The organism is Streptomyces sp. a15 (assembly GCF_059026085.1).
Genome location: NZ_JBWLKM010000055.1, coordinates 1 through 54172, shown reverse-complemented (window position 1 = coordinate 54172; position 54172 = coordinate 1). Strand labels below are relative to the sequence as shown.

Sequence of the window (54172 nt, the reverse complement as noted above, 5' to 3'; positions counted from 1 at the left end):
TCCGGGTCGGCGGGGAGGGTGCGGGCGAGCATCTGGAGGCGGGTGACGAAGCCGTCGCCGTTGGCCACGTGCTTGAGGAGGGTGCCGAAGCGGTCGACGAGGGCTTCCTGGTCCTCGGAGTCGCGCAGACCGACGCCCGGCCCCTCGATCTCGATGGCCGCGGTGACCATACGGCGGTCCGCGTGCAGCAGTACGGCGATCTCGTCGGGGCCGAACGGGGCGGCCAGCCAGTTGATGCGGCCGATGCCGGGCGGCGGGCCGATCTCCACCTCACGGCCGTCGAGGTGGATGCCGGCCTCCATGACGCCGGAGCGGTAGGTGGTGCCCTGCTTGAGGGTGCGCTTGAAGCTTCGGTTGATCTCGAACCACTTGTAGAAGGTGCGGCGCTTGTACGGCACGTAGACCGCCGCCAGCGCGACCATCGGGAAGCCCATCAGCAGCACGATGCGCAGGGACAGCACCGGGACGAGGAGCCCGCACATCATGCCGAGGAACGCGCCGCCGATGATGAGCGCGATCTCGCCGGTCTCTCGATTCCTGCCGACGATCGCGTTCGGCCGGGCGCGGCCGATCAGATATGTACGGCGGGGCGTGACCGGATGGGACACGTGGGACTCGGTCGTCAACGCCCTTCACCTCCCGTGCGGTTGGTACTGCTGTTGCGGGTGTTGCTGGCGTGCGGGCTGTTCACCGGGCTGTTGCCCGCGCGGGGAGCGGGGGCGGCGGAGGGGACAGATCCGCCGCCCCCGGTCGGCGTACGTGTGCTGTGCGCGGCGACCCCGCCGGATACGGGGTTGCTCGGGCGGGCACCGCTCGATCCGCCCTGGCCTCCGCCGCCGTTGTTGTCGGCGCGGGTGCTGTGGGTTTTGATGCCTTGGGCGACGAGGGTGGCGGGGGAGGTCATGACGGCCGCGGCCTTGCCCTCGGCGCCCTGCATGATGCGGTTGCTGCGGGAGTTCGCGATCTCGTCGCCGAAGCCGGGGACGAAACGGTAGATCATCGCACTGGCGAAGATCGCGAGCAGGATGATGGCGAGGCCGGACACGACGGCGGAGAACGCGTCGGGGCCGTCCTCGGCGGACAGCGCGCCGGCCAGGCCCAGCACGATGACGATGACCGGCTTGACCAGGATCACCGCGATCATGATGCCCGCCCAGCGGCGGACGTGGCCCCACAGGTTCTTGTCGACGAGGCCGGCGTACACGACGGTGCCGAGGAGGGCGCCGACGTAGAGGAGCGCGGCTCTGATGACCAGCTCCAGCCACAGCACTCCGGCGGCGAGGATGCTCACCAGCGACACGACGATCAGCATGATGGGGCCGCCGCCGATGTCCTCGCCCTTGCTGAGGGCGCCGGAGAAGTTGCCGAAGAAGGTGTCGGTCTGGTTGCCGGTCGTCTGCGCGAGGACCTCTGAGACGCCGTCCGTCGCCGATACGACCGTGTACAGGATCAGCGGCGTGAAGGCGGACGCCAGGACGGTCAGCCAGAGGAACCCGATCGCCTCGGAGATGGCGGTGGTGAGGGGGACACCGCGGACAGCACGCTTCGCGACCGCGAGAAGCCACAGGAGGAGGGTCAGGATCGTCGACGCGGCGAAGACCACGGCGTACTGCTGGAGGAACTTCTGGTTCGTGAAGTCGACGTTCGCGGTCTCTTTGACGGCTTCACTGAGCTTGTCGATGGTCCAGGCGGCGGCGTCCGCGCAGCCCTTGGCGAGGGAGGAGAGGGGGTCGAGGGTGCTGGTGGGGTCCAGGGTGCCGGAGCGGCCGGTTCCGGTGGAGCCGGTGCCGTTTTCGCAGTACTTCTTGGCGGGGCCGGCGATCAGGGAGCAGGGGTCGTCGCTCGTCGTCGGCGTAGGTGTGGGGGCTGCGAAGGCGCGGGTGGCCAGCAGAACAGCGGTTGTCTGTACGACGGCGACCAGGCCGGTGAGCTTGAGCGCGCGGTGACGGCTACCGGGCATACGTGAACCCTCCGAACTCCTGGACCGCCTTGCCGATCTCCGTGGACCCGGAAATGGGGTTGTCTCCGGTGACGGGGGTCGGGCCGGTCTTCTGGCTGCTCTCAAGGACCTTCCAGTCGTCGCCGCTCCAGGCCAGCTTCATGGTGACGGTGAACCAGCTATTGGTCACGGGATTGGTCGAGTCGTCACCGGTGAGCCCGAAGAGGCCGTTGCACCAGACCTCGACCGTGGCCGCGCCGCTGCTGAAGGACGTCACCTTGGTGCCGGCGGGCAGCGTGCGATTGACGAACGTGGTGCCCGCGGGGGCGCTGCCGTCATCGCTCAGACCGATCTTCTTCAGGAAGTCCGCCGAGTAGTCGCTGTCAAAGCCGGACTGGAGCTGGTCGATAGAGCTGGGGGCGGCGATGGTCTGCACGATCTCGTGCCGCCGGGAGGTGTTGAACATGCCGTCGGAGCCCAGCGCGGCCGCATAGTTCGCCGCCGCACTCTGCGCACCCTCTTCATTCTGCGCGAACCCACTCGGAATCCCGCCCGTCTTCGCCTCCACCGGACGGTCCCCGCTCGCCGCCGTAGACGCAGCCTCCGGCTGGGAAGCCGCCCCGTCCGTGGATGAGGAATCGTCTCCTCCACGGTTCGCGAAGGCGATCGCGGCGATCAGGAGGACGACGACGCCGACCACCGTGACCAGGCTGCGGGAAGAGGACCGGCCTCTGCGTGCGCCGCCGTACACGTCGCCGGGCCGGTCGGGGAGGCGCGTGCGCGTGTGCCCCGTACCGCCGTAGCCACCGGAGGTCTCGTCGTCGTCTCCGAGAGTCATGCCGCGTACGCCCCCTCGACGTCGTGCGGAAACGCGTAGGAGTACGACGGTAGCCGTGCTGGTTCCCGCGCGGGCGCGGTGTGGTGACTCGACATCAGGGAAACGCAACCTCTGCCGGTGGGCACGACGGACGGGTGGGGTGGAGGGGAAACCGGGCGCGCCCGGCCGGATCGGAGGTGCGTCGACCGGACGCGGTAGCTACACGGCCATGCCGTACACGATGGTGAAGAGAGTGCCGAGGGAGCCGATGATGAAGACTCCGGTGAGGCCGGCGATGATGAGGCCCTTGCCCTGCTCGGCGCTGAAGGTGTCCCTCAGGGCCGTGGCGCCGATTCGCTGCTTTGCCGCGCCCCAGATGGCGATGCCGAGGCACAGCAGGATGGCCACCGCCATCACGACCTCGATCATCACCTTCGCCTCGTTGCCCAGGCTGCCGAAGGGGCCCCAGTCCGGAGCGATCCCCCCGATGATGGTGTTGATGTCTCCCTCGTCGGCCGCAAAGAGCATGTAAGTCACCGCCCCTGGTGGGTAGTTCCGTGTCCCCTGCACGGACGCAGAGGTCAGGCCTCATTCTCGCCGAAAATTCCGCTGTCGTATGTCGACTTGGCGTCATCGGTTGGCGGGTTTCGTACGAATACCTTGTCACCGGCCCGCGCCGGGTCCCTCGGACGGGTGCGGGACGGTATACGAGGAGTCGTATCGTCACTCTGTGTATCACGACAGGTCACGCCGGGCAATGAGGCCTGAGCGGAACCTGTCGTGTGGTTCCGTCGTTGACCCCTTTTCACGACCGGCCGCCGTGGGTGACGGCCAGTCGGGTGAGTGGTCGGAAAGAATGTTCTCACGCGAACGGGCCGCGGCTGGATGCCGCGGCCCGTTGGTCTGACTGTCGATCAGCCGGTGAAGGCGCCCGTCCCCTCCGGGGTGCCCCAGCCGGTCGGGCCGTCGTAGCCGGACGTGGCGGTGCAGAAGTAGCTCGTGGAGCAGGTGCCGTTGTTGCCGGAGGTCACGTCGTTGAGCGCCGAGGTGCCGGCGGCCTTGTACGGGAACTGGGCCGGGTAGGAGCTGCTGGACGGGGTGCCGGCGAGGGCGTAGACGCCCGCGATGATGGGCGAGGAGGCGCTCGTACCGCCGAAGGTGTACCAGCCGGCGGTGACGCCGTAGGAGTCGTAGACCGAGACGCCGGTCGCCGGGTCGGCGACGGCCGAGACGTCCGCGATCATGCGCTTGGCGCAGCCGGTGTCGGTCTGCCAGCTCGGCTTCGCGTCGTACGCCGAGCAGCCCGAGCCCGTGCCCTCCGTGCTGCTGGTCTTCCACACGCTCTCGGTCCAGCCGCGGGTGGTGGAGGAGGTGGCGAGCTTGGTGCCGCCGACGGAGGTGACGTACTTGGAGGCGGCCGGGTATTCGGCGCCGTAGGCGGAGTCGCCGGCGCTGACGGTGATGGCGACGCCGGGGTGGTTGAAGTACGAGGTGTCGTACGACGTGTCGGACGAGGACTCGGAGCCGCCGTAGCTGTTGGAGACGAACTTGGCGCCGAGGCTGACGGCCTCGTTCACGGCCTTGCCGAGGTTGGCCATGGTGGCGGAGGTGGCCTCGACGAGCGTGATGTGGCAGTTCGGGCAGGTCGCGCTGGCCATGTCCAGGTCGAGGGAGATCTCCTCGGCCCAGCCGCTGTCGGCGGAGGGGAGGGAGGTCGTGGAGCCGGTCTGGCTGACCTTCTTGAAGCAGCCGTTGGCCGTGGTGCAGGAGGAGAGGCCGTAGTACGAGCGGTACTTCGCCAGGTCGGCCTCGGCGTTCGGGTCGTCGTACGCGTCGACGATCGCGATGGTCTCGCCGGAACCCTTGGAGGAGGCGGCGGAGGTCAGGCCGTAGGCGGACTGGAGGTCGGACGGGCCGTAACCGGAGGGGGTGGCGGCGTCGGCGGCCTTGGGGGTGACGCCGTCTTCCTTCGCCTCCTGCTTCTGGAAGGCGGTGAGACCGCCGGTGACGCGGAGGGAGTCGCAGGCCAGTTCGCCCTTTTTCTTGGGCGTGGCACAGGGGGTGGCCGACCAGGTCACCTTCGAGGCGGTGGCGGTGGCGGCGGTTGTGGCGGTGGTTGTGGCGGGGGTCGTCGCTTCGGGGGTGGCGCTCGCTTGGGCCGCGGTGCCGAGTCCGGCGAACACGAGCGCGGCGGTGGCCACGGCAGCGGAGCCGATGCGGGTCCATCTGGCGCGGCTGGCGGGGGTGTTGGGGGATTGCGTACGCAACGTACAGCCTCCTGAGAGTGGTTGACAGGGGCAGTGCGGGTGGTGATGCCACCGGTACGTGGTCCCCGGCAGCGGGCGGCGGCCCGCCGACGACTGTCGCTTGTTGGGTACGTGACAACAAGGTGGGCTGCGGAATCCTGACTTCCGCCTTACTGAAGGGGGTTGGAGGATTGCTGATCAATGGCCGGGCGATGGCGGGGGGATGGCCGCGACTTGACCCGGGGTACAGCGGACGCACAGGTTCCGATTGGGTAGGGCGCAGGGAGCGGAGGGCTCAGCGGGGCTTGAGGCCGTGGAGCAGGTGGTGGATCAGGTCGTCGAGGGTGGCGTGGGCCGCGTCCGGGTCGAGCATGCCGCCCGTGGTGAACGCGGCGATGCCCTGGAGGGCGGCGCCCACGACGAGGGTGAGGTGTTCCGGATCGCCCTCGACGATCTCGCCGCGCTTCTGTGCGTCCGCGATCACCCGCTCCAGGGAGCCCACGGTCTTGTCGATGCCGACAGCCATCTGCTCGGCGGCGTCCGGGTCGTGCTTGCGGGCGTACATCAGCTCCAGCAGCTCGGCGTACTCGGTGGCGAAGCCGAGGTAGGCGCCGGCGAGGGCGGTGAGGCGGGGCTGGAGGGGGAGGGCGGGGTCGTCGGCGGCGTTCAGGGTCTGGGCGAGCCGCTCGTAGCCGGCCAGTGCCAGGGCGTTGAGCAGGGCCTGCTTGTCCTTGAAGTGCCGGCCGGGGGCGGCGTGGCTGACGCCGGTCTCGCGGGCGAGTTCGCGCAAGGACAGGGAGCCGACGCCCTTCTCCCGCAGTGTGCGCTCGGCGACGGTGAGCAGGGCGGCGCGGAGGTCTCCGTGGTGGTAGGGGCGGCTCTCGGGCATGGGGCTCATCCTAACCGGATGTTGCCGGTGTCATCTTTGTAGGCATTGCCATCATTGTTGTCGGCGTCTACATTGGGGGCATGGCAGCTGACAAGAACCAGAAGAACCGCGAGCACAACCGCGAGCACTGGAACGCGACGCTCGTTCCCGACCTCACCGGACGCACGGCGGTCGTCACCGGTGCCAACAGCGGCATCGGCCTGAGGGCCGCGGACGCGCTGGCCCGCGCGGGCGCCCACGTCGTGTTCGCCGTACGGGACGTTGAGCGGGGACGTACGGCGGCCGCGACCGTGCACGGCAGCACGGAGGTACGCCGCCTCGACCTGGCGGACCTGTCCTCTGTACGCGACTTCGCGGACGCGTGGGAGGGCCGCTCCCTGGCCCTGCTGATCAACAACGCCGGCGTGATGATGCTCCCGAAGCAGCGCACGCGGGACGGCTTCGAGATGCAGTTCGGCACCAACCACCTCGGCCACTTCGCCCTGACGAACCTGCTCCTGCCCCACGTCACCGACCGCGTCGTCACCGTCTCCTCGGGCGCCCACCGCTGGGGCGACGCCACGATCGACTTCGACGACCTGAACCAGGACGCGAACTACGACCCGCGGGGCGCGTACGCCCAGTCGAAGCTCGCGAACCTCCTGTTCACACTCGAACTCCAGCGCCGCCTGACGGAGTCCGGCTCCCTGGTCCGCGCGTTCGCAGCCCACCCCGGGTACGCGGCCACCAACCTCCAGAGCCACGCCGAGAACCCCGCAATGCGCGCGTTCATGCGCCTCGGCAACAGGTTCATGGCCCAGGACGACCGCGCCGGAGCCCTGCCGACCCTGTACGCGGCGACCCAGGATCTCCCCGGCGCGAGCTACGTCGGCCCGGACGGTTTCGGCGAGATGCGAGGCGCCCCGACGCTGGTGGGCCGCACGGCGGCAGCGAGCGACATGGTGACGGCCCGCCGCCTGTGGACGGTGTCGGAGGAACTGACGGGGGTGTCCTATCCCCTGACCCCGGCGGAGTCGACGGGGCGGGCGTGAGGGACAGGGCCGGGGCGGGGCAGGCAGATCGACAATTGGCGGATTTGGGCCACGCCCGACCACACCCACCTGGGCTTTTCCATCCCGGTCCTGGCCCGAATCCTCCACTTCCAGCGGTGAGGTCTCCGTAGGCTGCTCACAATGGACGACGACCAGCGCATACTCGACCTGCTCCATGCCTTGGACCGCCTCCCCGGGCCGGATCACCTCGAGTTCCCCGACGGGTTCGACTACGCGCAGGCCGAGTCGCGGGCCAACCGCCTCAAGGACCGGCTGAACCAGGACATCGGGCAGCCCTGTCGCCTGGGCGTGACGCAGGACGCCGGCTACTACTTCAGCGTGAGCATCCCGCCGCAGGCGACGGAGGCCGGCGTATCGATCGGGGTGCGGCTGAGCAACTACGGCAACCTCGCCGTGGTGACCACGCCGCGGCCGGACAGCCACACCGACCTGGACCAGGCGGTGGCGGACGGTGCGCTGTCCGAAGGAGACCGCCGGCGGATCGAGGCCGCGCTGTCCGACCTGGACCACGAACTGGTCCCGCTGCGGCTGCTCCATCGCCTGTACGACGGCGTGACCTGGCTCGCCAACGATGTTCCCGGCGCGGTTGTCGCGAGCTACCCTCCGCACCAGGGCCGGGCCACGTGGTGGACCAGGTTCTTCGAATTCCTGTGATGCCTGTGACGGCCTGCCTCAGGTGACAAGTCGCTGGACAAAGACCGGGCGAGCCGCAGACTGGCCCCATGACCGCATCGGATCCCAAGGCTGACGTTCACTTCTACCTGCAGTCCGCGCGCGATGCTCTGTTGTGGAAGCTCGAAGGGCTCTCGGAGTACGACATCCGCCGCCCGCTGACGCCGACCGGCACCAACCTCCTGGGCCTGGTGAAACACGTGGCCAGTATCGAACTGGGCTACCTCGGCGACACCTTCGGCCGACCGTCCGGCGAGCCGCAGCCCTGGCTCGAAGACGGGGCTGACCTCAACGCGGACATGTGGGCCACCGCCGACGAGTCACGCGAGTACATCGTGGACCTCTACCGCCGGGCGTGGGCGCACGCGGACGCGACGATCGACGCGCTGGCGCTGGACACGATCGGCAGGGTGCCGTGGTGGCCGAGCGAACGGAATGAGGTGACGCTGCATCATGCCGTCGTGCGCGTGATCGCCGATACGCACCGGCACGCAGGGCACGCCGACATCGTCCGGGAACTCATCGACGGTGCCGTGGGGATGAACAAGGGCAACGACAGCTTGCCGCCGGGCGACAAGGCGTGGTGGGAGAACCATCGAAGCCGGCTGGAGCGCGCGGCCCGGGAAGCCGACCGAGACGCGTAGCTTGCCTTCAGAAGTCCGTCAGAGGTCGAGGACCGCGTGCAGGGCTTGGTCGACGCGGGCGAGGGCGTCCGGGCCGATGTTTCCCATGAAGGTGCCGTCGTGGAAGCGTGCTGTCTTGAGCTGAGTGAGGTTGAGAGCGACGGCGACGGCTTCGACGGGAGCTTTCAGGTGTACGGACATGATGGTGTCCGGGTAAGCGCCGGGCGGATGCAGGACGATGGCGAGGCAGGCACCGAAGGTCTCGTCGAGCCCGTCGAGGCTGACGACACACACGGTGCGCTCCCCCTGCGCACCCTTGACCTGCCAGATGTCGCCCCTGTTCACCACGCGTCTCCCTCGCCGTCCAGGTCCGGACTGTAACCGGCGGCAGCCAGTTGCTTCGCCGCGTCCAGGGTGATCTGTCGCCGGATGAGGCGGTCTATGAACGCGGACACATTGCCTTCAGGGGCGTGAGCACGAACGTAACCGGCGGTTTCGTCGGACAGGGACACGGTGATCTTCGTGGTCATACCTGCATCATACCTGAGTCATACCGCCGCGCGGCGATGTTCAGGAGCCGTCCGAAACGATTGGCCGGAACCGTTGCGGATGCAACGCGCCGATTGATACAGATGATCGAGTCGGAGACGCGTGGGAGGTATGGGGGCTGTGCTCAAGCCGGGGGAGATACCGCAGTACACGGGCAACCTGGACCAACTGGAGATCGACCACGCGGACCTGAGGAAGGACGCGGGCAACGTCCGCACGACCGGCGGGGACGTCCACTCCCAGTTCCAGGGCCTGTCGGCGTACTACACGGCTCCGGAGGCGGAGCAGCTGTTCGCCACGACGAAGCCGGTCAAGGACCGGGCGGACGCGTTCGGTGACGACCTCGAGACCGTGTCCGGCGCGCTGTCGTCGTACGCGACCGAGATCCGCCCCCTCGTCGACAAGCTGGAGCAACTGAAGACCCAGGCCACGACCTTCGTCGACTCCGTCAAGGACGACGACGAGTGGGAGTACGACGGCAACAAGGTCGAGGAGCACAACCAGCTCCGGGACGACATCACCGCGACGGTGGCGGCGTTCTGGGCTGCGGAGCGAACCGCCCACAACAAGATCACCGCGTTGTGGGGCGGCACGCAGGTGGTCGCTGGGGACGGTTCGGAGCGTAAGGACCAGTACGGGTTCGCGGCCGACGACATGAAGAACGCCAAGGTGCCCTGGGGCGACCCGGTGGAGGAGAAGCACCACTGGTACGAGGTCGGACACTGGGTGAAGTCGTTCGTCTGGGACGGCCTCCTGGTCGACGGCGTCTGGGGCACCATCAAGGGCCTGGGCACGCTGGTGGGCTTCGGCGGCTGGGACGCGATGGGCCAGGCCTGGAAGGGGTTGGCCCAGCTCGGCGCCGGCCTGGCCCTCACCATGAACCCGATCCTCGGCACCGCGTTCTGGCTGCTCCCCGAGGACAAACTCCCCCCTGCCATCCGCGATTCACGCACCGCGATGAAGGAGACCGGCAAGGCCCTGCTGGCGTGGGACGAGTGGGGCAAGAACCCCGCCCGCGCGGCCGGAGCGGTCACCTTCAACGTCGTGACCACGGTCTTCACGGGTGGCGCGGGCGCCGGTGTGTCGGGTGCGGGCAAGGCGGGCGCGGCGGCGAAGGTGCTGTCCGCGGCGGGCAAGGCGGGCCACTTCATCGACCCGATGACCTACATCGCCAAGGGCGCGGGCGCGGGCCTGTCGAAGATCGGCGACATCGCCAAGGGCCTCAAGGGCGTTGGCGCCATCGACGTTCCTGCTCTCCCGGACAATGCCATCACCCTGCCGGAGGGCTCGCTGAAGCTGCCGGACGGGACTGTGCAGCTGCCCGAGGGTGCCGCCATCCCGGAGGGTGCAACCACGCTGCCCGACGGCAACATCAAGCTGCCCGACGACGCCCCGGTCCTGCCCTCGGGCGCAACGAAGCTGCCGAGCGTGGACGGCTCCCCGGCCCAGTACATGGACGGCGACGGCAACCTCCTCGACCAGCACGGCAACGTCATCGACAACGCTGACAACGCCCCCGCCGACGTGGTGGACAAGCCGTCGTCGGGCAACCCGGCCGATGGGGCGGACGCACCCCGGGTGGATTCCCCGGTGAAGGAACCGGCACTGGTGGGCGCGGGCGCTCACGCCGCCGAACAGGCCGGCCAGCACATCCGCCTGGGCGAGAGCGTGGGCAACAACATCGGCGACGCCGGCCGCGTGCCCGACAACATGGCGGTGCACGCCGGAGCCGACGTACCTACCGTTCACGCCGGCGGCGACTTGCCGGGCGCCGGGGTGGGCGACAACACCCCCGCCGGTCGAGCGGGCGGTCATCTACCGGGCGGTCACACAGGCGACAGCCTGCCCGCAGGCAGGGCCGACGATGTTGTGCAGGGGAGGTCCGCCAACCACGAGCCTCCACCCGGTCGCACTGATGGCTCGGGCGGTACAGGCCATGACGGCCAGGCCGCACTCGACAACGGCAGCCCGGGCGCAGCCGGCCACCATGATGCTGGTGGTAGTCACCACGAGGGCCTGACTGGTGCGGATCACCATGGGGCGGGTAGCGGGGGCGGTTCAGGTGACGGCCCGAGTGGCGGCCAGGAACCCTTCCGGGATCCGGACAGGCTCAGCGAGGGCGACCATGTTGCCAGTCCCCCCACAGGGCCGATGAGCCCCGACCAGGAGGCCGGAGTCAAGGCTGCGCTTGACCGAGCGAAGATGCCGGCACAGGATCAGCAGCGCCTGCTCACTCGGTTGAGCAAGGAAAGTTACGGTGCAGGCGTAGCCGAGTACATCGCCCGAGGAGACTTTCACGGATTCCCTGAGTACAGGGAGTTGCTCAACGCGAGCAAGCAGAAGGGCATGATCCCTGCCGTCCACCAGGCCATGGAGTACGCCATGGAACTCAAGTTGCGTGGGGTGGAGGATCTGGCTTTCGAGTACAAGAGACCAGACCTGGGTCTGGACCTCGACGTGTTGGTCATATCTGGCGATGAGATCAAGTACGGGTGTCAGCTCAAGGACGTAGGCCAGGAGCACAGCATCAGTTCCGCGGCGCGCAAGATCGCAGACAAGCAACTCATGGGCGATATCGACGGTCCCAAGGTCGCCATACTTGATGTTCACGACACGCGGGCGGCTCTCACCGAGTCGACCGTCAAGGACGTGGAGCACTACGCCAAAAAGACTGGTTCGACCTACCAGCTTCGCTTCCAAGACGGCTCGGTCACCATCCCTCCCAACGGCCAGATCTATCCATAAGGAATCCACATGTCCATCTTGATGCGCGCACCTCAGGAGTGTGCGTCCTGGGAATGGGAGCTGGACGGCTTCGCGCCGCCGGGCATTGACTCGGCGCTGATGGTCGCGACGCGAATGTCGGACGTGTTGAGGGATCACGAGCTACTCGAGCCGAGCGGACTTGAATGGAAGTGGTTCGTCTTCGGTCGCGGCAGTATCGGTGTGACCACGAAACTCGCTCTGAGGGGCGGCCTTGACGCAGTCGAACTTGCGCAGAAAATCCAGGGATGTCGTCCGGCGGGATTCCCGAATGCCGAGGTCGGTGCATTGACCGTGGTCGGTCGCGGAAAGTGGTTCGACGCTGAGAGCAAGGAGCGCATTGAGCCTGATATTGTCTCGCTGACCGTATATCCCGATGAGCGTCATCTCGCTGCAGAAGTTTCCGTATTCCATGATATTTGGGGATACTGCGACTTCAGCGGAACTCCTCACCCGGAGGTTCAGAGGCGGAATGCTCCTCGGCTGGCTGCGGCACTGCAGGCACTCGAGTCACTTCTCGGTACCCCCGCCCAGCCAGGCGATCCGACCTACTTCGGACGGGCCGAAGGGTACGGCGTCGAGACGCCCGATCTGATCGACGGTCGGGGCCCAGACCTCACCGACATGCTCTGAGGAGATGCCGAGGTCGGCCGTTCAAGGGCGAAGTCGAGGAATAGCCCCCCTCACGGGCACCTGGTCGGCGAGTTCCCTACGTAAGGCCCACCCGGGTCAGCCCCCGACGAGCCGCTCAGGCATGCCGAGGTGAAGGCGGTTAACAGCCTGCTCTGGGAGCGAAGGAAGCTAGGGCTTCCGGACGGTGTGGAGGCGCTTGCCGAGCTCCGTGCCGCAATGGAATTCCCCTATTTCGATCACATGAGGACTGAGTTGCCGGGGCGCCCGGCAGCCTTCTGCGCCAACTGCAACCATATGCTGGATGGGGTGGACAGCCTTCACGGCAGGTTCACCGGTAATCCGACCGACGAAAACTGGATTCCCTAATGGCAGAGGTAGAGCGAATCAATATCGACGACCCTGAGGTCGACATGGACCTGGAACAGCGTTTGCTGTATCGAGGTCGGCCGTTTACGGGCGAAGTCGAGGAATATCTGGGCGGTGCTCGCGTCAGTCTGGAATCCTATGTCGATGGGCTGCCGGACGGTCCGAGCTGGGAGTGGTACAAAGACGGAACGCTCGAGTCGGAGGCAAGGGTGCGCCAGGGGCGTGCTGTCGGGGTCGCGAAGAGGTGGCATCAGAACGGCGTGCTTGCCTCCGAGCGAGTGTTTTCCGAGGACAACGGGGCGATGCTCTCCATCCGGGAGTGGGACGAGAACGGCCAGCCGACGAAGACCTGGCGCAAGGAGGACAACTGACTTCTCTGTGTCATCACGGCGCCGTGATCGGCTCTCGGGGTTTCCGACCTTCAAGTCTGACCATCCCGCCTGGCGGCAAGTTCATGCCGGAGGGAACACTGTGATGCTCAGCATGCGGGCGGTCTTTGCGGCCACGTCGTCCGTCTCGATGTCGACGTGGAAGCGCGGGGCGTCGTCGACCGCCTGAATCGCGGTGACCAGGCCGGGAATTGCCTCGTGCAGCACCGTGAACTGCTCCTCCGAGGCGACCGGTCGGGCGGCCGACCAGAAGGCCGCCGCCTGAGCGGCCTCCTGCTCGGGCGTGTCGATCAGGAGCGCGTACACGCGGCTTCTATGCATGCGGCGGACTGTCCTCCAGGTCCTCCACGCCCTCCACAAAGTGGTCGAACTCGCCTGCCTGTACGCCGAGTACGAAGGCGTCCCACTTGCGGCGGTTGGTGGTGACCACGTTGTCCGGGTCGCTGGTCTCGCGGATGTAGACGGGGGCGTCCCCGTCGTCACCCTCGCCGAAGGCGACCTCGATCCAGGGGCCGGGGCCGGTTGCCTCCGGCGGGGCGGCGCGGGTCCAGGTGAGGTCGGTGGGGATGTCGCTCAACGGTGGGTTTCCTTCTTCAGTACGGCGAGGAGGGCGTCGAAGGCGGCCGGGTGGGCGTCGAGTATGACGCCGTCGGGGTCGGCGCTTTCGGTGAGATGGATCGTTTCGGTGGTGGCGGTGACGTGCACGCACGAGTCGCCCTGAGCGCAGTAGGACGACTTCTGCCAGGTGAGTCGGGTCATCGCGGGTTGCCTCACAGGTCCTGGGCGATCTTGTGGATGAAGTTGCGTGATTCCACGGCCGGCAGCGCGCAGGCTTCCATGCGGTCGAGGAGTACGCGGTACTTGTCGAGCTGAGCCTCAGAGTCGAGGAAGGCCGGGCCATGGGACTGGTCCAGGTGCACGGTGTCGAGTTGAGGCACCGGCCCCTTGGAGTAGTAGAAGGACTGGCCCGAGCCGGGGAGCGTGGCGGCGTCGAACGGGATCACGCGGAGGGTGATGTGGTCGCGCTCGCTCATGTCCAGCAGGTACTGAAGCTGCGCCCCGGTCACAGAGGGGCCGCCGAACCTCATGCGCAGAGCAGCCTCGTGGACGATTGCCTGGTGAGGTGTCGGGGAGTCCCGGTAGAGCACGGCTTGCCGCTTGATGCGGAAGGAGATCCGGTGCTCGATGTCGGGGGGTGACATCTCTGGCACGTCCTGGCGGAAGATCTCGCGGGCGTAGTCCGTGGTCTGGAACAGGCCGGGGATGTGCACGGTAACGGCGGCGCGCAGCCGCGTTGCGTGATACTCGACTTCGGCGAGGTCCAGCAGGGCGGCGGGCAGGATCTCGCGGTACTCCTCCCACCAGCCGCGCGTCCGCTCGGTTGCCATCTCGCTGAGCGCCTCGACGAGGGCCTTGTCCCCGCAGTCGTAGTGACAGGCAAGGGTGCGTACTCGCTCGGGGCTCACTCCCGCACGTCCGGCTTCCACATTGCTGATCTGGTTCTGCTGAACGCCGAGCAGTCGACTCGCCTGGGTGGAGGTCAGGCCCGCGCGCTCCCGGAGTTTGCGCAGCTCAGCGCCCAGGCGAAGTTGGCGCCCCGTTGGGTTGCTTCGCACGGGTGTCTGTCCTCCTTGTCACTCACACGAGTGGTAAAGCAGTGCTTTCTCGGAATTCGTATAAGACCTTAGATGAACCCCGCTACCTTACAACTGGGCCCCTCGCTCAGGAGCACACCGTGCGACGGGGCGGCATCGTCACTGGGCAACCACCATCCGCACGCCCCCAACTCCCCTCAGTGATCGGAGACTTCCATGGCAACCGTATCCCCGCCCTGGGCCTACACCCTCCACCTCCCGCACGATCCACACGCGCCGGGGATCGCCCGCGCAACCCTCCGTACCGTCCTCGCGGCCCACGGTCTCACCGAACTCGCCCCTACCGCCGAACTGTTGGCCTCCGAACTCCTCAGCAACGCCCACCGCCACACCGCCGGCCCCTATGCCCTGCGGCTCCGCGCGATGGAACCCGGCCGCCTCCGGGTCGCCGTATGGGACACGGACCCGAGGGTCCCTCCCGGATTCGGCACCGACGGAGCCGCCGTACCCCCGCTCGACGCCGAGGACGGCCGCGGCCTGCACCTCGTGCGGGCGTGTGCGGACGCGGTCGGCGTCTCCGTGCTGCGGGAGCTGGGGGCGTCGAAGGGCGGGAAGCTGCTGTGGGCGGAGTGTCAGTGGGGTGGCCTAACGTAATGGAGAGGATTCGGAGCGTGAAGGGGTGGTCCCGTGGCGAAGCTTGAGCAGCGACTCAGGAAGGCCGCAGGCGCGTGTTTGGAGCGTGACGCGGAGGCAGGAGAGGAACCCGCACAGTACGGTGGATTCGACGCCGAGCGGGACGTCGGACCTCCCAACGACCCCGCTCGCGCAGCCGGCGAGGTGGAGGGACGGAGGCAGCAGACCATGTCCGTGTCGCCCGGCGCCTGGATGCATCCGCGGCCCCGTCCGGGAAATCTGCGTGAGATCGCCGAGAAGATCGAGGCTGCGACGGGTCTGCGGGTGCAGATCGTGGGAGGAAAGCTCGTGATGTCCCCGACTCCGCGTGGCAAGCACGCGGGCGTGGTCTGGCGGATCCGTGAACAACTCGGCCCGGTACTGCCCGAGGGGCTGCAAGCGTTCGAGGTGTCTTCGATCGCTCTGCCGGAGGACCCGGATGACTATGTGACCCCGGATCTGATCGTCCTTCCCACGGAGTGGATGGAGGACGACGACTGGCTGGCGGCGCCGGAAGACGCGGCGCTCGCCGTCGAAGTCATCTCCCAGTCCGAGAAGTCCCGCGAGATCAGGGACAAGGCCGACTGGTACGCCGTCGCGCGTGTCCCCGTCCTCTTCGTCATCGACCCGCGCAAGGGCACCTGGGCCCTGCACACCTACCCGGACAACGGCGCCTACAGGGACGTTCTGCTGGGGAAGTTCGGCGAGTCCGTGCGGCTGCCCGAACCCCTGGGCATCGAGATCGTCACGGACGCCTTCCCGGTGTACGGGGTCTCCTCCCCCGGAGGCCACCCACGGGAGCAGTGAGCTGGTCGGGGCGGGAACGAATTCTCACCTTCATGCGGCACGCTCGGCTCTGATGAAGCGCCACGCTCTTCCCTTCCTCTACGCCGTGCTCCTCCTGCTCGCCTTCACCTCGTCCTCCGAGGCGGCCGCCGACGACGGTTCAGGTCCTCTCGGTGTGACCGCCCTCGCGGTGGCGGGTGTGCGGACCGCACGGGTCGGGGCCCTGTTCGCCGCAGGCCGACACTTCTGTACCGCGTCCGTCGTGCACAGCCCGCACCTGGATCTCCTCGTCACCGCTGCACACTGTCTCGACGGGGGTGCCGGAGATGTCGAGTTCGTGCCCGGGTACCGGGACGGCCGCGCGCCGTACGGGGTGTGGCGGGTGGAGCGGCGGTTTCTGCCCGACGGGTGGGCCAAGGGGCAGGACGAGGACAGCGATGTCGCCTTCGCGGTCGTCGCCGATCGGGGCCGCGAGGGTGTCGAGGACGTCGTCGGCGGCGGGGGTCGGTTCGTCGCGGGGATGGCCACCGGGGCGACCGCAGTGACCGTCACCGGGTATCCCGACTCCCGCGATTCCCCGATCAGTTGCACCAACAAGCCCACCGCACACAGCCGTAGGCAGCAGCGCATCGAGTGTCCCGGCTTCAGCGGTGGGACCAGCGGCAGTCCGTGGGTGAACGGGGACGGGGAGGTCGTCGGGGTGCTGGGCGGGCACGAGCAGGGCGGGGCCACTGCTGACATTTCGTACAGCGTTGTTCTCGGAACCGAGGCCGCCTCGTTGTACCGGACCGCGGAAAGAGGGACTGCGTTCAACCGATAGAGCACCGGTTGCACCGGTTCCCGGGTGGGAAGCTCCTAGACTGACCCGGGCGGACTACCAGCGGTCGAGGGGCGGTTGACGGTGCGTAAGGCATGGATCGTGGCGGGTGCCGCTGTCGCGGCGGGGCTCAGCTTCGTGATGCTGCTCGTCGTCGGGGTGTACGTCGTCGCCGGGAACCTCGTCAACGGGGCGAGCGGAGGCGCCAAGTCGCTGGCCAAGGGGGCCGTGCCCGCCGCCTACCAGCCCCTCGTGCAGAAGTGGGGCAACCTCTGCTCCGCCATCAACCCGGCGCTGCTCGCCGCCCAGCTCTACCAGGAGAGCGGATTCAACCCGAAGGCCCAGAGCCCGGCGGCGGCCCAGGGGATAGCGCAGTTCATCCCCGGGACCTGGGCCACGCACGGAATCGACGGCGACGGGGACGGCGACAAGGACGTATGGGATCCGAATGACGCGATTCCGTCGGCCGCGCAGTACGACTGCACGCTCGCGTCCTATGTGAAGGACGTCCCCGGGAACCCGACCGAAAACATGCTGGCCTCGTACAACGCGGGGGCCTATGCGGTCATCAAGTACGGGGGCGTGCCGCCGTACAAGGAGACCCAGAACTACGTGAAGACGATCACGACCCTGGAGGACAGCTTCGCGGCGCCCGTCAGTCGGGTCGATCCCTCGAAGCAGGCGGCCGGCGCCATCTACTACGCGCAGAAGAAGCTGGGCACGCCCTATCTGTGGGGCGGTGACGGTACCGCCGCCGACAACGGGCGGTTCGACTGTTCCGGGTTGACGAAGGCCGCGTACGAGAGTGTCGGGATCACGCTGCCGCGCGTAGCCAATGACCAGTACAACGCGGGACCGCATCCGGCCAGGGACGAGCTGCTGCCCGGGGATCTGGTGTTCTTCTCGGACGATCTCACCAACTCGCGGGCCATCCGGCATGTCGGGATTTATGTGGGCGGGGGGTACATGATCGACGCGCCGAGAACGGGTGCTGTGATCCGGTTCGACCCGATCGACACCCCCGACTACTTCGGGGCCACCCGGGTCACCGAAGATGGCGCGAAAGCGCTCCCCACGACGGTGTGAACCGAGCATGAACCCACCCCCTGAGCTGCGGGAACGGGTCTCTCTTCGATAACGTCTGCGTGATCATTCGGTGGAGTGTGGAACGTATCAACAGGAGCCGTGCGTTCCTGATGACGTAGCCGAGCGGACGAGCGGACGTCACAGTCAACGTAAGCGGATCTACACACCACGGGGGTGGGTAACAGCGGCGCGCGCAAAGGTGTGCCGGGAGAGACGACGAAGGGGCCGTGCGCCATGGCTGGACTCGCAGAATCCGGGTCGAACCCTGACGTCGATCTGCTGTACGACATCAATGGCCTGGCCAAGGACGCGCCGGCCTGGTTCGACCGGGGCATGGAATACGTCGGTGAGTACGGGCTGCTGCTCGCCATGGTGCTGCTGGTGGTGGGCTGCTGGTGGTCCGTGCGGCGGCGCGGTGGTGAGGACGCGGCGTCGTCGGTGGCCGCTCTGGTCTGGGCGCCGCTGGCCGCCGGTGTTGCGGTGCTCGTGAATGTGCCGATACGGGGCTTTGTCGAGCGGCCCCGGCCCTTCCTCACCCACGAAGGGCTCGAGGTCCTCGTCTCCGGCAAGACCGACTACTCCTTCGTGAGCGACCACGCCACCATCACCATGGCCATGGGCGTCGGGCTCTTCGTCGCCAACCGGAAGTTCGGGCTCTTCGGGCTCGGGCTCGCGCTGCTCGAAGGGTTCTGCCGGATCTACATGGGGGTGCACTACCCGACCGACGTGGTGGGCGGGTTCGCACTCGGTACGGCGGTCGCGCTGCTGCTCTCGCCCGTGGCCATGGCGTTGCTGACGCCCGTGGTCAAGGCCGTCGAGCGGTCTCCCCGGGCCGGGTGGCTGGTCCGGGCGCGGGGGCGGTCGTACGACGGGCAGGACGCGTTGATTCCGGGGGCGCGGCACGAGGCTGCGGGGACCGAGGAGCGGGATCTCGCCGCGTAGGTGTTCTCCTCTGGTGCGGGGTGTCCGGTGTCCGGTGTCCGGTGTCCTCTGTCCTCTGTCCTCTGTCCTACAGGGCCTGGGGGTAGGTGAAGAAGCGGTTCGGGTCGTACCGCTTCTTCAGCTTTGCCAGGCGGGTCGCCGCGTCGCCGTAGTACGCCTTGCGCCAGTCCTTCAGGGTCGGGTCCGTGTAGTTCTGGTAGGCCGCGCCCGACGCGTACGGCTTCATCGCCGCGTGGGCTCCGGTCAGCCAGGACTCGGCTGTCGAGCCGCTGGTGCCGGCGCGCCAGGAGGCGATGTACTGGGCCAGCATGCGGGAACGGCGGTGGACGAAGGCCGTTGCCGTGGGGGAGACGCGGTTGACGGCTCCGCCGAGGGCCGTGAACGCGATGCTGCCGGAGCCGCCGCGGACCGACGTCAGCTGCTTGAGGAGGGCCTGGATCGCGGCGGGGGAGAGGGAGCGGTCGAAGAAGTCCGACCGTGCCGCGTACGTCTCCCTGCCGAGTGCGCCCTGCGGGGAGCGGCCGGGGGTCACGCCGGGCAGGTGGCACTGGGCGTCGGAGGAGAACGACGAGCAGCCAGCGTAGATCTCCATCGCCTCCTCGTAGCCCCGGCGGCGGAGGGACACGCTGCTCGCGGGGGCGCCCACCTTGTCCGCGAGGCGGTCCACCGCGTTCTGGAGTTCGCCGTAGGTGCCGAGGGAGAAGGCGGCCACGGAGACGGTGGCCCTGCCGCCGGAGGTGCCCGCCAGGTGCAGGGACGACCAGATCTCGTCCGGCTGGGCCGGGCCCCACTCCTGCCATGCCTTGACGACCGCCGCGGCCCTCGGCCACGGCCAGGACAGGTACGCCGTCACTGCCTGCGGGGCCGGGTGGGTCTTGAAGTGCAGTTCCGTCACCACGCCGAAGTTGCCGTTGCCCGCGCCGCGTAGGGCCCAGAAGAGGTCCTGGTTCTCACGGGCGTTCGCCGTCAGTTGCTTGCCGTCCGCCGTGATCAGGGTGGCCTGGGTGAGGCTGTCGCAGGTCAGGCCGTAGGCGCGGGAGACGACTCCGTGGCCGCCGCCGAGGGTGAGGCCGGAGACGCCGACGGTCGGGCAGGAGCCGGCGGGGATCGTGACGCCCTTCGCGGCGAGGGCGCGGTAGACGTCGATCAGTTTGGCGCCGGCGCCGACGACCGCCGTGTTGCCGCTCGCTCGGACCCGGTTGAGTTTCGAGACGTCGATGACGAGACGGCCGTTGCCGGAGGACCAGCCCGCGTAGGAGTGGCCGCCGTTGCGGATCGCCACGCGGAGGGCGTGGGCTCGGGCGTAGGCGAGGGCCGTACGGATGTCTTCGGGGTGTGCGACGTAGGCGACCGCTGCCGGTTTGAGGGAGTCGAAGCGGGTGTTGTAGAGCTGGCGGGCTGTCGGCCAGTCTGTGTCGCCGGGGCGGACGAGGGGGCCGTCGAGGGTGCGGGCGAGGGCGGACCAGGTGGCGGGGGTGGTGGCGGCGGTTGATGTGAACGCGGGGTGCGAGGGGGAGGGCGAGATGGAGGGCGAGGGGGACCGGGGCGTCGCCGGGGAGCCGTTGGCCGACCCGGAATCGCCGGCCTTGCAGGCTGTGGCTGCGGCCGTGAGGGTGGCTGCGCCGGCGGCGATGAGTGTGCGCCGTTCCATGTCCTTGCCTCTGCCTTTCGTCGGCCTCGCGCGTCGCCTGTCGTGGAACGAGACGGGGCTGTGGGGGGAGAGGTTCCATAGTGCGCGGGGTTGGGGCCGGGGGTGCCTTTTTGCGGGGCGGCGTTGGGCAGGTGTCCGGGGCCGGGTGGGTTGGGTGTCCGGCGTTGGGGCTGGGGTGGGGGTGGGTTCGCGGTCCGGCGCTGCGGGGTGCTGTCCGCGCCCGCCCGTGCCGCTGCAGCGGCACGATTGCCTGCGGGTTGACGGCGTCGGCTGTCCGGGGAGTGGCGGGAGTGGGTGACCGTGGGCCGGGTGGGTTGGGTGTCCGGCGTTGGGGCTGGGGTGGGGGTGGGTTGTGCGGTCCGGCGCTGCGGGGTGCTGTCCGCGCCCGCCCGTGCCGCCGCAGCGGCACGATTGCCCGCGGGTTGACGGCGCGGTCCGGCGCTGCGGGGTGCTGTCCGTGCCCGCCCGTGCCGCCGCAGCGGCACGATTGCCTGCGGGTTGACGGCGTCGGCTGCCCGCGGAATGGCGGGGGTGACTGCCAGCGGGTTGCGGGGGCGATGCCCGCGGATTGGCGGCGGGCGGCTGTCCCCGGGGTGGCGGGGCGGAGGTGCGTGATCGCCAGCTGGGGGGGTGGGGTGACCGCGGGGTGGCTGGGGCCGGTGGTTGTTGGATGGGGGGAGTGGGGGGTGTGGTGGGGCGGTCAGTTGGCTGTGTGGGTTTCTGCGTCTGTTCTTGCCAGGCTTCTTGCTCTGCGGGCCGGGCCGCGCCAGCCGCAGGTGCAGTGGGCCGTGCAGAAGCGGCCCTGTTCGACGGTCGTTGTGCGGTGGGCCTGTTGGTCGGGGGGTGGGGGAATCCTGTCCTGCTGCGCCACAGCGACAACGTTACCCAGGCCATGTAAAGGAGGCGTACGGGGGCGTACACGCGTGACGGCGCCACCTACTTGTCGTTAACCGGAACGACAGGGGGCCCGTGACGGACGTACCGGCTGGGGGTAGGCAGGCGATGGCGGAGCGGCAGCGCAGGCGGGCGGGTGGCGGGGTCGTCGCCGTGGGGGTCCTGGTGTGTTCGTGCTTCGGGGCGGTGGGGTGTTCCGGGAGTGGGACGGCCGTCGGCGAGGACGCGCGGGGCGGGGATCCGGTCGAGATCCTGCACCGGGCCGCCGACACCCTGGTGGAAGCCGGAAGTTCGAAGGCCCGTACGTCCATGGAGATGGCGACCGGGGGGACCCGGGTGACCATTCGAGGCCGAGGTGTGTACGACTACCGGCGGCAGCTGGGGCAGTTGAAGGTGATGCTGCCGCAGGACCCGGCGGGGACGAGCGTCCGACGGCCGATCACCGAACTCCTCGCTCCCGGGGCCCTGTTCATGAAGAACCGGGGAGCCGGCGTGCCCGTCGACAAGTGGGTGCGGGTCGACACCGCCACGCTGACCGACGGGAACCTCGTGACCGGCGGGGCCACCGATCCGTTCGCCGCGGCCGAGGTGCTGCGGGGGACGCGGACGGCGACGTACGTGGGAAGGACCGAGGTCGCGGGGACCGCCGTACGGCATTACCGGGGGACCGCGGACCTCGGGCAGGCGGCTCGTGACGCGTCCGCGGGGAACAAGGGGCCGCTCGCGGCGGCGGCGAAAGGGTTCGCCACGGCCCGCGTGCCGTTCGACGTCTACCTCGACGACGAGGGCCGCATCCGCAAGGTCCGGCACCGGTTCAGCTTTGTGAACGGGCAGCAGGAAGGGACCGTCGCGGTCGCTTCGACCACGCTGTTGTACGACTTCGGGGTCCTCGCCGACGTGCGGTTGCCGGCCGCCGGTGACATCTACGCGGGCCGGATCGCTGAGGAGTGAGAGACGACAGGCGCCGGGCGCGGACTCGTGACGGGCGTCAAGAACTAGCCCTTCCGTGCCATGCGCGGTCTGTAGCCGCTCCCTACTCTAGGAAGCCGGTGACGGCAGAGAAGAGGTGATGCGCGTGGCTCCGGTCGGCGGTACCGCAGTTCAGGACCACGTGGCCCTCGCCGAGATCGAGCTGTGCGGAGAGCTGATCATCGCGGCCTCGGCCGCCGACGAGGACCGGCTCAGCCTGGAGAGCATCGACGAGGTGCTGAAAGTGGCCGAAGAACGCGCGGACGCCTCCGGCTACTAGCCGGGGGCTGCCCCACGGCCCCCACCTTTACTCGGGGCGAGCTCGGCTCACGTCCGCAGCAGGCGGCCGATCGCCTTCGTCGCCTCCTCCACCTTCGCGTCGATCTCGGCGCCGCCCTTGACGGCCGCGTCGGCGACGCAGTGGCGCAGGTGTTCCTCCAGGAGCTGCAGGGCGAAGGACTGCAGGGCCTTGGTGGAGGCGGAGACCTGCGTGAGTATGTCGATGCAGTAGACGTCCTCGTCGACCATGCGCTGCAGGCCGCGGATCTGGCCCTCGATGCGGCGCAGGCGCTTGAGGTGTTCGTCCTTCTGCTTGTGGTACCCGTGCACGCCACGGTCGTGATCCGTCACGACCTCGTCCGTCACGACCTCGTCCGTCACAACCTCGCCCGTCACGGCTTCCGGCCCCGCGGCGGCGGAGGGCGCTTGCGCGCCGGCCTCGGTGGTCGTCATCGCGTCCTCCACATCATGGGCAGTCTTATACCCCTACTGGGTATATGGTACCGAACTTTGCGGGGTATGTGGCCTGCGAGCGGCCCCCGTGCCGAACACTCTGCCCGATGGGCGACACTGGGGGACGGCCCATTAGCCGTGGCCGGATGATGCGCCTAGCATCAGCCTGACCGAAACCGATGCACCCCGAGGACCCCTTGTGCGCTTTCGTCTGACCCCCAGGGAGACGAGCTTCTACGACATGTTCGCCGCGTCCGCGGACAACATCGTCACGGGCTCGAAACTCCTCATGGAACTGCTCGGGGCGGACACCGCCGGCCGGGCCGAGATCGCAGAGCGTATGCGGGCCGCGGAACACGCAGGTGACGATGCCACGCACGCGATCTTCCATCAGCTGAACTCCTCGTTCATCACGCCGTTCGACCGTGAGGACATCTACAACCTCGCATCGTCCCTCGACGACATCATGGACTTCATGGAGGAGGCCGTCGACCTGGTCGTCCTCTACAACGTGGAGGAACTGCCCAAGGGCGTCGAGCAGCAGATCGAGGTGCTGGCCCGGGCCGCCGAGCTGACCGCCGAGGCGATGCCGAACCTGCGGACGATGGACAACCTCACCGAGTACTGGATCGAGGTCAACCGGCTGGAGAACCAGGCCGACCAGATCCACCGCAAGCTGCTCGCCATGCTCTTCAACGGCAAGTACGAGGCCATCGAGGTGCTGAAGCTCAAGCAGATCGTGGATGTGCTGGAGGAAGCGGCCGACGCGTTCGAGCACGTGGCGAACACGGTGGAGACCATCGCCGTCAAGGAGTCCTGAGCTCTTCATGGACACCTTTGCGTTGATCGTGACCATCGGGGTCGCGCTCGGATTCACGTACACCAACGGCTTTCACGACTCGGCGAACGCCATCGCCACGTCCGTCTCGACGCGCGCGCTGACGCCTCGCGCCGCGCTGGCGATGGCCGCGGTGATGAACCTCGCCGGTGCGTTTCTCGGCTCCGGGGTCGCCAAGACCGTCAGCGAGGGGCTGATCGAGACGCCCGAGGGGTCGAAGGGGATGGGCATCCTCTTCGCGGCGCTGATCGGTGCGATCACGTGGAACCTCATCACGTGGTACTTCGGGCTGCCGTCCTCCTCCTCGCACGCGTTGTTCGGCGGGATGGTCGGGGCCGCGCTGGCCGGCGGTACGACCGTGTACTGGCACGGGGTGCTGGAGAAGGTCGTCATCCCGATGTTCATCTCGCCGGTGGTGGGTCTGCTGGCCGGTTATCTGGTGATGACGGCGATCATGTGGATCTTCCGGCGGGCGAACCCGCACAAGGCCAAGCGAGGGTTCCGTATAGCGCAGACCGTCTCGGCTGCCGGTATGGCGCTCGGTCATGGTCTTCAGGACGCGCAGAAGACCATGGGCATCGTGGTGATGGCGCTGGTCATCGCCGACGTCGAGGACTACGGCGATCCGATTCCGGTGTGGGTGAAGATCGCGTGTGCCGTGATGCTGTCGCTGGGTACGTACGCCGGTGGGTGGCGGATCATGCGGACGCTGGGGCGGAAGATCATCGAGTTGGATCCGCCGCAGGGGTTCGCCGCGGAGACGACCGGTGCGTCGATCATGTTCACGACGGCGTTCCTGTTCAAGGCGCCGATCTCCACGACCCATGTCATCACGTCCGCGATCATGGGTGTGGGGGCGACGAAGCGGGTGAACGCCGTGCGGTGGGGCGTCGCCAAGAACATCATCCTGGGCTGGTTCATTACGATGCCGGCGGCGGGGGCCGTGGCCGCGGTGAGCTTCTGGATCGTGAACCTGGCGTTCCTGTAGGCGCCGGCGTTCCTGGGGGCTCCGCCCCCAGACCCCCGGGCCTGTGCCCACCCACCACCCGACTCGGTCGGTCGAAAGGTGGACGCAGACAGACGACGGGCCCGCTCCCCGGAACCGGGGAGCGGGCCCTTTTTGTCCTCGCGGTGGCACCGCCATGCAGCACCGCGAGGGGTTCGGGGGTGTCGGATCAGCCGAAGCGGCCGGAGATGTAGTCCTCCGTGGCCTGGACCGACGGGTTGGAGAAGATGCGCTCCGTGTCGTCTATCTCGATCAGCTTGCCGGGCTGGCCGACCGCCGACAGGTTGAAGAAGGCCGTACGGTCGGAGACGCGCGCCGCCTGCTGCATGTTGTGCGTCACGATGACGATCGTGAAGCGCTCCTTCAGCTCGCCGATCAGGTCCTCGATGGCGAGGGTGGAGATCGGGTCCAGGGCCGAGCAGGGCTCGTCCATCAGGAGCACGTTCGGCTCGACCGCGATCGCCCGCGCGATGCACAGGCGCTGCTGCTGACCACCCGACAGGCCCGAACCGGGCTTGTTGAGGCGGTCCTTGACCTCGTTCCAGAGGTTCGCGCCCTTGAGGGACTTCTCGACGACGTCCTGGAGCTCGGTCTTCTTGTAGCTGCCGTTCAGGCGCAGCCCCGCCGCCACGTTGTCGAAGATCGACATCGTGGGGAAGGGGTTGGGCCGCTGGAACACCATGCCGACCTCGCGGCGCACGGACACCGGGTCGATGCCGTGACCGTAGAGGTCCTCGTCGTCCAGGAGCACCTTGCCCTCGACGCGGCCACCGGGGGTGACCTCGTGCATACGGTTCAGGGTGCGCAGGAACGTCGACTTGCCGCAGCCGGAGGGGCCGATGAAGGCCGTCACCGAGCGCGGCTCGACCGTCATCGAGATGTCCTCGATCGCCTTGTGGGCGCTGTAGTAGGCGGTGAGTCCGCTTACGTCGATTCGCTTGGCCATGTCTCTACTTCACTTCCGGTGTCAGTCGCCGATGGCCGCGTCAGCGACCGGTCTTGGGGGCCTTCCAGCGGGCGATGCCGCGGGCCCCCAGGTTGAGGATCATCACGAAGGCGATCAGTGTCAGCGACGCCGCCCAGGCCCGGTCGTACGCCGCACCGGAGCCCGCGCTGTTCGCGTACTGCTGGTAGATGTACAGCGGCAGCGACGCCTGCGCACCCTCGAACGGGTTCGAGTTGATGAACGGGTTTCCCCATACCAGGAGCAGTACGGGAGCCGTCTCGCCCGCGATACGGGCGATCGCCAGCATGATGCCGGTGGTGATGCCGCCGATGGAGGTCGGCAGGACCACCTTCAGAATTGTGCGCCACTTCGGGATGCCGAGCGCAAGGGAAGCCTCGCGCAGCTCGTTCGGGACGAGCTTGAGCATCTCCTCCGTGGAGCGGACGACGACCGGCATCATCAGGATCGCGAGCGCGAGCGAGCCGGCGAAGCCGAAGGGCTCCAGGTCGAGCATAAGCATCAGGCTGAGGATGAACAGACCGGCGACGATCGACGGGATACCGGTCATCACGTCGACGAAGAACGTGATGGCCCGGGAGAGGTTGCCGCGCCCGTACTCCACGAGGTAGATCGCGGTGAGCACACCGAGCGGGGCACCGATCAGGGTGGCGAGGCCGACCTGCTCCAGGCTGCCGAGGACGGCGGCGTAGATGCCGCCGCCCGGCTCGGTGTCGGCGACGACACCCATGGAGTGGGTCAGGAAGTAGACGTCGAGGACCTTCACGCCGCGGGCGACGGTCACCCAGACCAGGGAGACCAGCGGGATCACGGCGAGCAGGAAGGCCACCCAGACCAGCGAGGTCGCGAGGCGGTCCTTGGCCTGGCGGGTGCCCTCGACGCGGGCGGCGATGACGTACGAACCGCCGACGAAGAGGATCGCGGCGATCAGGCCCCACTGGATACGGCTGTCGAGGCCGGCGGCCAGGCCGACGCCGATCGCGACGGCGGCCGAGCCGGCCGCGATCGCGTACGGGGACCACTTCGGGAGGCGGGCGCCCTGCAGCGTGCTGGGGCGCTTGATGACGGCGTTGCTCATGCGTTGGCCCCCGAGTACTCCTTGCGGCGGGCGATGATCGCGCGGGCCGCGCCGTTGACCAGCAGGGTGATGACGAACAGCACCAGACCGGAGGCGATGAGCGCGTCACGGCCCTGTTCGGTGGCCTCACCGAACTTGCTGGCGATGTTCTGGGCGAAGGTGCCGCCGCCCGGGTCGAGCAGGCTGGTCTGGATGTCGAAGGTCGGGGAGAGCACGGTGGCGACGGCCATCGTCTCGCCGAGGGCGCGGCCGAGGCCGAGCATCGAGGCGGAGATCACGCCGGAGCGGCCGAACGGCAGGACGGCCATGCGGATGACCTCCCAGCGGGTGGCGCCGAGGGCCAGGGCCGCCTCTTCGATCATCTGCGGGGCCTGGCGGAAGACCTCGCGGCTCACGTTGGTCACGATCGGCAGGATCATGATCGCGAGCAGGATGCCGACCGTGAGCATCGACCGGGGGGCGCCGCCCTCCCAGGAGAAGATGCCGGTCCAGCCGAAGTACGTGTCCAGCCAGCCGAAGAGACCGACCATGTTCGGTACGAGGATCAGCGCGCCCCACAGGCCGTACACGATGGACGGCACGGCGGCGAGCAGGTCGATCACGTAGGCGATGGGACCGCTCAGCCTGCGCGGGGCGTAGTGCGTGAGGAACAGCGCGATGGCGACCGCGATCGGGACCGCGATGACCATGGCGATGATCGAGGAGACCACCGTGCCGAAGGCCAGGACCGCGATGCCGAACTTCGGCGGGAGGGCGGTGGCGTTCCACTCGAAGGTGGTGAGGAAGTTGGCCTCGTCCTTGCTGATCGCGAGGGAGGCGCGATAGGTGAGGAAGACCGCGATCGCGGCCATGATCGCCAACAGCAGAATGCCCGAGCCGCGGGAGAGACCGAGGAAGATCCGGTCGCCGGGTCGGGTGGCACCGCGCGCCGCGCGCTTCTGTTCGGTCGCGGTCGGTGGTTCGGTCGGTGGGGGAGCTTGGGTGTTCTTCGTGGTTATGTCCATCGGGTTCTCCGGTCTGCGGGCCGTACGCGCCGTACGGCCCTGTGGAGCCGTACGCGATGTGCGGTGGCTCCTGGCGGCGGTGCACCGGACGATGCGGTCCGGTCCCGGGTTCGAAGGCCCGGGACCGGACCGCATTCGGATCAGCTAAGGCTCTCGATGGTGGTGCGAACCTTGGCGATGATGTCGTCGGGGATGGGGGCGTAGTCGTTCTCGGCGAGGATCTGCTGACCCTCCTCGGAGGCGATGTAGCGCAGGAACGCCTTGGTGGCGGGCAGGGTGTCCGACTTGTTGCCCTTGTCGCAGACGATCTCGTACGTGACCAGGACCATCGGGTAGGCACCCTCGGCCTTGGTCGCGTAGTTCAGCTCGAGCGCGTAGTCGTTGCCGGTGCCGACGACCTTGGCCTCCGAGATCGCCTTGGTGGCGTTCTCGACGGTGGCCTCGACCGGGGCGGCGGCACCGGTGTCGAGGGAGACCGTCTTGATGCCGTCCTTGGCGTACGACAGCTCGAAGTAGCCGATGGCGCCGTTGGTCTGCTTCACCTGCTGGGCGACACCGGAGGACTGCGGAGCGGACTGGCCGCCCTTGGCCTGCCAGGCCTTGCCGCCCTCGTAGGGGAAGTCGCTCTTGGCGGTGGCGATCAGGTACTTGGTGAAGTTGTCCGTGGTGCCGGACTCGTCCGAGCGGTGGAACGCCTGGATCTTCAGGTTGGGCAGGTCGACGTCGGGGTTCAGCTTCTTGATCGCCGCGTCGTTCCAGTTGGTGATCTTGTTGTCGAAGATCTTGGCGAGGGTCGGGGCGTCCAGGACGAGCTTGTCGACGCCGGACACGTTGAAGCCGACCGCGATCGGGCCGCCGACCATCGGGAGGTCGATGCCCTGGCCGCCGGAGCAGACCTGCTTGGAGGCCTCGACCTCTTCGGGCTTCAGTGCGGAGTCGGAACCGGCGAAGGGCACCTGGCCCTGGGTGAACGCGGTGACGCCGGCGCCCGAGCCGCCGCCCTTGTAGTTGATCTGCACGCCGCAGGCGGCGGAGAACTGCTTGACCCAGGCGTCGATCGCGTTCTTCTGCGCGGAGGATCCGTCGGCGAGGAGCTGGCCCTTGGCGTCGTCACACTTGATGCTGCCGGCCTGGGCGGTGGACGAGGCGCTGCTGTCGCCGTTGCCGCCGGTGTCGTCGGAGCCGCACGCCGTGAGGGCCAGGGCGCCGGAGACGGCGAGAGCACCGAGGGTGAGGGCCCGCCGGTTCATGCGCTGAAGCTTCACTTGAGGGAGTTCCTTCCAGGAGCCGCCGTCCTGAACCGGCGGCGTGCGAAGTCTGTGCGATGTGGCCACGAGATCGAGGCGTCTGTGCGAATCACCTGTTCGAGGTGAATCACCGCTTCGAGATACGTGCCGCATCGCGTAAGGCCGAAATTAGGCAGAACAGGTGAAGGCGCCGAAGGCCATACATGAACGGGGGGTGAACCCCTGAGGACGGTGCGGTGAGGTCACGGAACGCTTACGTCGAGGACACGGAGTGATTCCGGCCGACTATGCCAGCCGGAGGGCCTGGAGCAGGGCGTCTACAAGGGTGCGGTCCCTCGGTTGGGTGAGGCGGTTTCGAGCTGCCGGCGGGGTGAGCCAGAGGATGCGGTCCACCTCGTCGTTCGGCGTGAAGGCGCCGGTCGTGGCCTCGGCCGCCCAGTAGCGGACCTCCTTGGCGCGACCGTTCGCCATGTACATGACGGTGGGCAGCCGGGCGCCGGGTGCGGCCCGGTGGCCCGTCTCCTCCTCGACCTCGCGCAGGGCGCCGGCCAGGTGCTCCTCGCCGCGTTTCAGCTTGCCCTTGGGATGCGACCAGTCGTCGTACTTCGGCCGGTGGACGAGACAGACCTCCAGCTCGCCGTCGACCGGGGAGCGGCGCCACAGGACGCAGCCGGCCGCCTGGACGGGAGGTTCTGTGGCTTCGTTCGCCTGGGTCATCGGTGTCACCGCCTGCACGAGGAGAACACGAGGAGATGGGTCAGGATGTGCCGACCGCCTGCTTCTGCCACGACTGCTGGAACGTGAAACGGGCCGCCTCCACCTCGTGCCGCTGGTCGGCGTGGAGCACGCCGAGGGCGTACGCCGTCGCCGGGGCGATACGGGGGGTACGGGCCGCCTGGGCCGCCGCTGCCGCCGCCTCCGAGGCGTCCCGGTGCCGGTCCAGGGCCTGGCCGGCGGTGAGCAGCCGGACGTCGACGGGCGCTCCCCCACTCTCGGCTGCGCTCGAGCGGGAGGTGCCCCCACTGCCGTCGAGGACCTCGCGGGCGTAGCGGTGCAGGCGCAGGAGCAGGCGGACCTGGTGCCAGGGGGCGTCCTGGGCGTGCGGGGACGGATCCGGGGAGAGGCCGTGGATCAGCGCCTCCGCGTTGTAGGGGCTGCCGGCGGTCACGAGGGGGAGGACGGCGATCGCGTCCGTGAGGCGCTCCTTGGCGGCGGCAGCGAAGGGGTGCAGGGCGGAGGCGGCCGCGGTGCTGGTGAGCGGGACCTCGCTGGCGAGTACGGCGACGCTGTCGGCGACCGCATGGAAGCGGGAGGAGCCGAGGCACTGGAGGGCGGTGCTGTGCGCCCGGGTCCGGGCCAGGGTGAGCTGGCGGTCGAGCAGGGCGCCGGCCTTCGCCGCGCCCACGGTCAGGGTGCCGCGGTCCGGTGCGGGCAGGTCGGTCGGCGGCCCGGCGTTCTCAGGTGCCGCTTTCCGTGGGTCGGGAGCCGCCCCGGCGGAACGACTGCCCACGGCCCCGGAGGAGGAACTGCCGGCGCCTGCGTGAGCCGACTGGGCCGGGAACACCGCCCCCGACAGCCGGTGCAGCGCCAGCAGCAGGCGCTCCAGCCGGGCCCCGTACGCGTGCTCCATCGCCAGCGTCCCCGACAGCCACGCCAGTTCGGGGCGCATCGCGTCCGACCACTCGGCGTCGAGCAGGGGCCGGAAGGTGTGCAGGCTGCCGCTGATGCGGCGGACCGAGCGGCGCAGCGCCCGGGCCGCGTCGACGGTGTCCTCCGCGCCGTTCGCGCCGGCTGTCGTACCGCCGGTTTCCCGGTGCAGCCGCAGCGCGCGGAGGAACTCGGTGGCCTGGGCCCGCAGGTAGCCGGCGAGGGCGTCCCCGGTGACCGGCCCGACGTGATCGGACTGGGGATCCGTCGGGTCAAGGTGTTGCTGTGCCACGCCGGCGCCTCCGGGCGTCTATGAGCATCTCCTGGACGTTGCGCAGGGGTTGGCCGTCCGCGTCGGTCGCATGCCGGGTCCACTCGCCGTCCGGGCCGAGATGCCAGGACGCGGTGGTGTCGGACATGCCCGTCTCCAACATCCTGTTGAGGGCGGCCCGGTGGGCCGGGTCGGTGACCCTCACCAGTGCCTCGATACGGCGGTCGAGGTTGCGGTGCATCATGTCGGCGCTGCCGATCCACATCTCGGGCTCGCCGCCGTTGCCGAAGCCGAACACCCGGGAGTGTTCGAGGAAGCGGCCGAGGATCGAGCGGACCCGGATGTTCTCCGACAGGCCCGCGACGCCGGGGCGGACCGCGCAGATGCCGCGCACCCAGATGTCGCACGGCACGCCCGCCTGGGACGCGCGGTACATGGCGTCGATGATCGCCTCGTCCACCATCGAGTTGACCTTGATGCGGACGAAGGCGGGGCGTCCGGCACGGTGGTGCTGGACTTCCTTGTTGATCCGCGCGATCAGGCCGTCCCGCAGGGACTTGGGGGCGACCAGGAGGCGACGGTAGGTCTCCCGGCGCGAGTAGCCCGACAGGCGGTTGAAGAGGTCCGAGAGGTCCGCGCCGACCTGCGGGTCCGCGGTGAGCAGGCCCAGGTCCTCGTACAGCCTCGCCGTCTTCGGGTGGTAGTTGCCCGTGCCGACGTGGCTGTAGCGCCGTAGCGTGTCGCCCTCCTGACGGACCACCAGGGACAGCTTGCAGTGGGTCTTCAGGCCGACGAGGCCGTAGACGACATGGCAGCCCGCCTCCTCCAGCTTGCGCGCCCACTTGATGTTGGCGTGCTCGTCGAAGCGGGCCTTGATCTCCACCAGGACGAGGACCTGCTTGCCGGCTTCGGCGGCGTCGATGAGCGCGTCGACTATGGGGGAGTCGCCCGAGGTCCGGTACAGGGTCTGCTTGATGGCGAGGACGTCCGGGTCGTCGGCCGCCTGCTGCAGGAACGCCTGCACGGACGTCGAGAAGGAGTCGTACGGGTGGTGCAGCAGCACGTCCCGGGTGCGCAGCGCGGCGAAGATGTCGGCCGCGGACGCCGACTCGACCTCGGCCAGGTCGCGGTGGACACCGGCGATGAACTTCTTGTACTTCAGCTCGGGCCGGTCCAGGGAGGCGATACGGAAGAGGCCCGTGAGGTCCAGGGGACCGGGCAGCGGGTAGACCTCGGCCTCGCTGATCTTCAGCTCGCGGACGAGGAGGTCGAGCACCTCGCGGTCGATGGACTCCTCCACCTCCAGGCGCACCGGCGGCCCGAAGCGGCGCCGCATGAGCTCCTTCTCCAGAGCCTGGAGGAGGTTCTCGGCGTCGTCCTCCTCGACCTCGAGGTCCTCGTTGCGGGTGAGGCGGAAGGCGTGGTGCTCCAGGACCTCCATGCCCGGGAACAGCTCCTCCAGGTGGGCGGCGATGACGTCCTCGATGGGGACGTAACGGCCCGGGGAGCTCTCCAGGAAGCGGGACAGCAGCGGCGGCACCTTGACGCGGGCGAAGTGGCGGTGGCCGGTGACGGGGTTGCGGACGATGACGGCCAGGTTGAGAGACAGCCCCGAGATGTACGGGAAGGGGTGCGCCGGGTCGACCGCCAGCGGGGTCAGCACCGGGAAGATCTGGTGCCGGAAGAGGGTGAACAGGCGGGCCTGTTCCTTCTCCTGGAGCTCGTTCCAGCGGACTAGGTGGACGCCCTCCTCGGCCAGGGCGGGGGCGATGTCCTCGTGGTAGCAGGCGGCGTGCCGGGCCATGAGCTCACGCGAGCGGGCCCAGATCATCTCCAGGACCTCGCGGGGCTGGAGGCCGGACGCGGACCGGGTGGCGACACCGGTGGCGATACGGCGCTTCAGACCGGCCACCCGGACCATGAAGAACTCGTCCAGGTTGCTGGCGAAGATCGCGAGGAAGTTGGCGCGCTCGAGGAGGGGCGTGTTCGGGTCCTCGGCGAGTTCGAGGACGCGCTCGTTGAACGCGAGCCAGCTGCGCTCCCGGTCGAGGAATCGCCCCTGGGGCAGCTGCGGGCCGTCGAACGGCGCCTCTTCGTACGCGTCGAGGTCGGCGTCGATGTCGGGTTCCAGGTCGGAGACGGCAGCCGACACGGTGTGCGGGCGGTGCGCGGCTATGGAACCGACGGAGGGCTGGGCGTGCTGGATCTGTACCGGGGCGTTTGGCTGGCTCATGGACCCATTCTTCCGCGCCACGAGCGATACAGGCGCGTCGGACAGGGCGGGCGGGAGCGTGGCGGCAACGCCGGCGTCCCCGTTCCGCGCGGATCCCTCGGGGGGCGGCGAAGGCTCTGGCACGACGGGCTTCATTCAGTGAGCGTCGCAAGCCCGTCTGAACCAATGGTTACGGCGACATGGCGTGTGGGACACCGGGGGGCGGCTCGCGGGCGTCTACATGCGGCGATGCATGCCGCAACCGTACGTCCCTCCCCCCGTGGAGAGACGTACGGCCCGGTTTCAGCGGATGCGGCGGCTTTCAGCGGGTGCGGCGGCTTTCAGCGGGTGCGGCGGCGCAGCAGCCGGAACGCGGCGGCGGTGGCCGCGGCGGTGACGGCGAGGAGGATGCCGGTCTCGATCAGGTGCATGGGCCAGAAGTGCGACGGGGGGTGATAGCGGCCGTCACCCGCCTGCCACCAGGTGTTGGGCACCTCGGACCGGCCGGCGGAGGCCAGGGTCACCGTCGGCCAGAAGTCGTCGCGGTACCGCTCCAGGACCTGGTTGAGCAGCACCATCACGGTGACGGTGACGCCGAGCGCGGGCAGTGAGCGGCGCAGTACGAGCCCGGTGAGCGTGCCGACCGCGAGGGCGCACAGGCCGTACGCCACGACCGCCGGGCCGTGGGCGGCGAACACGTCGGGGAAGCTCCAGTCGTCGCCCATCAGATCCCGGTTCGCCGACCAGGCCCACCGGTACACCGGGACGAAGATCGCGCCGCCGAGGACGATCACCAGCGCGGGCACCGCGAGTTTGACGGCCAGCCAGCGGGTGGGCGTCACGCCCTGCGTCCAGGCGAGCTGCGCGGTGCCGCTCTCCAGCTCGCGACCGATCAGCGAGCCGCCCGCCCAGGCGGCGACGGCCCAGAAGCTGTAGTACACGAGCGTGCTGATCCAGCCCGTCGGCTCGCTGTAGTTGAGGCTCGCCCAGACCGCGTCGCAGATGACGGTGTCGCTGGGGCAGCTGCTCACCGCGGCGCGCGCCGCGTCCGCGGTGACCTCGTTCAGCCACACCAGCCAGGCGACGGCACCGAGGACGAAGACGACCCACACGATCCCCGCCGTGCGGTGCAGGCGCAGCACCGTGCGCGGCAGTCCCGCGGCGGCGGTCATACGGCGGCCCCCTGGCGGTCGGCGGTCCGGTGGCGCAGCACGCGGAACGCCACGACGGTCAGCAGGACGGCGACGGCGAGGAGGATGCCGGTCGCCACGAGGAGCAGGGGCCAGTAGTGGGACTGGGGGTGGTAGTCCCGGTAGAAGCTGACGGCGTCGAGGCGGTCGAAGAGCGTGCCGCAGGCGGGGTCGATGCTGCTGCCGCAGTACCGGGGGATGGCGAGGCGGTCGCCGTCGGCGGTGAGCAGGCCCTCCGCGACGGTGATGCCGGAGCCCGACGGGCCGTCCCGCAGGCTGCTGACGCGGGTGACGGCCGGCCAGAGGTGGGGCAGGGCCAGGAAGATCCCGATCCACAGGACGCCCGTGACGCAGGCCGAGCCGACCAGTGCGGCGAGGGACCGGCGCAGCAGCAGGCCCAGGAGGGCGCCGGCGGCCAGCCCCGCCAGGGCGAGGGCGACGACCATGGGGCCGCTCGCGTAGAGGGTCTCCATGCTGTTCCAGGCCTTGCCGTTGTCGACGCGGCCCTGGCCCGCCGACCATGCCAGGCGGTGCAGCAGGGCCAGCAGGGACGTTCCGGCGGTGACCAGGGCGGCCGGGAGGGCGAGCTTGGCGGCGAGCCAGCGGGTCGGGGAGACGCCCTGGGTCCAGGCGAGCTGTGCGGTGCCGGTTTCCAGCTCGCGGCCGATCAGCGAGGCGCCCGCCCAGGCGGCGACCAGGAACGGCAGCGCGAGGACGGCGGTGCTCGTGTACCGGGCGACGTCTTTATAGAGGAGGATCGCGTCCTGGTCGTAGGTGCAGGCGGCCATTCCGCAGGCGTTGTACTGCTTCCAGGCGGCCTCCGACGCGTCGGTGAGCGGGCCCGCGAGCCACAGCAGCAGGGCGCCGAGTACGACGACCAGGCCCGTCCAGGCGTACAGGGCCGGGCGGTGCAGGCGCAGCAGCCAGCGGAGCTGGCGCGGGGGCGGCGCGGAGGAGGGCGGCGCCGGGGCGGCGAGGGTCAGGGCGCTCACGCGGCGTTCTCCTCGGGCTTGTCGGTGTCGGCCGGGGGCAGGGTGGGCGCTTCGGGGCTGCGCAGATGGGCGAGGACCAGCTCCTCCAGGGAGAGGCGGCCGCCGGTGCGCCAGTCGCCGGGGAGCGGGCCCGCCGGGCGGATCAGCGCGGTGAGCTGACGGCCGGTGGTGCGGGACTCGACGACGGTGTGCGGGGCGAGGTCGGTCTCCGCGGGGGCGGACACGCGCGCGTGGGCGGCGAGCAGGTCGTCGATCTCGCCGGACAGGCGGACCCGGCCGCCGCCGACCAGCAGCAGGTGGTCGCAGGATTCCTCCAGTTCGGCGACCACGTGCGAGGACATCACGATGGTGGTGCCGTGCTCGGCGGCCCGGGCCATCAGGACGCCCATCAGCTCGTGCCGGGCCAGCGGGTCGAGGTCGGCCATCGGCTCGTCCAGGAGCAGCAGTTCGGGCCGCTTGGCGAGGGCCAGGGCGAGGGCGACACGGGTGCGCTGGCCGCCGGAGAGGGTGCGGATGCGGGACTTGGGGTTCAGTTCGCCCGCGGCCACGATCCGCTCGCCGGTGGCCGCGTCCCAGCGGCCCGGGTTGAGGTCGGCGCCCATGCGCAGCGTCTCGGCGACGGTGAGCTGCGGGTACAGCGGCTTGTCCTGGCCGACGAAGCCCACGCGCGTGCGTGCCTCGCCCGGGGTGGTCCCGAGGACGGTCACCGTGCCCTCGCTGGGGGCGAGCAGGCCGGCGGCGAGGGCGAGCAGGGTGGACTTGCCCGCGCCGTTCGGGCCGACGACGGCGCAGACCCGGCCGGCCGGCAGGCGGAAGGTGCACTCACGCAGCGCCCAGCCTCCTCGGCGGCCGAAGCGCTTGCCGAGCGCGGCCGCGGCTATCGCCGTGTCGGTCATGAGGAGTCTCCTTGGAAGTGTTTCTCGAGTACGGCGGTGAACAGTGCGGCCACGTCCTCGCGGGCCATGCCGGCCTCGCGGGCCTTCGCCGCCCAGGTGTCCAGCTCGCCGTGCAGGGGGGAGTCGGCCGGTGCGGTGCCCAGCGTGCGCCGTACGAAGGTGCCCAGGCCCCGCCGTGCCTCGACCAGGCCCTCGCGCTCCAGCTCGCGGTAGGCCTTGAGCACGGTGTTCGGGTTGATGGCGGTGGCCTCGACGACCTCGCGGGCCGTCGGCAGCTTGTCGCCGGGTTCGAGGAGGCCGAGGCGGAGCGCCTGCTTGGTCTGCTGGACGATCTGGACGTAGGTGGCCACGCCGCTGTGCCGGTCGATGCGGTACTCGACCACACGCCCACCACCCTTTCACTAATTGAGTAGTGAAAGGGTGGTGGAAGAGGTGTCGGAAAGTCAAGCGTGATTGCGTGAACCGATCGATCGGGCTCGTGCGATGAGGAGATGTGAGCGAAACGAGAAGCGACGGGGAGCTGCTGCGGGCCATCGCGGCGGACGGGGACCGGCGCGCCTTCGAAGAGCTGTACCGGCGCTTCGCGCCGTGGCTCACCGCACGCCTGCGCGGCCGGTGCTCGGACACCGGGGTCGTCGACGACGTCGTACAGGAGACGTTCCTGGCCGTCTGGCGGGGGACCGCCCGCTACCGCGAGGAGGGGGACGTCGCCGGATGGCTGTGGCGCATCGGCTCGCGGCGGCTGGTCGACGCACTGCGCGGCGACGGGGCGCGGGGGCGGCTGCGGCAGGCGCTGGCACGGCTGCGGCACCGGGACGAGGCGTCCGCGGAGGAACGCGTGCTCGCGGGGGTGGAGCACGGAGACCTCGCGGGCGCCCTGGTGAGCCTCTCACCGGAGTTGCGCGCCGTGCTCCAGGCCACGGTCATCGACGGGCTGACCACCCGGGAGGCGGCCGTCCTCCTCGGCATCCCGCCGGGCACGGTCAAGACACGGGCGATGCGGGCCCGCAAGCAGCTGCGGGAGGCGCTGGCATGAGTACGTATCCACGAGCGCGGGAGGTGGCGGCATGACCTGGCATGTGTCCGAGGAGGATCTACGGGCCTACGCCCGGGGCGAGTTGGCGCCCCCGGTGCTGTGGTCCGCCGACGCGCATCTCACCGCCTGTGCGCAGTGCCGGGGCGTGCTGGCCGACGTCAGCGATCCCGTCGCCCTCGACGCGGGGTGGGAGCGGCTCGACGCCGAACTCGACGCACCCCGGCTCGGGCTGTTCGAGTCCCTGCTGGTCCGGCTCGGCGTCGCCGACCACACCGCGCGGCTCCTCGCGGCCACACCGGTGCTGCGCGGCTCCTGGCTCGGTTCCGTCGTCGCCGTCCTCGTGATGACCGTCGTCGTGGCCAACTCGCGCCCGGACGCCGGCACACCCACGCTGTTCCTCGCACTCGCGCCGCTGCTGCCGCTCGCCGGGGTCGCGCTGTCGTACGGACCCGCGCTGGACCCGACGTACGAGATGGCCGTCGTCTCGCCGACGCACGGCTTCCGGCTGCTGATGATCCGCACGATCGCCGTACTCGTCGCCGGACTCGGCCTCAACGGACTCGCGACGCTCGCGCTCCCCGAGTACGGCCTGCGCGCCCTCGCCTGGCTGCTGCCCGCCCTCGCCCTCACCGCGACCGGCCTCGCGCTCACGCCACGGCTCGGACCGGTGCTCGCGCCGGCCCTGGTCGGCGGGTCCTGGGTCGCGCTGCTGCTGACGGCTGACGCACTGCGGGCGGCCGACGGCGATCCGCTCGCACCGTTCACCGCGGCCGGGCAGGGCGTGGCCGCGGCGGTCGCCGCGCTCGCCGCCGGGCTGCTCTTCCTTCTTCGTGACCGTTTCGACCTCTTCAACGGGAGTGCCGCATGACCCCCACCGTCTCCGCCTCCGGGCTGAGCCTCCGCTACGGCGGTACCCGCGCCCTCGACGACGTGTCGCTGCGGCTGACGCGGGGCGTCACCGGGCTGCTCGGGCCCAACGGGGCCGGCAAGACGACCCTGTTGCGGGTGCTGGCGACGGCCGTGCCGCCGGACCGGGGGGCGTTCACCGTGCTGGGCCACGACCCGGCGACCTCGCGCGGACGCCAGGACGTACGGCGCTCGCTCGGCTATCTGCCGCAGACCCCCGGCTTCCACCCGGACTTCACGGCCTTCGAGTTCGTCGACTACGTGGCGATCCTGAAGGAGCTGACCGACCGGGGCGCCCGCCACCGCGAGGTCCGGCGCGTCCTGGAAGAGGTCGACCTGGGTGATGTCCGGGGCAGGCGCATCAAGCGGCTGTCCGGCGGTATGCGGCAGCGGGTCGCGCTGGCGGCCGCGCTCGTCGGCGACCCCGGCTTCCTCGTCCTGGACGAGCCGACCGTCGGCCTCGACCCCGAACAGCGCATGCGCTTCCGGGAGTTGATCGCGCAGGCGGGAGAGGGGCGGACGGTGCTGCTGTCCACCCACCAGACGGAGGACGTGGCGATGCTCTGCAACCGGGTCGTGGTGCTGGCCGTCGGCCAGGTCCGCTTCGACGGCACCCCGGCCGAGCTGACCGCGCGGGCCGCGGGCCAGGTGTGGAGCAGTACGGAACGCGACCCCGGCGCGCTGGCCGGCTGGCGCACCGGCACCGGCTCCTTCCGCAACGTGGGTGATCCGCCGCCCGGCGCCGACCTCCTCGAACCCACCCTGGAGGACGGCTATCTGCTCACGCTCGACGGCGCGGGCGCGGAGGTGGCGGCAGCGTGAACACGGTCATGGAAGCGACGGCCCCGCCCGTCGTGCACAGCGAGCCACGCCGGCCGTGGGCGGCCGTGTTCGCCCTCGCCCGTTTCGAGGCCCGCGACCTGCTGTGGTACATCCCGGTGCTGGTCGCCCTCGTCGTGTACATCGGCTACACCCTCTGGGGGCTGCTGTCCGAGCGCGAGGGCATGGACGCCTTCCCGGCGCTCCAGGACGTCGACCGGGGCACCCAGAGCGCGCCCTTCCTCCTCGGCATCGCCCTGCTCGTCTGCGTCAACCGGGCCGCGCTGCGGTCCCGCCGGCGCGGCACCGACCGGCACTTCGACGTGCTGGTGATGGAGCCGTGGCGGCGTACGGTCGCGCACGTCCTGTCGGTCGTGCCGTTCGCCGTGCTCACCGCACTGGTCGTGCTGGGCGAGTTCACCTGGGAGGCGCTCAAGCCCGGCGCGGTGGGCCACGGCTCGGTGGCCGAACTCGCCGTCGGGCCCCTCTACGTGATGCTGTGCGGCGCCCTCGGTGTGCTGTTCGCCCGCCTTGTGCCGACCGTGTTCGCCGCGCCCCTCCTCGTGCTCGGCCTCTTCACCTTCTCCGTGTTCGTCTCCGCCGGCACGAGCGACGCCGAGTGGAGCCGCTGGTTGTCCCCGGTCGTCGGCGAGAACAGCACCGAGACACTGCCGTCCGACCTGCTCGGGCGGCCGGCCGCCTGGCACGCGCTCTATCTCGTCGGGCTCGTCCTGCTGGCGGCCACGGTTTCCGTGCTGGCCGGCGGCGGCCGGACCTGGCACGTCAAGGCGGGGGTGGCGGGCGCCCTCGCCCTGACGCTGACCGGCGCGGTCGCACAGTCCGGAGGCGTCTCGCCGGAGCTGACCGCGGCCCGCGAGCGGGCCACCGCCACTCCGGAGAAGGAGCAGTCCTGCATCCGGCACGGCGCCTCGACGTACTGCGCGTTCCCGGAGTGGACCGGCCGGACGGGCACCTGGGCGGGAGTCGTGGACCGCGTCCAGGCCCTCGCGGCCGGCTCGGCGGCCAAGGAGCAGCTGCTCGTACGACAGCGGTTCGACGCCACCTTCGGGCTCGCCGGTGACACCACAATCGCCCCGCTGACCGCCCCCCACCAGGTCACCGTCGGCACCCGCTGGGGCGGCAACCGCGTCCCCGAGTTCGCGGCCGCCGTCGCCTCCGTGCTGGTTGCGAGCAACGAGGCCAAGGGCGGCGAACTGTGCGACGGGCGCATGGTGACGGTGATGTGGCTGGCCCTGGGCGGCGCCGCCGACCCGATCGGCGACCTCAAGAACGTCCGCCTCGACGACAGCCTCAGCGGCTCGGCGATCGTCCTGGCCCCCACCAACTCGCTGTCCATGTCCGCCGGACAGACCTCGGTGACGGTGGAACTGCTCAAGCGTCCGCGGGCCGAGGTCACGGCCGCGGTGAAGGAGCACTGGGGGGAGCTGACGGCTCCTGGGGTGAGTACGGCTCAGGTGGCTCGCGTGCTGGGGACCGAGGCGCCCAAGGGAGCCGACGAGTGTGAGGAGTGAGAGGGCGTGGCGGTGCGGGGCCGGGGTCTGAGGGGCTGGAGATGAGGGGGCGTGGCGATGAAGGGCGTTGAGGGGGACCGTCGAGTGCCAGGTGTGAGCGGGGCCCTGGTGTGGAGTGTCGGGCGAACGGTCCCCTGGCGGGCGCTCGGCGCGGGGGCCGTCGTAGGGCTACTGCTCGTCTGGCTGCCGCGGCTGGCCGACGGCCCGCCGGACCCGTGGCTGGCGCTCAACCTGCTGCGGGGCGCCGCCCTCGCCTTCGCCCTCGGCCTGGCGTTCCTGCTGGACGACCCCGCCCGGCACCTCACCGTGCCCGTCACCACCCGGCGCTGGGTGCGGACGGGGCTGCGGGTGGCGTGGGTCGTGCCGGTGGCGGTGCTGTGGTGGACGGCAATACTGGCCCTCGTACCGGAGGAGGTACGGCCCCCGGTCGGCGCCCTCACCCTGGAGGCCGGCGCGACCGCCGCCCTCGCACTGGCCGCCGCCGCGACGGCTGTGAGGTTCGCGGACGAGCCCGAGCCGGGCCCGTCGGTCGCGGCGAGCGTCCTGACCACGGCGATCCTGGCCGGGCTGCTCCTGCCGCACCGCTGGTCCCTGTTCGTCTCGCCCGACGACCCGCGGTGGGAGGCCGCCCACGAACGGTGGGCGGTGGTGCTGGCGGCGGCGGTGCTGGTGTGGGGGGTGTGCGGGCCGGAGCCGGTACGGCGGGGGCACGTGCTGCGGCGCCACCCGCGGGGTGCCGTGCCAGGATCGCCCTAGGCATGTCCGGCGGATCATGCCGCAGACGCGGGGCAGCAGTGACATCAGCCGCTCCGCGGCGGGCGCCGATCTGCGGCGGGCGCCGATCTGGGGCGTCGATCAGGCAGCGCCGATTTCCTGCGACCTGATCCGCCGGACATTGCCCTAGCGATAGCCGGGCGGGATCCGGTCCTGGGGCGCGGCAGCCGCTTGGGCTGCCGCGCCCTCCGCCTGCACCGCCTTGGCCAGGGCCGGATCGGCCGAGTCCAAGACCAGCTCCGCCACCCGCAGGGTGCAGTGCCACAGAGTCACCGACCCCTTGATCATCACCACATACGACTCGCGGTCGGCGAGCCGGTACACCCGGCGCCACTTCTCGTTGATCCCGGACCGCGGCAGATACGTGTGGATGAGGCCGTGGAGTACCTCAAGCGCCTGGTACTTCGTGCTCCCCGCGTCGAGGAACTCGCTCTCGTCGTAGTCACCGCTGCGGTACTCCGCGATCACGACCCACTTGCCCATGCCTGATACGCCCCCCATGCCTGTCACGGCCTGTCACGTCTCCGTGCGGTACATCAGATCCGTCTCGTACGTCACGAACCCCAGCCGCTCGTACACCGACACCGCCGCCTTGTTGTCGGCGTCGACGTACAGCATCGCCGTAGGCAACCCCTGTCCGGCAAGGTGCCGAAGCCCGATCGTCGTGAGGGCCTTGCCCAGTCCCCCGCCCTGGGCGCCCGGCCGTACACCGACCACGTACACCTCGCCGAGCCGCTCCTGCGCGTGGACCTTCGTCCAGTGGAAGCCGATCAGTTCGTCGCCGCGGAAGGCGAGGAAGAAGCCGGCGGGGTCGAACCACGGCTCGGCCTTGCGGTCGTCGAGGTCCCGCTGGGTGAGCGACCCCTGTTCGGGGTGGTGGGCGAAGGCCGCCGCGTTGGCCGCGAGCCAGGCGGCGTCGTCGGTGCCGGGGACGAAGGTGCGGACGGTCACGCCCTCGGGGAGCACCGGGTCGGGCAGGTCCAGCCCCGCCAACGGGCGCCGCATCTGCCGTAGTTCGCGGAAGAGCGTCAGGCCGAGGACCTGCGCCAGGTGCCGCGCGGCGGAGTGGCCGCCGTGCGCCCACACCCGCAGCCGCTTGCCGGACGCGGCGAGGAGGGCCGAGCCGAGGGCGCGTCCATGGCCGTGGCCGCGGTGCGCGGGGTGGACGACCAGTTCGGCGGCCGGCGCCTCCACCGGGTCGGTGTCCTCCAACTGGGCGTAGCCGACCAGTTCGGGACCCACAGACAGGAGCAAATGGGACACGCCTTCGCGTGGGCCGCCCCGCAACTGCAACCGCCCCTGTTCGGACACCGCCTGTTGCCCGTCGTTCCGGGCCGCCTCCGCGAGCAGCTCCAGCACTGCCTCGGTCCGGTCCGGGGCGAGTGCGGAGTGCGTTTCGATCGAGCGGGAGATGCCGGGCTGTGCGGTGTCATCGCTGGTCATGCGTACGAGGGTAAGGGGAGGCCGCGGCAAAGTGGCGGCAAAGAAGCAACCAGGATGTAACCACGAAACCTCTGTCGCGCTACGCGCGTTGACCCTAGGCTGCGCCGGGACGGGGCCACTTCCTCACCCACTTCCTCACCAGAAACACAGGGGGGCGTATGCCAGCCACATCTCAGTCGCAGCAGCACCGCAGACGTCGTACGTACCGGCTGGTGGCCGCGGCCGCCGGTCTCGCCACGGCCGGGGCGCTGGCGGCCGCGCTGCCTTCGGCGGCGAACGCGGGCGAGACCAAGGGCAAGCCCGGCGGTCAGACGTCGGGCCGCTACCAGGACGTGCAGCTGCTGTCGTTCAACGACCTGCACGGCAACCTGGAGCCGCCGTCCGGCTCCTCCGGCCGGGTCACCGAGGTGCACGAGGACGGGACGACGAAGACCATCGACGCCGGCGGTGTCGAGTACCTCGCCACCCATCTGCGCCAGGCCCGCGCGGGCAACAAGTACTCCATCACGGCGGCCGGCGGCGACATGGTCGGTGCCTCCCCGCTGATCTCGGGCCTTTTCCACGACGAGCCCACCATCGAGGCGCTGAACAAGCTCGACCTGGACGTCACCTCCGTCGGCAACCACGAGTTCGACGAGGGCGCCAAGGAGCTGGCCCGTATGCAGAACGGCGGCTGCCACCCGACCGCCGGCTGCTACACGGACGAGGAGTTCGAGGGCGCCGACTTCCCGTACCTCGCGGCGAACGTCCTGGACGAGAAGACCGGCAAGCCGATCCTCAAGCCCTACTGGGTGTGGAAGAAGAACGGCGTCAAGGTCGGCTTCATCGGCGTGACCCTGGAGGACACCCCGGGCGTCGTCTCCGCCGAGGGCGTCAAGGGCCTCAAGTTCAAGGACGAGGTCGAGACGATCAACAAGTACGCCAAGGTGCTGCAGAGGCAGGGCGTCAAGTCGATCGTCGCGCTGATCCACGAGGGCGGCCTGCCCGCCTCGACCGCGTACAACTACGACTGCGACTCCCCGGGCGCCGGCGACGGCATCTCCGGCCCGATCGTCGACATCGCCAAGAACATCACCCCGCAGGTGGACGCGCTGGTCACCGGCCACACCCACGCCGCGTACGCGTGCACCATCAACGACCCGGCGGGCAAGCCGCGTACGGTCACCTCGGCCGCGTCCTTCGGCCGCCTCTACACGGACACCACGCTGACGTACGACCGTTGGACGGGTGACATCGCCCGTACGGCCGTGCCGTCCGCGAACCACGTGGTCACCCGGACCGTCCCCAAGGCGACGGACATGACCGAGCTGATCGCCAAGTGGAACACCCTCGCGGCGCCCATCGGCAACCGCCCGATCGGCTACATCACCGCCGACATACCCAGCACCGGCACCGAGTCCCCGATGGGCGACCTCATCGCCGACGCGCAACTCGCGTACGGCAAGGAGCTCGACCCGGAGACGGACCTCGCGCTGATGAACCCGGGCGGAGTCCGGGCGGGCCTCACCTACGCGGCCAAGGGGACCGAGGGCGACGGCGTGGTGACGTACGCCGAGGGCTTCACGGTGCAGCCGTTCTCCAACACCGTGAACCTCCAGGACTTCACCGGCGCCCAGCTGATCCAGATCCTCAAGGAGCAGGTGAGCGGCTCGAACGCGGCGGCGCCGAAGATCCTGCTGCCGTCGACCGGTCTGACGTACACGCTCGACATGACGAAGACCGGCGCGGACCGCGTCCTCGCCGACACCGTCAAGCTGAACGGCACGGCCATCGACCCGGCGGCCACCTACCGCGTCGCGACGAACAGCTTCCTCGCGGGCGGCGGCGACGGCATCACGACGCTGGGCCTGGGCACGAACGACCTGGTCGGCGGGGACGACCTGGCGGCTCTGGAGCAGTACCTGACGGCCAACTCGTCGGCGACCAGCCCGATCGCGCCGCCGGTGACTAACCGGATCACGGTCGTGCAGTAGAGCAGTAGAGCATTAGCAAGTAGATCGTGAGCTGAGTCGCATACCTCGGGTTGAGGTTGCGGGTGGGGGGCACACGCGTGGTCGGATGGATCGATGCGCGCCCCCCACCACATATCGACGCATCCCTACGCAGACCTGCCTGAAGTATCCGAAGTATCCGAAGTATCTGATGTACCTGAAGTGCCGGGCGGGGACGAACCCTGGTCCCCGCCCCAGCACCGCCGGGGCGGCCGGCGTCGTAGGCGCGGTCGCTTCGCCGGACTGCCGTTCGCGCTGAAGGCGGTGGCGGGCCTGCTGGTGCTCGCCGCGTTCCTCACCCTCGCCGACCGCTGGGCCGTGCTCTACGCCGAGCACCGGGCGGCGGACGCCCTCAAGGACCGCCTGAAACTGACCGCGGCACCCGAGGTGAAGATCGACGGCTTCCCCTTCCTGCCCCAACTCGTCGACGGGCGCCTGGACTCGGTGAAGGTGACCGTTCCGGACGTGTCGGCCGACCGGATCACGCTGGCCTCGGTGTCGGCGACGGCCCGGGACATCACCCTCGACGGCGACGGGCCGACCTCCGTGCGCGGGGCCCGGGTGCCGGAGTTGAACGGCGACGTGCTGCTCTCCTTCGCCGACCTGAACCGTGAACTCGGCGCGTCCCAGGTGACGTTCACGGGACAGGGCCGGGACCGGATCCTGGCGCGCGGCACGCTGCCGGTCGCCGGACACGACCTGCGGCTGCGGGCCGACGTACGCATCGGGCGCGCAGGCGACCAGGGCATTGCCACGACGATCGGCGGTATGCGTCTGGACGTGGGGGACCTGGCGACGTACCGGCCCGGTGTTCGTGCCTCGGAGGGTCTGCATCTGACGCCGAAGTCGGTGAGCCGGCTGGCCCGGGAGACGCGCAAGGTGCGGGCGCTGCTGGGGGTGCCGTCGGTCGTACGGCGCATGGGGGTGCCGGACGCGACCGTCCGCGAGGCGCTGCGCAACGACGACAAGCTCGCCGCGCTGACCGGTTCCCGCGACTTCGTCCACCAGGCCATGCGGGTCAACCTCCTCGACCTGACCCTGGCCCACCCCGAGGTACTCGACCGCCTCGGCCTCGACCCGGCGCTCCTCGACGCCCTCTCCAGGCTCACCCGCCCGGTCCTCGCCGACCAGCTCTCCCTCGGCTTCCGGCTGCCCGAGCCGGAACGCGGGGAGCTGTGGCTGCGGGACGTGCGGGTGGAGAAGGACGGGATCCGGGTTCGACTGGCGGGACAGGGGCTGGCCTTCGGCCAGTAAAGGCTGCCCGGGCGCGACCGACGCGGACATCGAACGGGCCGCCGGCTCCGCAGCCGCGCACGACTTCATCACCGCGCTCCCCGACGGCTACGACACCCGGATCGCCCCCGGCACGGCAGCCCTCTCCGGCGGCCGACTCAAGCGCATCACCATCGCCCGCGCGATGCTCCGCGCCGCCCCCGTCCTGGTCCTCGACGAACCGACGGCAGGCCTCGACTCGGTAGCGGCCCGCCAGATCGTCCGACCGCTGCGCCGCCTCATGTCCGGCGGTACGACCATCATGATCACCCACGACCTGAGCCTCGCCCCCGACGCCGACCGCATCCTGGTCGTCGACGAGGGACGCCTGGTGGAGGTTGGCACGCACGCCGAGTTGGTGGCCCGGGGTGGGACGTATGCGCGACTGGCGGGGCCTGTGCCGGGGGTGCTGGAGGGGAGGGCGGAGGACACGCTGATGATGCGGCGGTGAGCGGGCGCCGGCCATGCAGAGCCCCCGCACGGGTGAGCGCGGGGTGCGGGGAGTTGCCTCAGTCCAGCCGGCGCCGTCTCCGGCGGAGAAGAAGTGAGCAGCCCGGCGAGCAGGCCCCAGAAGGCGGAGCCGACGTCGAGCAGAGCGATTCCGGAGGGCCGTTGCCAAGAACGTGACATCGGCCGGCTCGCGCCAGTCGCCGTCTGCGAGGGCAGCGGTGAGCGAGGTGGAGACGGTGGCGAGCAGTCCGATCCCGGAGCGATGCCGAAAACGGGGGCGGCGGGCAGGGCTGTCCACAGGGAACTGACGGCGCCGCCGAGCAGGCCCAAGCAGATGTAGAACGCGCCGGTCCGTATCCCGGCCGCCGCTGCGGCATGCTCGTCATGGCCCGCGCCACCAGCCGCGCCGAGCGGGCCTGGCTGCACGAGATCCTGGCCTGACACACCAGGAAGCGTGTGGGCGGCCGACGGCTCCTGCCGACCGCCCACACAGCGACTTGAGGCGTCAGAGCTGAGGCAGCACGCGGTCGAAGAACACGCGGTCGGCCGCAAAGACGGGCTGAAGCCGGGCGAACTCTTGCGGCGTGACCCAGCGCACGTCGCTCACCTCGCCCGGCTGCATCACGACCTCGTCTTCCTCTGCCTCGGCGGTCCACCAGTGCAGGCGGAAGGCGCCGTCCTCGGTCTGCGACTCCCAGACCTTGGCCACGGGTGTGACCCTCAGGCCGACCTCCTCATGCACCTCCCGGACCACGGCTTCCTCCTGCGTCTCACTGGGTTCCAACTTCCCGCTGAGGGGCGCCCAGTACCCCGGCAGCCGGGCCAGCGGGCCCCGCTGGATGACGAGCACCCGCGCGCCTCGCCGCACCACGGCGACGATCGCCTCTCGCTGCTCCATCACGCACCTGCCTTGCCCGCGTCCAGGGCGTTGAAGACGGTGAGTGCGTCGCGGACGGCGGCAACGTCGTGGGTGCGGATGTAGTCCGCCCCGTGGCAGGCCGCGTAGAGCTCCGCCGCCAGACTTGCCGGACCGATACCCGAGAGACTGCTCCCGGTGAGCTCCCGAAGAAACGACTTCCGGGAGGGGGAAACCAGGACCGGCACGTCGAACCGCGCCTTCAACTGCTCAAGATGTGCCAGGACTCTCAGCGACGGTTCCGGACTTGTGCCCAGGAAGTAGCCCAGCCCTGGATCGATGACCAGCCGTTCCCGGCCGATGCCGGCCGCTTCCAGCGCAGCCAGCCGCTCGGCGAAAAACTCCTCGATCCCCGCCCACACCACGGCGGGATCGGTCTTGACCTGGGTGGCGGGTCCCATGCGCTGCACAGAGTGCATGACGATGAGTCGGCAGTCGGTGTCGGCGAGTTCTTCGTACCGGGCCGGGTCGGGGAAGCCTTGGATGTCGTTCACGTACGCGGCCCCACGAGCCGCTGCGAAGCGTTGGGTCTCCGGCAGGAAGGAGTCGACCGACACCGGCACACCCTCGGCGACCAGCCGGTCGATGACGACGGTCAGCCGCCGCATTTCCTCAGCGGCAGTCACTTGCTGGGCGCCCGGGTGGCTGGCCGCAGGGCCCAGCTCGACGATGTCGGCCCCTTCCGACCAAAGCCGCCGCGCATGCGGCACCGCATCCTCGGCGGCCAGGAACCTGCCGCCGTCCGAGAACGAGTCGGCAGTGATGTTGACGATCCCGACCAACAAGGGCCGACCGATGCCCAAGGGTGAGGGGTATAAGTGCCGAACCACGACGGTGCCTCCCAGGTTGCTCCCAAGAAGCCCAGGCGCGCGGCACACGTCCATGTGACGAAGCCGCTCCCCGATGGTTACGCCCATCTCGACACGCCAGTCACGGCTCGCCCCCACTCTATCCGGGCCACGCAGCCGATGTCCGTGCCGTGCGACTTCTGCTGTGGCGGCCCGGATGCCCTCGGGAGCCGGGCGGCCAAGCCCCTACAGCCACAGACGGCAGCCAATGCGTACGCATGGCTCGGCTGGACCGTCTGTCGAACGTGAGGCCAACCATCGCGACGCGGTGACGGCAACCGGCTCCTCGCTCCTCCTCGCGGCGGCGACGGGCGACGACAAGGAGATCATGGAGCTCGACACCACCACGGGCAAGGAACTCCACCGAGCCCGGATCAAGGGCGTGGCGGCCTCCCTCGACATCACCGTCACCTCGGCGGGCTGGCATTTCTACACCGAGAAGACGGTGACCCGCGTCGACACGGGGACGGGCCGCACGAAGACCTTCGACCTGCCAGGAACGCTGCCGGACAGCTGAGCGGCCCCAGCTCTCCTGGTCAGACGGCCACCAGGTCGATGACGTTGATGACGACGTGGCGGTTGGACACCACGTAGGTGATGAAGCCGCCCTGGAAGGCGGCCGACCAGCTGTTGTCCCGGTTGCTGATCGCGGGCGGACCGAACGGATTGAGGCTGAGCCTCTTTTCCAGATCCTCCAAGGAAGCGCGTCGGGGCAGGCTCAACACGGCCTTTCGCTGAGCCGCGCGGTCGACGTATCTGATCGCGTACGCACTCACCCCGACCTGCCCGCGTCGATCGGCCGGTTCTCGGCGTCGTAGGCGTTGCCGTCCGAGTCCCGGAAGACCATGCCCTCGGTGTCGCCCTCGGTCATCCGCTTGACCGTCTGCTCGACCTCCTCCAGGTAGCCGGGCGTCGCGCAGGCCAGGGCGAAGGGGAACCACTTGTCGGTCACGGCGTCGAGCGCGGCCTGATCGAACTCGGCCGCCGCGCTGAGCCAGTCCTGTTCGAAGCCCTGCAGCCAGTCGGGTCGCCGCTGCAGAGCGGCTCGGATCGCCTCGGGAGTTCTCTCGCAGGAGTGGGGATCCACCTCGTGAGCCATGATCGGTTTCTCTTCTCCGGCAGGGACGGCGTGTGATGACCGGACGTCCACGGTAGAGCTTGCCGGGTGCGGAGTGCTGGAGGATGCGGGCGATGACACGGTGAGACTGAGGTTCACGGTTCCCTCCGGGGGATGCGTTCGCCACGGCTGACCGCGATACGGAGGAGGTCCGCCAGGCATTCCGCCGCCCTGGTGAGCGCGAAGCGCACGGCTCGCTCGCCGGCCTTGGGGTCGGCCAGCACGGCCCTGGCTCCCGCGAGTACCTGTTCGCCCGAGTCGATCTGGGCCTCTTCCAGGTCGTCGGCGAGCTGGGAGAGCCTGCTGTGGTCGCTGTCGGTGCTGAGGTAGCAGGGGTTGCCTTCGGGGGTGCTCCAGGGCAGCAGACGGAGGACGTCGGCGGTGCGGGGGTGCTCGGAGGTGCTCACGCGGAGACCTCCATGCCGTGGATGTGGCGCGGGCCTACGTCGATGCCGTGGACGGCGAGCCACAGGGCGCGACGCCGCTGCCGCTGGAGTCTGCGCTCGTGGCGTTCTTCCGCGGTGAGGAGGTACGGGCGTACGAGCGGCGTGTCCTGCTCAAAGGACTGGGCGTCGAGAGGGGGCGCCAACATCACTTCCCGGAGGGGCGATTGGGTGGGAGCGGTTCGGTGGCGGCCCCTGGCGGGCAGTAGCGCACGGATGATCGCCAGCAGCAGTGATGCGCAGAGGCCCGCGATGCGTTCCCTCATGTCGGTGCTCCTCTCAGTGACTTGACGAGCGGTGATTACCGTTCGTGGCTCGATCGTCACTGGTCGCACGTACGCTGCGGAAGGGGGTCGGTGTTGTCTGCGGCCCCAGGCAACGGTGAGGGGTGACGTGAGCGAATCGGCTGACGGACAGCGGGAGTCGGGGCGGGCCGTACTGGGCCGGACGCTGAAATTCCTGCGGGAGAAGGCGGGGAAGTCGCTGGGGCAGCTGGCCGACGAGACCGGGTACGACAAGAGCTACCTCAGCCGTTTGGAGACGGGTGAGCGGCTTTCCAAGGTGACCGTCATGGAGGACCTGGACGGGTACTACGGGGCCGGTGACCTGCTGGTTCGGCACTGGCACGCGGCGCGGCTGGATGCGTTCAAGGACCAGTACAAGCGGTTCATGGAGCTGGAGGCGACGGCGCGGATCATGTGGAAGTTCACGCTGGGAGTCCCGGGCCTTTTACAGACCGAGGAGTTCGCCCGCGAGGTGTTGTCTGGAGCCCAGACAACACCTGAGGACGGCGAGTTGGTTGAGGAACAGGTGGCGGCGCGTATCGGACGGCAGTACTTGCTGCGGCAGAAACCGGAGCCCAACGTCAGGATCGTCGTGGACGAGTTCGCGTTCCGCCGTCCTGCTGCAAACGCCAAGGTCTGGCATGACCAGCTGCTTCATCTCAAGACCGCTGCGATGTGGCCCAACGTGACGCTTCAGGTATTGCCCTTCGCTGCGGGGCTGCACCACCACATGAGCGCGTCACTGACGCTGCTCTGGCAGGAGGACGGAAGCGCCGTTGCCTACACGGAAGGCAACGCAGGAGGCCAGTTGACCGAGGATCCGACGGGGGTTCTGCGGCACCGACTGTCCTACGATCGGCTCAGGGACCTGGCGCTGTCCCCGCCGGAATCACTCGCGTTCGTCAGGGACGTAGTGGAGGAGCACAGACCATGAAGCACACCCTCGACCTCACCACCGTTGAATGGCGCAAGTCGTCCTACAGCGACGGGGGAGACAACAACTGCGTCGAGGTCGCCCACGGCTACACGCACCTCGTCCCCGTCCGCGACAGCAAGGCCCCCCAGGGCCCCGTGCTCGTCTTCGGCGCGACCTCCTGGTCGTCCTTCCTGGCGAAGGTCAAGAGCGAGACGGCGTGACCCGGACCGACCGCCTGAGCAGGTACACGCCCGCGGTCGACACCAGGACGGTCATGCACGCGATGAAGACCAACCCCGCTCCCTCCAGGCCGATCGATTCCGTCAGTACGCCCACACCGATCACCGGCACCGAGATGCCCGCGTACGCCACCACGAACAGGGTCGAGATCACGGATGCGCGACGATCCGGGGGAGCCGCCTCGGCCACCGCCGACAGCGCCCCTCTGAAGGCCAGCCCCTGACCCCCACCGCCGACGAGCGCGCTCAGGATCACCAGCGCAAGCAGGTCCCAGTGCAGGGCGCCGGCGAGCAGGGCCAGTCCGGCGAAGAGGCCGGCGCAGCCGAGCGGCAGCGAGCGTTCCACGCCGACCCGGCCGACCGCCAGTTGCCCTGCGGTCGAGGCGAAGAAGGCGAGCGCGACGACGAGCCCGCTCACCGCGTGGTTGTCGACGTCCAGGGACTGCGCGAGGAACGCCGGGCTGACCGACGTGAATACCCCGAACAGCGCGAACCCCACGAACGAGGCGGTCGCCGCGGGCGCGAACACGGCACGTACCTGCGGAGGCAGGCCGGGCCGTCGCGGCCGTACGGTACTCAGCGGGCGTCGCTCGCGTACGGTCTCCGGCAGCCACAGCAGGACGGCGGCCGAGCCGGCCACCAGCGCGAGGTGGACGACGAACGGCAGGTACAGCGGCCGGGCGGCGTACTGTGCCAGCACTCCGGCGAGCAGCGGACCGCAGCCGAGTCCGCCCATGTTGGCGGCGGTCGCCACGAAGGTGGCCCGGGAGGCGCCGCCGTACGGTGCCAGCTCCATCACGTACACCGTGGCGGCCCCGGTGAACAGGCCGGCGGACAGCCCCGACAGCAGCCGGCCCGCGTACAGCCAGTCCAGCCCGGTGGCGAGGAGGAAGCAGACGGCGCTCGCCGCCGCGAACCCGAGGCCGGCCAGCAGCACCGGACGCCTGCCCACGGCGTCCGAGGCGTTGCCCGCCAGTAGCAGCACGCCGATGACCCCGAAGGCGTACACGGCGTACACGACGGTCACCGTCAGTTCGGAGAAGCCGAGCTTCTCCTGGTAGAGGCCGTAGAGCGGAGTCGGCAGCGTGGTGCCGGCCATGCACACGGCAAACACCGCGCCGCCGAGCAAGCACTGGCGCCATCCTCGGCGGTCACCGTCCATGCCGCCGACGGTAATCCCACGGGGCGCCCGCACCGCTGCGGCGGGCCGCGACGCGCCACCGGCTCCGAACGAGTGGACTCGCTGGACGCCGTACGGAAAGGAGACCTCCGGCCGTGGGACGGATGGTGACCTTGCCGTCTGAGCCGTCCGAGCCCCTGATCAGGAAGAGACGCCCTGACATGCGACGCACCCCCTCCCGCAGACTCTTCGCCGCGGCGCTGCTCGCGGCATCCGTGCTGGCCCCGATGGCAGCGACTCCCGCCACGGCCGTCCACACCGCGGCCGCCGACCGGTACGTCAAGGACAAGGACGAGTGCCCGCCGGACGTCCGCGACGGTCTCGGCTCCGAACTGACCGCCCGGCTGGACCGGGCCATCGCGGACGTCCGCCGGGAGGCCGGCATCCCCGGTCTCGTCGTCGGACTGTGGATGCCGGGCAAGGGGAACTACGTCCGCGCGACCGGTGTCGCCGACAAGGTCACCCGCGAGCCGATGTCCACCGACCTGTTCATGCGGATCGGCAGCGAGACCAAGACCTTCACAGTCACCGCGCTGCTCAAGCTCGTCGACGACCGGCGCATCCGGCTGGACGACCCGATCTCCGCCTACGTCAAGGGCGTGCCGAACGGTCACCGGATCACGCTGCGTCATCTCGCCGAGATGCGCAGCGGGCTGTTCCCGTACACCGAGGACCCGGACTTCGTGCAGGACCTGCTGAGCGACCCGAGCCGCTCGTTCACCCCGCGGGAGGTGCTCGCGTACGGCTTCAAGCACCCGAACACCTTCGCGCCGGGCGAGGAGTTCCAGTACTCCAACAGCAACCTCGTCCTGCTCGGTCTGGTGATCGAGAAGGTCAGCGGCATCAGCGCCGTCGACTTCATCGACAAGCGGGTGCTCCGCCCGGCCCGCCTGCGCCACACGCTGTTCCCCACCGGCCCCGAGTTCCCCGAGCCGCACGCGCGCGGCTACACCAACCAGACGCTGAGCGGCGAGGTCGAGGACTCCACGGACTGGAACCCCAGCTGGGCCTGGACCGCCGGGGCGATGATCTCGAACCTGCACGACCTGCGCCGCTGGGCCCGGATCGTCGCCACCGGGACGCTGCTCAGCCCCGAGACCCAGCGGCAGCGCCTCAGGATGCTGCCGACCGGCTACCCCGGCACGAGCTACGGACTCGGCATCTTCAAGAGCGGCGGCTGGATCGGCCACAACGGCTCCATCCCGGGATACGAGAGCGTGACCGTCTACCTGCCCTCGAAGAAGGCCACCCTGGTGCTTCTGCTCAACACCGACATCACGCACGAGGGCCAGGAACCCTCCTCGCTCGTCGCCCGCGCGATCACCGAGATCGTGACCCCGAACAACGTCTACGACCGCCCGGTCCCCCCGCGCTAGGAGGGGTGCTCGGATCGGGTGCACACCTTCGGGGCCGGTCGGCACTCTCGCCGCACCGGCCCCTCGCCCGCCTCAGGAAGCCGTAGGCGTCCAGTCCCCCAGCCAGTCCGCGACTTCCTGGCCGGCGGCCTGCGCGTCCGTCAGCTGAGGCCGGTCCGAGCTCGCGGAACCCGCGCCCGCGCCGGTGTTCTTGTACTCGGCGA

Annotated in this window: 60 protein-coding genes, 2 pseudogenes and 1 riboswitch (1 of these 63 cut by a window edge); of the genes and pseudogenes, 27 read left to right on the top strand and 35 right to left on the bottom strand. The window is 69.7% G+C overall.

Annotated features, from left to right (window positions below; all coding sequences use genetic code 11):
- The 6 genes from AC5P09_RS36625 to AC5P09_RS36600 all read right to left on the bottom strand — a co-directional run.
- On the bottom strand, positions 1 to 626 hold the 5' end (the start) of the coding sequence (locus tag AC5P09_RS36625) for an SCO6880 family protein (protein ID WP_493878019.1). Its footprint begins 934 nt before the window's first position; only the first 626 of its 1560 coding nucleotides appear in the window; it begins with the start codon at positions 624 to 626; its stop codon lies off the left edge, out of view.
- Positions 623 to 1960 (bottom strand): hypothetical protein, encoded by a 1338-nt coding sequence (locus tag AC5P09_RS36620; protein ID WP_493878018.1) that lies wholly within the window; start codon positions 1958 to 1960, stop codon positions 623 to 625. Before AC5P09_RS36620 ends, AC5P09_RS36625 begins: the two co-directional genes overlap by 4 nt.
- Positions 1950 to 2777: a DUF8175 domain-containg protein gene (locus tag AC5P09_RS36615; protein WP_493878017.1), complete on the bottom strand. Its 828-nt coding sequence runs from the start codon at positions 2775 to 2777 to the stop codon at positions 1950 to 1952. Before AC5P09_RS36615 ends, AC5P09_RS36620 begins: the two co-directional genes overlap by 11 nt.
- A gap of 198 nt (positions 2778 to 2975) precedes the next feature.
- Positions 2976 to 3284 carry a DUF8827 family protein gene (locus AC5P09_RS36610; protein ID WP_019526682.1) on the bottom strand — a complete coding sequence of 103 codons (309 nt, stop codon included), beginning with the start codon at positions 3282 to 3284 and terminating at the stop codon, positions 2976 to 2978.
- A gap of 386 nt (positions 3285 to 3670) precedes the next feature.
- On the bottom strand, positions 3671 to 5023 hold the full coding sequence (locus tag AC5P09_RS36605; protein ID WP_493878016.1) for a S53 family peptidase: 1353 nt from the start codon (positions 5021 to 5023) through the stop codon (positions 3671 to 3673).
- A 274-nt stretch (positions 5024 to 5297) separates the two neighbouring features.
- Positions 5298 to 5900 (bottom strand): TetR/AcrR family transcriptional regulator, encoded by a 603-nt coding sequence (locus AC5P09_RS36600; protein ID WP_493878015.1) that lies wholly within the window; start codon positions 5898 to 5900, stop codon positions 5298 to 5300.
- A 71-nt stretch (positions 5901 to 5971) separates the two neighbouring features.
- Between AC5P09_RS36600 and AC5P09_RS36595 the strand changes: the two genes are divergently transcribed.
- From AC5P09_RS36595 to AC5P09_RS36585, 3 genes are all read left to right on the top strand, one after another.
- Complete coding sequence (locus AC5P09_RS36595) at positions 5972 to 6922, top strand: oxidoreductase (protein WP_493878014.1); 951 nt, start codon at positions 5972 to 5974, stop codon at positions 6920 to 6922.
- 141 nt (positions 6923 to 7063) lie between these two features.
- Positions 7064 to 7597: a hypothetical protein gene (locus AC5P09_RS36590; protein ID WP_493878013.1), complete on the top strand. Its 534-nt coding sequence runs from the start codon at positions 7064 to 7066 to the stop codon at positions 7595 to 7597.
- A 68-nt stretch (positions 7598 to 7665) separates the two neighbouring features.
- Positions 7666 to 8259: a DinB family protein gene (locus AC5P09_RS36585; RefSeq protein WP_493878012.1), complete on the top strand. Its 594-nt coding sequence runs from the start codon at positions 7666 to 7668 to the stop codon at positions 8257 to 8259.
- 18 nt (positions 8260 to 8277) lie between these two features.
- Here the strand turns inward: AC5P09_RS36585 and AC5P09_RS36580 are convergent, their stop codons facing one another.
- Together AC5P09_RS36580 and AC5P09_RS36575 are read right to left on the bottom strand one after the other, a co-directional pair.
- Positions 8278 to 8583, bottom strand: coding sequence for a hypothetical protein (locus AC5P09_RS36580; protein ID WP_493878011.1), 306 nt, complete (start codon positions 8581 to 8583; stop codon positions 8278 to 8280).
- Positions 8580 to 8768 (bottom strand): toxin-antitoxin system HicB family antitoxin, encoded by a 189-nt coding sequence (locus AC5P09_RS36575; protein ID WP_266437243.1) that lies wholly within the window; start codon positions 8766 to 8768, stop codon positions 8580 to 8582. Before AC5P09_RS36575 ends, AC5P09_RS36580 begins: the two co-directional genes overlap by 4 nt.
- A gap of 130 nt (positions 8769 to 8898) precedes the next feature.
- Between AC5P09_RS36575 and AC5P09_RS36570 the strand changes: the two genes are divergently transcribed.
- From AC5P09_RS36570 to AC5P09_RS36560, 3 genes are all read left to right on the top strand, one after another.
- Positions 8899 to 11532 (top strand): hypothetical protein, encoded by a 2634-nt coding sequence (locus AC5P09_RS36570; protein ID WP_493878010.1) that lies wholly within the window; start codon positions 8899 to 8901, stop codon positions 11530 to 11532.
- Between the two features lie 9 nt (positions 11533 to 11541).
- The gene (locus AC5P09_RS36565; protein WP_493878009.1) at positions 11542 to 12183 is read left to right on the top strand and encodes a hypothetical protein; all 642 of its coding nucleotides are present in this window, start codon (positions 11542 to 11544) and stop codon (positions 12181 to 12183) included.
- A 365-nt stretch (positions 12184 to 12548) separates the two neighbouring features.
- Positions 12549 to 12920: a toxin-antitoxin system YwqK family antitoxin gene (locus AC5P09_RS36560; protein ID WP_493878008.1), complete on the top strand. Its 372-nt coding sequence runs from the start codon at positions 12549 to 12551 to the stop codon at positions 12918 to 12920.
- An 81-nt stretch (positions 12921 to 13001) separates the two neighbouring features.
- Here the strand turns inward: AC5P09_RS36560 and AC5P09_RS36555 are convergent, their stop codons facing one another.
- Genes AC5P09_RS36555 through AC5P09_RS36540 form a run of 4 tightly spaced genes read right to left on the bottom strand, consistent with a single transcriptional unit; the run spans position 13002 to position 14554 of the window.
- Positions 13002 to 13259 carry a VOC family protein gene (locus AC5P09_RS36555; RefSeq protein ID WP_493878007.1) on the bottom strand — a complete coding sequence of 86 codons (258 nt, stop codon included), beginning with the start codon at positions 13257 to 13259 and terminating at the stop codon, positions 13002 to 13004.
- Positions 13252 to 13515, bottom strand: coding sequence for a DUF397 domain-containing protein (locus tag AC5P09_RS36550; RefSeq protein WP_493878006.1), 264 nt, complete (start codon positions 13513 to 13515; stop codon positions 13252 to 13254). The genes AC5P09_RS36555 and AC5P09_RS36550 overlap by 8 nt, the downstream gene beginning before the upstream one ends.
- Entirely contained in the window at positions 13512 to 13697 is a 186-nt protein-coding gene (locus AC5P09_RS36545) for a DUF397 domain-containing protein (protein ID WP_493878005.1), read from the bottom strand. Before AC5P09_RS36545 ends, AC5P09_RS36550 begins: the two co-directional genes overlap by 4 nt.
- An 11-nt stretch (positions 13698 to 13708) precedes the next feature.
- On the bottom strand, positions 13709 to 14554 hold the full coding sequence (locus tag AC5P09_RS36540) for a helix-turn-helix domain-containing protein (RefSeq protein WP_493878004.1): 846 nt from the start codon (positions 14552 to 14554) through the stop codon (positions 13709 to 13711).
- A 195-nt stretch (positions 14555 to 14749) separates the two neighbouring features.
- On the opposite strand from AC5P09_RS36540, the gene AC5P09_RS36535 reads away from it, so the two are divergent.
- The 5 genes from AC5P09_RS36535 to AC5P09_RS36515 all read left to right on the top strand — a co-directional run bounded on the left by AC5P09_RS36535 (position 14750) and on the right by AC5P09_RS36515 (position 18836).
- A complete protein-coding gene (locus AC5P09_RS36535) occupies positions 14750 to 15187 on the top strand; it encodes an ATP-binding protein (protein WP_493878003.1) in 438 nt (145 codons plus the stop codon).
- 207 nt (positions 15188 to 15394) lie between these two features.
- Positions 15395 to 16012 (top strand): Uma2 family endonuclease, encoded by a 618-nt coding sequence (locus AC5P09_RS36530; RefSeq protein ID WP_493878002.1) that lies wholly within the window; start codon positions 15395 to 15397, stop codon positions 16010 to 16012.
- Positions 16013 to 16064: 52 nt separating this feature from the next.
- Positions 16065 to 16811 (top strand): trypsin-like serine peptidase, encoded by a 747-nt coding sequence (locus tag AC5P09_RS36525; protein WP_493878001.1) that lies wholly within the window; start codon positions 16065 to 16067, stop codon positions 16809 to 16811.
- A gap of 138 nt (positions 16812 to 16949) precedes the next feature.
- Positions 16950 to 17894, top strand: coding sequence for a C40 family peptidase (locus tag AC5P09_RS36520; RefSeq protein ID WP_493878028.1), 945 nt, complete (start codon positions 16950 to 16952; stop codon positions 17892 to 17894).
- 234 nt (positions 17895 to 18128) lie between these two features.
- Complete coding sequence (locus AC5P09_RS36515) at positions 18129 to 18836, top strand: phosphatase PAP2 family protein (RefSeq protein WP_493878000.1); 708 nt, start codon at positions 18129 to 18131, stop codon at positions 18834 to 18836.
- 67 nt (positions 18837 to 18903) lie between these two features.
- Here the strand turns inward: AC5P09_RS36515 and AC5P09_RS36510 are convergent, their stop codons facing one another.
- Positions 18904 to 20487, bottom strand: coding sequence for an FAD-binding oxidoreductase (locus AC5P09_RS36510; RefSeq protein WP_493877999.1), 1584 nt, complete (start codon positions 20485 to 20487; stop codon positions 18904 to 18906).
- A gap of 1002 nt (positions 20488 to 21489) precedes the next feature.
- Between AC5P09_RS36510 and AC5P09_RS36505 the strand changes: the two genes are divergently transcribed.
- Both AC5P09_RS36505 and AC5P09_RS36500 read left to right on the top strand, forming a co-directional pair.
- A complete protein-coding gene (locus AC5P09_RS36505) occupies positions 21490 to 22332 on the top strand; it encodes an SCO4651 family lipoprotein (protein WP_493877998.1) in 843 nt (280 codons plus the stop codon).
- Positions 22333 to 22450: 118 nt separating this feature from the next.
- Complete coding sequence (locus tag AC5P09_RS36500; RefSeq protein WP_053749134.1) at positions 22451 to 22630, top strand: hypothetical protein; 180 nt, start codon at positions 22451 to 22453, stop codon at positions 22628 to 22630.
- Between the two features lie 47 nt (positions 22631 to 22677).
- On the opposite strand, the gene AC5P09_RS36495 is transcribed toward AC5P09_RS36500, so the two are convergent.
- Positions 22678 to 23082 (bottom strand): metal-sensitive transcriptional regulator, encoded by a 405-nt coding sequence (locus AC5P09_RS36495; RefSeq protein WP_493877997.1) that lies wholly within the window; start codon positions 23080 to 23082, stop codon positions 22678 to 22680.
- A gap of 199 nt (positions 23083 to 23281) precedes the next feature.
- Here AC5P09_RS36495 and AC5P09_RS36490 point away from each other — a divergent pair, with 199 nt between their 5' ends.
- Together AC5P09_RS36490 and AC5P09_RS36485 are read left to right on the top strand one after the other, a co-directional pair.
- Positions 23282 to 23902, top strand: a complete 621-nt coding sequence (locus tag AC5P09_RS36490) for a DUF47 domain-containing protein (protein ID WP_030043659.1) — start codon at positions 23282 to 23284, stop codon at positions 23900 to 23902.
- Between the two features lie 7 nt (positions 23903 to 23909).
- Positions 23910 to 24908 carry an inorganic phosphate transporter gene (locus AC5P09_RS36485; RefSeq protein ID WP_266437270.1) on the top strand — a complete coding sequence of 333 codons (999 nt, stop codon included), beginning with the start codon at positions 23910 to 23912 and terminating at the stop codon, positions 24906 to 24908.
- A 187-nt stretch (positions 24909 to 25095) separates the two neighbouring features.
- Here the strand turns inward: AC5P09_RS36485 and pstB are convergent, their stop codons facing one another.
- The 11 genes from pstB to AC5P09_RS36430 all read right to left on the bottom strand — a co-directional run bounded on the left by pstB (position 25096) and on the right by AC5P09_RS36430 (position 36810).
- A complete protein-coding gene (pstB, locus tag AC5P09_RS36480) occupies positions 25096 to 25872 on the bottom strand; it encodes a phosphate ABC transporter ATP-binding protein PstB (protein WP_307675793.1) in 777 nt (258 codons plus the stop codon).
- A 40-nt stretch (positions 25873 to 25912) separates the two neighbouring features.
- The gene (gene pstA / locus AC5P09_RS36475) at positions 25913 to 26968 is read right to left on the bottom strand and encodes a phosphate ABC transporter permease PstA (RefSeq protein WP_493877996.1); all 1056 of its coding nucleotides are present in this window, start codon (positions 26966 to 26968) and stop codon (positions 25913 to 25915) included.
- The gene (gene pstC / locus AC5P09_RS36470; protein WP_493877995.1) at positions 26965 to 27972 is read right to left on the bottom strand and encodes a phosphate ABC transporter permease subunit PstC; all 1008 of its coding nucleotides are present in this window, start codon (positions 27970 to 27972) and stop codon (positions 26965 to 26967) included. The genes pstA and pstC overlap by 4 nt, the downstream gene beginning before the upstream one ends.
- Before the next feature lie 140 nt (positions 27973 to 28112).
- Entirely contained in the window at positions 28113 to 29237 is a 1125-nt protein-coding gene (gene pstS / locus AC5P09_RS36465; protein WP_493877994.1) for a phosphate ABC transporter substrate-binding protein PstS, read from the bottom strand.
- A 267-nt stretch (positions 29238 to 29504) separates the two neighbouring features.
- Complete coding sequence (locus AC5P09_RS36460; protein WP_493877993.1) at positions 29505 to 29936, bottom strand: NUDIX hydrolase; 432 nt, start codon at positions 29934 to 29936, stop codon at positions 29505 to 29507.
- 40 nt (positions 29937 to 29976) lie between these two features.
- Complete coding sequence (locus tag AC5P09_RS36455; protein ID WP_493877992.1) at positions 29977 to 31158, bottom strand: CHAD domain-containing protein; 1182 nt, start codon at positions 31156 to 31158, stop codon at positions 29977 to 29979.
- Positions 31139 to 33505: an RNA degradosome polyphosphate kinase gene (locus AC5P09_RS36450; RefSeq protein WP_493877991.1), complete on the bottom strand. Its 2367-nt coding sequence runs from the start codon at positions 33503 to 33505 to the stop codon at positions 31139 to 31141. Before AC5P09_RS36450 ends, AC5P09_RS36455 begins: the two co-directional genes overlap by 20 nt.
- A gap of 185 nt (positions 33506 to 33690) precedes the next feature.
- Entirely contained in the window at positions 33691 to 34521 is an 831-nt protein-coding gene (locus AC5P09_RS36445; protein ID WP_493877990.1) for an ABC-2 membrane transporter-related protein, read from the bottom strand.
- Complete coding sequence (locus tag AC5P09_RS36440) at positions 34518 to 35522, bottom strand: ABC-2 membrane transporter-related protein (protein ID WP_493878027.1); 1005 nt, start codon at positions 35520 to 35522, stop codon at positions 34518 to 34520. The genes AC5P09_RS36445 and AC5P09_RS36440 overlap by 4 nt, the downstream gene beginning before the upstream one ends.
- 5 nt (positions 35523 to 35527) lie before the next feature.
- Positions 35528 to 36427: an ABC transporter ATP-binding protein gene (locus AC5P09_RS36435; protein ID WP_493877989.1), complete on the bottom strand. Its 900-nt coding sequence runs from the start codon at positions 36425 to 36427 to the stop codon at positions 35528 to 35530.
- Complete coding sequence (locus AC5P09_RS36430) at positions 36424 to 36810, bottom strand: GntR family transcriptional regulator (protein WP_266437301.1); 387 nt, start codon at positions 36808 to 36810, stop codon at positions 36424 to 36426. Before AC5P09_RS36430 ends, AC5P09_RS36435 begins: the two co-directional genes overlap by 4 nt.
- Positions 36811 to 36920: 110 nt before the next feature.
- Between AC5P09_RS36430 and AC5P09_RS36425 the strand changes: the two genes are divergently transcribed.
- Genes AC5P09_RS36425 through AC5P09_RS36405 form a run of 5 tightly spaced genes read left to right on the top strand, consistent with a single transcriptional unit; the run spans position 36921 to position 41476 of the window.
- Entirely contained in the window at positions 36921 to 37463 is a 543-nt protein-coding gene (locus AC5P09_RS36425) for an RNA polymerase sigma factor (protein ID WP_307675783.1), read from the top strand.
- Positions 37464 to 37494: 31 nt separating this feature from the next.
- Positions 37495 to 38331, top strand: a complete 837-nt coding sequence (locus AC5P09_RS36420) for a zf-HC2 domain-containing protein (RefSeq protein ID WP_493877988.1) — start codon at positions 37495 to 37497, stop codon at positions 38329 to 38331.
- Positions 38328 to 39191: an ABC transporter ATP-binding protein gene (locus AC5P09_RS36415; protein ID WP_493877987.1), complete on the top strand. Its 864-nt coding sequence runs from the start codon at positions 38328 to 38330 to the stop codon at positions 39189 to 39191. The genes AC5P09_RS36420 and AC5P09_RS36415 overlap by 4 nt, the downstream gene beginning before the upstream one ends.
- Positions 39188 to 40720 (top strand): ABC transporter permease, encoded by a 1533-nt coding sequence (locus tag AC5P09_RS36410; protein ID WP_493877986.1) that lies wholly within the window; start codon positions 39188 to 39190, stop codon positions 40718 to 40720. The genes AC5P09_RS36415 and AC5P09_RS36410 overlap by 4 nt, the downstream gene beginning before the upstream one ends.
- A 57-nt stretch (positions 40721 to 40777) precedes the next feature.
- Entirely contained in the window at positions 40778 to 41476 is a 699-nt protein-coding gene (locus AC5P09_RS36405; protein WP_493877985.1) for an ABC transporter, read from the top strand.
- 144 nt (positions 41477 to 41620) lie between these two features.
- Here the strand turns inward: AC5P09_RS36405 and AC5P09_RS36400 are convergent, their stop codons facing one another.
- Together AC5P09_RS36400 and mshD are read right to left on the bottom strand one after the other, a co-directional pair.
- A complete protein-coding gene (locus AC5P09_RS36400) occupies positions 41621 to 41995 on the bottom strand; it encodes a hypothetical protein (RefSeq protein WP_493877984.1) in 375 nt (124 codons plus the stop codon).
- Positions 41996 to 42010: 15 nt separating this feature from the next.
- Positions 42011 to 42937: a mycothiol synthase gene (gene mshD, locus AC5P09_RS36395; protein ID WP_493877983.1), complete on the bottom strand. Its 927-nt coding sequence runs from the start codon at positions 42935 to 42937 to the stop codon at positions 42011 to 42013.
- Between the two features lie 158 nt (positions 42938 to 43095).
- Here mshD and AC5P09_RS36390 point away from each other — a divergent pair, with 158 nt between their 5' ends.
- From AC5P09_RS36390 to AC5P09_RS36380, 3 genes and pseudogenes are all read left to right on the top strand, one after another.
- Positions 43096 to 44910, top strand: a complete 1815-nt coding sequence (locus AC5P09_RS36390) for a bifunctional metallophosphatase/5'-nucleotidase (RefSeq protein ID WP_493877982.1) — start codon at positions 43096 to 43098, stop codon at positions 44908 to 44910.
- A 93-nt stretch (positions 44911 to 45003) separates the two neighbouring features.
- Positions 45004 to 46182: an LmeA family phospholipid-binding protein gene (locus AC5P09_RS36385; RefSeq protein ID WP_493877981.1), complete on the top strand. Its 1179-nt coding sequence runs from the start codon at positions 45004 to 45006 to the stop codon at positions 46180 to 46182.
- A gap of 1 nt (position 46183) precedes the next feature.
- Positions 46184 to 46651, top strand: a pseudogene (locus AC5P09_RS36380) (ATP-binding cassette domain-containing protein); the annotation flags it as partial.
- Positions 46652 to 47155: 504 nt separating this feature from the next.
- Here AC5P09_RS36380 and AC5P09_RS36375 read toward each other — a convergent pair.
- Both AC5P09_RS36375 and folP read right to left on the bottom strand, forming a co-directional pair.
- Positions 47156 to 47548, bottom strand: coding sequence for an NUDIX domain-containing protein (locus AC5P09_RS36375; protein WP_493877980.1), 393 nt, complete (start codon positions 47546 to 47548; stop codon positions 47156 to 47158).
- The gene (gene folP, locus AC5P09_RS36370; protein WP_493878026.1) at positions 47548 to 48363 is read right to left on the bottom strand and encodes a dihydropteroate synthase; all 816 of its coding nucleotides are present in this window, start codon (positions 48361 to 48363) and stop codon (positions 47548 to 47550) included. The genes AC5P09_RS36375 and folP overlap by 1 nt, the downstream gene beginning before the upstream one ends.
- A 55-nt stretch (positions 48364 to 48418) precedes the next feature.
- A riboswitch (ZMP/ZTP riboswitch) is annotated at positions 48419 to 48510 on the bottom strand.
- 172 nt (positions 48511 to 48682) lie between these two features.
- On the opposite strand from folP, the gene AC5P09_RS36365 reads away from it, so the two are divergent.
- Entirely contained in the window at positions 48683 to 48931 is a 249-nt protein-coding gene (locus AC5P09_RS36365; RefSeq protein WP_493877979.1) for a hypothetical protein, read from the top strand.
- 19 nt (positions 48932 to 48950) lie between these two features.
- Here the strand turns inward: AC5P09_RS36365 and AC5P09_RS36360 are convergent, their stop codons facing one another.
- The 4 genes from AC5P09_RS36360 to AC5P09_RS36345 form a co-directional block, all read right to left on the bottom strand.
- Complete coding sequence (locus AC5P09_RS36360; protein ID WP_493877978.1) at positions 48951 to 49112, bottom strand: hypothetical protein; 162 nt, start codon at positions 49110 to 49112, stop codon at positions 48951 to 48953.
- A 74-nt stretch (positions 49113 to 49186) separates the two neighbouring features.
- Positions 49187 to 49513, bottom strand: a complete 327-nt coding sequence (locus tag AC5P09_RS36355) for a DUF6247 family protein (protein ID WP_493877977.1) — start codon at positions 49511 to 49513, stop codon at positions 49187 to 49189.
- Between the two features lie 113 nt (positions 49514 to 49626).
- The gene (locus AC5P09_RS36350) at positions 49627 to 49938 is read right to left on the bottom strand and encodes a hypothetical protein (protein WP_493877976.1); all 312 of its coding nucleotides are present in this window, start codon (positions 49936 to 49938) and stop codon (positions 49627 to 49629) included.
- On the bottom strand, positions 49935 to 50240 hold the full coding sequence (locus tag AC5P09_RS36345) for a hypothetical protein (RefSeq protein ID WP_493877975.1): 306 nt from the start codon (positions 50238 to 50240) through the stop codon (positions 49935 to 49937). The genes AC5P09_RS36350 and AC5P09_RS36345 overlap by 4 nt, the downstream gene beginning before the upstream one ends.
- 127 nt (positions 50241 to 50367) lie before the next feature.
- Between AC5P09_RS36345 and AC5P09_RS36340 the strand changes: the two genes are divergently transcribed.
- Together AC5P09_RS36340 and AC5P09_RS36335 are read left to right on the top strand one after the other, a co-directional pair.
- Positions 50368 to 51192 (top strand): helix-turn-helix domain-containing protein, encoded by an 825-nt coding sequence (locus tag AC5P09_RS36340; RefSeq protein WP_493878025.1) that lies wholly within the window; start codon positions 50368 to 50370, stop codon positions 51190 to 51192.
- A complete protein-coding gene (locus AC5P09_RS36335; RefSeq protein WP_493877974.1) occupies positions 51189 to 51395 on the top strand; it encodes a DUF397 domain-containing protein in 207 nt (68 codons plus the stop codon). Before AC5P09_RS36340 ends, AC5P09_RS36335 begins: the two co-directional genes overlap by 4 nt.
- Here AC5P09_RS36335 and AC5P09_RS36330 read toward each other — a convergent pair.
- Entirely contained in the window at positions 51376 to 52575 is a 1200-nt protein-coding gene (locus tag AC5P09_RS36330) for an MFS transporter (RefSeq protein ID WP_493877973.1), read from the bottom strand. The genes AC5P09_RS36335 and AC5P09_RS36330 overlap by 20 nt on opposite strands.
- A gap of 179 nt (positions 52576 to 52754) precedes the next feature.
- Between AC5P09_RS36330 and AC5P09_RS36325 the strand changes: the two genes are divergently transcribed.
- Positions 52755 to 53969, top strand: a complete 1215-nt coding sequence (locus AC5P09_RS36325) for a serine hydrolase domain-containing protein (RefSeq protein WP_493877972.1) — start codon at positions 52755 to 52757, stop codon at positions 53967 to 53969.
- A gap of 72 nt (positions 53970 to 54041) precedes the next feature.
- On the opposite strand, the pseudogene AC5P09_RS36320 reads toward AC5P09_RS36325, so the two are convergent.
- Positions 54042 to 54172: pseudogene (locus AC5P09_RS36320) on the bottom strand (pectinesterase family protein); the annotation flags it as partial.

Bases quoted from the DNA above. Each gene is read 5' to 3' on its own strand.
- AC5P09_RS36620 (WP_493878018.1), bottom strand. From the start codon at position 1,960: ATGCCCGGTAGCCGTCACCGCGCGCTCAAGCTCACCGGCCTGGTCGCC.
- AC5P09_RS36615 (WP_493878017.1), bottom strand. From the start codon at position 2,777: ATGACTCTCGGAGACGACGACGAGACCTCCGGTGGCTACGGCGGTACG.
- AC5P09_RS36610 (WP_019526682.1), bottom strand. From the start codon at position 3,284: ATGCTCTTTGCGGCCGACGAGGGAGACATCAACACCATCATCGGGGGG.
- AC5P09_RS36600 (WP_493878015.1), bottom strand. From the start codon at position 5,900: ATGAGCCCCATGCCCGAGAGCCGCCCCTACCACCACGGAGACCTCCGC.
- AC5P09_RS36595 (WP_493878014.1), top strand. From the start codon at position 5,972: ATGGCAGCTGACAAGAACCAGAAGAACCGCGAGCACAACCGCGAGCAC.
- AC5P09_RS36590 (WP_493878013.1), top strand. From the start codon at position 7,064: ATGGACGACGACCAGCGCATACTCGACCTGCTCCATGCCTTGGACCGC.
- AC5P09_RS36585 (WP_493878012.1), top strand. From the start codon at position 7,666: ATGACCGCATCGGATCCCAAGGCTGACGTTCACTTCTACCTGCAGTCC.
- AC5P09_RS36575 (WP_266437243.1), bottom strand. From the start codon at position 8,768: ATGACCACGAAGATCACCGTGTCCCTGTCCGACGAAACCGCCGGTTAC.
- AC5P09_RS36570 (WP_493878010.1), top strand. From the start codon at position 8,899: ATGGGGGCTGTGCTCAAGCCGGGGGAGATACCGCAGTACACGGGCAAC.
- AC5P09_RS36565 (WP_493878009.1), top strand. From the start codon at position 11,542: ATGTCCATCTTGATGCGCGCACCTCAGGAGTGTGCGTCCTGGGAATGG.
- AC5P09_RS36560 (WP_493878008.1), top strand. From the start codon at position 12,549: ATGGCAGAGGTAGAGCGAATCAATATCGACGACCCTGAGGTCGACATG.
- AC5P09_RS36555 (WP_493878007.1), bottom strand. From the start codon at position 13,259: ATGCATAGAAGCCGCGTGTACGCGCTCCTGATCGACACGCCCGAGCAG.
- AC5P09_RS36545 (WP_493878005.1), bottom strand. From the start codon at position 13,697: ATGACCCGACTCACCTGGCAGAAGTCGTCCTACTGCGCTCAGGGCGAC.
- AC5P09_RS36535 (WP_493878003.1), top strand. From the start codon at position 14,750: ATGGCAACCGTATCCCCGCCCTGGGCCTACACCCTCCACCTCCCGCAC.
- AC5P09_RS36530 (WP_493878002.1), top strand. From the start codon at position 15,395: ATGTCCGTGTCGCCCGGCGCCTGGATGCATCCGCGGCCCCGTCCGGGA.
- AC5P09_RS36525 (WP_493878001.1), top strand. From the start codon at position 16,065: ATGAAGCGCCACGCTCTTCCCTTCCTCTACGCCGTGCTCCTCCTGCTC.
- AC5P09_RS36520 (WP_493878028.1), top strand. From the start codon at position 16,950: ATGCTGCTCGTCGTCGGGGTGTACGTCGTCGCCGGGAACCTCGTCAAC.
- AC5P09_RS36515 (WP_493878000.1), top strand. From the start codon at position 18,129: ATGGCTGGACTCGCAGAATCCGGGTCGAACCCTGACGTCGATCTGCTG.
- AC5P09_RS36510 (WP_493877999.1), bottom strand. From the start codon at position 20,487: ATGGAACGGCGCACACTCATCGCCGCCGGCGCAGCCACCCTCACGGCC.
- AC5P09_RS36505 (WP_493877998.1), top strand. From the start codon at position 21,490: ATGGCGGAGCGGCAGCGCAGGCGGGCGGGTGGCGGGGTCGTCGCCGTG.
- AC5P09_RS36500 (WP_053749134.1), top strand. From the start codon at position 22,451: ATGCGCGTGGCTCCGGTCGGCGGTACCGCAGTTCAGGACCACGTGGCC.
- AC5P09_RS36495 (WP_493877997.1), bottom strand. From the start codon at position 23,082: ATGACGACCACCGAGGCCGGCGCGCAAGCGCCCTCCGCCGCCGCGGGG.
- AC5P09_RS36485 (WP_266437270.1), top strand. From the start codon at position 23,910: ATGGACACCTTTGCGTTGATCGTGACCATCGGGGTCGCGCTCGGATTC.
- pstB (WP_307675793.1), bottom strand. From the start codon at position 25,872: ATGGCCAAGCGAATCGACGTAAGCGGACTCACCGCCTACTACAGCGCC.
- pstA (WP_493877996.1), bottom strand. From the start codon at position 26,968: ATGAGCAACGCCGTCATCAAGCGCCCCAGCACGCTGCAGGGCGCCCGC.
- pstC (WP_493877995.1), bottom strand. From the start codon at position 27,972: ATGGACATAACCACGAAGAACACCCAAGCTCCCCCACCGACCGAACCA.
- AC5P09_RS36460 (WP_493877993.1), bottom strand. From the start codon at position 29,936: ATGACCCAGGCGAACGAAGCCACAGAACCTCCCGTCCAGGCGGCCGGC.
- AC5P09_RS36450 (WP_493877991.1), bottom strand. From the start codon at position 33,505: ATGAAGCCCGTCGTGCCAGAGCCTTCGCCGCCCCCCGAGGGATCCGCG.
- AC5P09_RS36445 (WP_493877990.1), bottom strand. From the start codon at position 34,521: ATGACCGCCGCCGCGGGACTGCCGCGCACGGTGCTGCGCCTGCACCGC.
- AC5P09_RS36435 (WP_493877989.1), bottom strand. From the start codon at position 36,427: ATGACCGACACGGCGATAGCCGCGGCCGCGCTCGGCAAGCGCTTCGGC.
- AC5P09_RS36420 (WP_493877988.1), top strand. From the start codon at position 37,495: ATGACCTGGCATGTGTCCGAGGAGGATCTACGGGCCTACGCCCGGGGC.
- AC5P09_RS36415 (WP_493877987.1), top strand. From the start codon at position 38,328: ATGACCCCCACCGTCTCCGCCTCCGGGCTGAGCCTCCGCTACGGCGGT.
- AC5P09_RS36405 (WP_493877985.1), top strand. From the start codon at position 40,778: ATGAAGGGCGTTGAGGGGGACCGTCGAGTGCCAGGTGTGAGCGGGGCC.
- AC5P09_RS36400 (WP_493877984.1), bottom strand. From the start codon at position 41,995: ATGGGGGGCGTATCAGGCATGGGCAAGTGGGTCGTGATCGCGGAGTAC.
- mshD (WP_493877983.1), bottom strand. From the start codon at position 42,937: ATGACCAGCGATGACACCGCACAGCCCGGCATCTCCCGCTCGATCGAA.
- AC5P09_RS36390 (WP_493877982.1), top strand. From the start codon at position 43,096: ATGCCAGCCACATCTCAGTCGCAGCAGCACCGCAGACGTCGTACGTAC.
- AC5P09_RS36385 (WP_493877981.1), top strand. From the start codon at position 45,004: ATGCGCGCCCCCCACCACATATCGACGCATCCCTACGCAGACCTGCCT.
- AC5P09_RS36375 (WP_493877980.1), bottom strand. From the start codon at position 47,548: ATGGAGCAGCGAGAGGCGATCGTCGCCGTGGTGCGGCGAGGCGCGCGG.
- AC5P09_RS36355 (WP_493877977.1), bottom strand. From the start codon at position 49,513: ATGGCTCACGAGGTGGATCCCCACTCCTGCGAGAGAACTCCCGAGGCG.
- AC5P09_RS36345 (WP_493877975.1), bottom strand. From the start codon at position 50,240: ATGAGGGAACGCATCGCGGGCCTCTGCGCATCACTGCTGCTGGCGATC.
- AC5P09_RS36335 (WP_493877974.1), top strand. From the start codon at position 51,189: ATGAAGCACACCCTCGACCTCACCACCGTTGAATGGCGCAAGTCGTCC.
- AC5P09_RS36330 (WP_493877973.1), bottom strand. From the start codon at position 52,575: ATGGACGGTGACCGCCGAGGATGGCGCCAGTGCTTGCTCGGCGGCGCG.
- AC5P09_RS36325 (WP_493877972.1), top strand. From the start codon at position 52,755: ATGCGACGCACCCCCTCCCGCAGACTCTTCGCCGCGGCGCTGCTCGCG.